A 57671-nucleotide genomic window follows, 5' to 3' on the forward strand; every position below is an offset into this window, starting at 1 on the left:
GACGCTGCATGCACAAGTTGTCTACGTCTTTGCTACTATGCAAGCTTATCGTAGACTGCGGCTGGTGCAACAGAAAGTAGCGTTTATGGTACCTGGCAAGCAGCTTTATATGCCGTTCATGGCACTAAGTTTTACAGAGGTTGCAAAAAAGGTGGCCAATAAAAAGTTGGAGAAACTGCGGCCCGCCACACAGCTACTATTTCTATATCACCTACAGATAGGTTCGTTAGAGCATATTACTTTCGCCGAAATTGCTCATCATGTTCAATACTCTAATATGAGTGTGAGCAGGGCAGCGGAAGAATTGCAGGAGTTTGGATTGGCGCATGTTACAGGCAGTCGTGGAAAGCAACTGGTATTTATTGACAAGGGTAAAAAGTTGTGGGAGACTGCATTACCGTTTCTGCAATCACCAGTAAAAATTGAATTTTATGTGGAATATCCACCCGGCGAAGTGGAAGGAAGGAATACCGGATATCATGCGCTGGCAAAATACTCCACGCTTAAGCCTGGACTTCAACCAGAAATAGCTATTAGTTTAGAGGAATACAGGAGGATAGCACTGCCCTATGGTAACATGATTGACTTTTTTGATGGGTTATTTCGGATAGAAGCGTGGAATTATTCACCGTATATTCTGTCGAAAGAGATGACAGTGGATCCTCTTTCTCTTTATTTAAGCAAGCAATCATCAACAGATGAACGGGTACAAATAGCATTAGAACAATTAATAAGTAATATACAATGGTAGTAGGATTAGACTTAAGTGTTAAAAATGTAAGCCTGGACGAAATCTTACAATTAATCCAAGACATCTACCAATTACCTGAATAACTACTCATAATATTTAATATACAAAATAGGCTGTATCAAAAAATACAGCCTATTTTTATTCAGGTACGAACGCCCTCCATTCACAACTTTATAGCTACGATACACGAAACAAGTTCATGTAACAACAACTACAAAACATCAAACACCAAAGCATCAGACAAATACCAGTCGCCACCAAGATTATCGACAGTGATGTTGTGCGTGCCGGCTTTAAGGGCTACCACATACGAAAGGTTGGCAATTGCCACCTGGTCGGTCACCAGCATAGCATCTGCATAAATACTTACCCGCGCGCCGTTCTGTGAAACAGAAGCGACTGTCAGCTTAAAATATCCATCCTGGGAAAGATTTACATTGATGCTGGCAGGATTATAGTACTCCGGATGAGCAGGCGCACCATAAACATACATAGCCAGGTTAGAAGCGTCTGGCGTTAATGTACCGTTTTCGGCGAGTGTAAAAGCGGTTACCGAAGCTTTGCTTCCCCACGGATACCCGGGTACAACCGTTCTGGCGCTGGCAGTCTGGACAGGTGCAGGGAGGCCTGCCGCAAGCGATGGCACAAAGGAATAATGATCCACCTGTGTCCAGTCGCCACCGAGATTGTCTACGGTAATCCTATGCGCACCTGGCGTAATAACGACAACATAAGACGCATTAATAACAGCATCCTGGTCAAGCATTTTAACGCCATCTACATATATGGTTAACCTTGGGAAACCAGCAGATATAGTAGCAGCAGTACGTACTTCGAAATATCCTGTCTGTGCGTAGTTGACAACAAATGTAGATGGATTGCGGTATTGCGTATTGGCCTGGCTACCATAGACAAACATCCCCAGGCTGGAAGCACCGGGCGCTATGCCGCTATTGCTCACGGTAAAGACGGAAGCAGTCGTTGCTGCCCAACCTAGTGTAGGTGTCACTGATACAGCAGTACTAAGCGTATCCGGGGCGCTAAGACCAACAGTAAATGCGATATCCCAGGATATTGCCGGCAGGTCGAAGCTTAACACGCCATTAGTCGCCGTGGCGATCCGGCTGTCAACAGGTTGCGCAGGTGCAGTAGTGTCTGCAGGTGCACAACTGTAAAAATTCACGGTGTAAGTCCCGTTGTTCATACCAGGTATATTCACGATAGCACCGGCAGGCACTGGGGGCGGAGGCGTGGTAGTGTTGTTATCGATAAAATACCGATGGTTGTACAACCTGTATTGTATGTAGCCTGCCGCCTGAGTACTATCAGCGCTCTTCAGAGCATATAAATTGTAAGGGCCCACTGCATTGATAAACCTGAATTGAGACACCAGTATCCAGTCAGTCCCGAGGTTATCAACTTTAATAGAATGCTGCCCCACGCTGACAGGCACCGTATAGGTAAAGCCTTTCTGCGCTACCTGGTCAAGCAGCAGCACACCATCTACATAAATATTGACGTTACCACCCCATTGACTGACATCTGCAACAACTACTGAAAAGGTTCCTGCCTGCAGGTAATTGACGTGGAAGGTGGGCGGTCTGCGCAAAGTGCTATTATTTGTAGCGCCCCAAACAAACTGAGGAAGCTCGCTTAGCCCGGGAGTCAGTTCGCCTTCATTGTCCACTGTAAAGTCCACTACAGGTGGAGGAGGATTGCTGGGATCCACAGGCCACATCCCTTCAGGAATGATGGTCAGGTCGGCCGGATTCGTATTAGAATAAGTCGGGAACGCCTTCTGATAATTGCCACTCACAAAGGGCACTAAGTCTTTAAAAGCCGCCAGCCGCGAAAAGTGCGGGTACAGGTCCAGCTCATCCACCCAATGTTCCCACCAGGGAATGGCGCTGCCCATGGAGCCGCTCAGCAGCGTTGCCCACATTACATTGTGCATGCTGACGCCATCGGGATCAACATCTTTCTCCTCGGTAGCAGTGACAATCATGCCAAACTCACCGTCCAGTACAGGCTTGGAATATGTACTGAGGCGTTGCTGATTCAGATTAGCGAGCAGACGTGGCATGCGTGGATCATTCTTGTACTTATGCACCTGTGTAAAATCGATGCTGGTACTATCCCAGGAGCCGTCTCCATATTTCTCATCACCAAAGGAAGTGGTCACCAGGTGATTAGGATCGATTGATTTCAGATAGGCGGCCATTTCATTATGCCACTGATCAATAATAGCAGAGTTATCAAACTGTATAGTGTCACTGGGTTTACTCTTATAGTACGGCGTGTTGTCCACTTCGTTGAACAATTCCCAGCTTTGCAGGCTACCCGCATATCCCCATCGTGCTACCAGATAGCGCAAGCGGTTCTTGAAGACCTCTTTCGCGGTAGTGTCGCTGAAAAAGTCCAGTGGTGCATTACATGTGCCTCCCTGTGCTACATTGTAAGGGTTGTTTTGCCACTCGTCACCTGCCACAAACTGGTTATGATAGTTGATGCAAAGCATGATAGCATAACCGTTGGTTTGTCCACGGTTGAGCAGGTAATCAATTTGTTTCGCTGCTGTTTGCTTATATCGCTTCAGCTTATCAAATCCGTTGACGCCTCCTTCAACGTTGCTCCATTCCAGCGCCACACCCCAGGTAGCCATCCAAATGCGGAGAAAGTTGACGCCTGTCTGCTCCAGCTTGTTGAGCTGACGATTATAATCAACGATAACGTCTCCGTTTGGGAAAGCAATATTTTCTCCTACCGGGATGTATTGTGCGCAGCTGTCCCATCGAAGATAATTGGTGCTGGTTTTCCTGATATATCCCTTGCCGGTAGCAGAAACGCCGGAGCAGGTGAAGGAATACGTAGTACTCGTCGTAGCTGCCCCGCCCTGCAGGCTACCAGAAAGCACATACGTCCACTGGCCTTCCTCATCGGGCGTAAATCGAAAGCGAAATGCTGAGTCACCGGCTATCATGTCGCCGGTATTCGTGTTAAGGTTGTAGTCCTGCATCCAGAAAGCATCCACCGTTCGCTGTACATTTGTCGGGGAAGTAAGAATGGCCTGAACGGCGATGTCCGTGTAATCATACTGGTTTGTGTAACTAGCAGTGAGGTCGATGATGACTTCATACAAATCCCATTTGGCTACGGTAGCCTGGGTTGGGTTAACGCCATTGAATGTAATTGGCATGATAGAAAAATTAAAGTGTGATCAATATAAAATATGGTATCTGATTATGCGGAATGTCTCGTCATGACGGGTTACAATTGATGAGAGCATCCTGGTTACTGTTTTGTAAAAATGCGAACGTTCAACAATGGTTTAACTAAGGGGTTGGCATATTCAATAATATCTCATTTTTATACGCTCTATTTTCAGGGTTGCGAGAAATCGAGGTGACATAAAAATACTAATTTTTTTAGTACAAACAAATCTAAAAAATTCAACTGCAGCTGCCTGATCCATTAATAGCTTTGCTCACAGCAGCATTAGCAGATAATAAACAGCAAGAATAAACTTTCTGTGATTAATAAAAAGAAGGCGCTTTTAATGCCGAAAAAAATAAAAAAGGAGGCGCCTCAATATCAATTGAGACACCTCCTTTACACCTAAAAAACGGAATGTCTTACCGTTTTATTTTATAAAACAGGTATGTGGTTTAAATAATACAACCAGCATAGTTGATGTTATAATACTCCTGGCTGGTGCTGCCATCAGACCATTTATAGTAGTAATAACATCTGTAATAATGCTGTACGTTGTCAAACTCGCTTCTGGTCCAAACCTTTACACCCTCCTGGCATACGCCGTTGATTAATTTGTATGCTTCACCTGTACATGGTGCTGACACCTGCGCCGGAGCTGCTACTTTTGGTTCTGCGGATGCTTTGCTGTGAAAGGTATAAGTCAATGCTGTGAGGAGCAGGGCGGCTGAGCCCATGCCAAATAATAACTTCTTCATGTTGGTTATTTAATTAATGGTTTACAAACTGGTTAACTTTTATCGCCATCTAAGAATTGTGGGTAAGGGATCCGTTTACGTCACCTTAGCTACGGGCAACAACTCTAAGTTATGAAAGAGTTTTAGAATAATCTATTTTTTAGTTTAACGAAAAATACAATTTAATATAACGAATAAGGATATACTAAAAAGTGTACGCCCCTCTTCGTTATATCATATATTGTGTTAGTAATCATTGCAAGGGGCTTCACCCACGATCGGCATGATCGTCTCCAGGATCAATGAGAATTTCTTTTCCAATGCGATAACGGGTATTGAGGAAGCCGCGGAAAAGAGCCGTTTTAAGCACCTGGAAGAGATTATCCACTAACAATATCAGCTCCTACAGTTTGATCGCGCTCCTGAGGCTATAAATAGCTGTAAAGTTGAAAATGAGATAACGGGACGCCGCCAGGCAGGTGGTGTTGCATTTGTCCGCTTAGGGCTATATGGTCAAAAGGGTGGCAGATGACTATTTTGAAGGGAAGGAAACCGGGATGAAGGTGATTCAGTGTGAAGTGCTGGTGAGGAGGCGACGAAGAAGTAGATAATCAGCTCCGGATTCAATCTCTACACGATTGCAATCAGGAAATTTTATAAAAGGCTTCAGATCTCTCCGAAGCCTTTTTTGTTAGTTGAAATAAATATCAATATAGTCTGTCACATTATTCCCTTCACAATTCTCCATTTCCTGTAGTCTCCAGTATTTTCTGGCGCCTTTGGCAAGGAAATGATAAGTACCGGTCCTTACACACTCATTCCCCTGGTTAATACTCTCGTACAGGCTCCTGATAGTACCTGTAAATATCAGTTCACTGCCCGAAGCAACTTTCAATGTACCGTCAATCGTTACAAAGTTATTGCTCTGTGCATCCCGTTGTTCTCCCTTGATAGTATAAGTGCTCTTGTTCTTTTTGCGGATGTCTACCTTGCCAGGCTTATCCCAACTGATCCATTGGAGGGTGAAGTTATGGGTGCCTTCACGGAGAACAGGGGCCTTCTTCTTCTGGGCATAGGTGCTGTAAGTACAGGTCAGGATAAAAACCCAAAGCAGCCAGGATATTTTCTTCATGTTCAAATGAGTGATTTACGGGGTTAAATGTAGACAAATTAATGAAAGGAATAATATTAAGCAGTATAATAACCAGGGCCCCGATTCGCTTAAGGTATACTATAGCCATACTGGAGATTCGGTGGAGGCTATATCCTATAGGCCCTCTACTATAGCATCACAGGCACTTTATATAGCCACGGCTATAGAATAGTGCCCGTAATGTAGGACTAGAGAGCCTATAGGATATAACCTCCACTATAGTCGAAGCGAATGTCAACCGAAGATTAGGTACACCTGTAAAGCCCTCTCAGGATAAAACTGTAACGTTTTTATTTACTCCTCCTCTTTATGCTTTATGTTCGTTACATGTTCGCTAGAGATTCGCTTGAGATAGCCTTATCCTCCCTTAATCTTCCCTTTAAAAGGGAGGATTAAGGGAGGATAAGGCTATCTCAAGCGAATCTCTAGCGGATATTGTCTTAATCCTGATCGGGTTGAACTATGGGAAACGCATTTTTCCCCGGGTTGTCACCCGCGCTATAAACAATGAGACTTTAACAGCGTCTTATTATGTTTTGTCAATTGTACTCAATTAAATGAAAATCAATTACTTAAAAGATAAAAAATGCGTATTTCCCGCATGACTTTTCTACTTAGCTTTGTGATGTTAATCAGAAAAAAGTGCAGTAAACCGGGTGAAAAAAAACGCCTCAATTCCCCCGGGAGTGATGAATGACAACAAGTTCTTTGACAAAAAAAAGACCGCCTCAATTGAGACGGCCTTCAAAAAATTTCCTAACGTGCTTATTTCTTATCCAACTGATACTTTGGTATCACCAGGAAGCGTACAATCGTGTGAGCTGTTAAAGACAGTACCACCACGATGGCAGGGATCAGCAATTGCTTGCCCGGTGTATCAAATACATCGAGTACGGATAATTCATTTTTGCCGGCATACAATACAGCCAGTAAGAACAATAACCCGCCGCAGATCCATAAGGTAAGATGAGAATAAAAGTATCTCAGCTTCTGATAGCCGTTCTTACCAAATGAGGTGAACAATAGAAAAACGTGGGCAATGAAAAATAACAGTGCCAGGGCAAGCAGGGAGTTAAAAGCAGTCATAAGCGTCTTTTGAAGGTTGTGAGGTTTGAATAGTTAATACGACAAATAGGTAGATGTATCTATATAAAGATATCATATTTAGCTATTCATTCCAAACACTTATTAATGCTGCTGTGGCACTTCCGGTGTTGCTGGCGGAGCTGGTGGTGGCGGCGGTGGCGTTGATGATGCCGGCGGCTTAGACACAGGTTCCTTCTGGCCGTTGTGACAGGTATAACAGGTTACCGTCATCATTGGCTGGCCCTGCTCATCTTTACCGGATTTGAAATATTTCTTATTGATACGCATCGTCATTTTCAGCATATCACGGGCTGTTTCTTTTTCCTCCTTATCGTCACTGGCAAAGTCTAGTTTCTTTGGATTGTCAGCCTGTCTCGCATGACAAAAGTCGCATTTTACGCCCAGTGCCTTGTTGAAACTACGCATCTCTTTCTCAAGCTCTTCATGGCTGATGTTTTTAGGCAATACTTTCAGATTCTTTGCTCTTTCTTCCTGCTGTGGCAATGACAGAGAACATAATGTTGCCGCCAGCATGAGGGACAGTGGTACGAGGTAAGACCTTTTTAATTTCATAACAATTGTAATATTAAGCTCCTTAAATCAGACTAGGAACTTACAAAAAAGTATTTATACTCCCGCAAATTATTATATGACGCCGAGGATTTTATGTTTAAGAGCCGAAAAACGGTATCCGAGCGTGATGGAGAAGTCACTGTTCTGCAGGTGAAGATGGGCCGCCGGCAGGTGATTACGTGTATAGTCATGGCTGGCGCTGAGATAGCTGAAGAAGTGCTCGCCATTATAGCCACAGTTCACACGCCCCAGGGCACTGTATACAAGCGTGATCTGTTTGGGGTTGAAACGACTGTCGTACAATGGATATTGGCCACCAGCCCCCAGCAGTAAGGTCGGACTGACACTCCAGTGCCCGTCATCCATCACCAGGTTGCAGGAATAACCTACATAACCGATCACGGAAACCCAGGTAGGCTGCGGCCTTACGAGTTCATACACCATGGAGTCCTTAGACTGGCCGCCTACCAGGTTGGCACGGGTAAAGCTGAATTGCTGGTATTCAGGACTGACCATAAACAGCCAGCTGCCGGCAGAGCGCTGCTGCAATTTGCTGTAATAATTAGCAGCACTATAGGAAAAATGCTCACGGTTAGTAAAGAGATAGAGGTTTAAAGCATATTTCCGGTAACGAATATCTTCAAATGTAACAGGTGGATCAGCCCGGCGACGGCGCACTTCAAACAACATCCCGTTCACATGCTGGTAACTGGCCTCCACACCAAACCGGCTCCCGAACTGCGATAACTCCAGGTTACGGCTACGCAGGCCCGTTTTCCGGTCTGCCAGGCTCGTATATGGCAAGGTGAATTCGTAAGTGAGTGAGAGAAATTTGTAGTTGATATTTATACCCGTATAACCGCTGTTATTGGCCAGCAGATGCAGATAGTCACGGGGTATTTTCTTAGTCTGGAAAATGAAGCTGGTACCGGCATAACCACCGTACAGCTGTATGTTGTTATCTTTTTCAAAAGGTCTAACCCATGCAGAATCACTGGCATGCTGAGCGTACAAACAGCCTGCTCCTGTAAATTGTAAAAGAAGGAACAGGCTGATGTTCAGTTGTAGGTTTAAAAGAAAATATTTCATCCTCATCTCAAAGTCAACTCTATCACGGGTATTTCTACCAAAGGCTTTTTAACTGGCAGCGTAAGCACAAGTTCGTTACTTCCCTGATTTTCGCTTCCAAGATACTTTATTTCTGAATTATCATGCAGGAATTGAACATATTTAACTTTTTGGTTAAATCCAGGCAGGACCCTTTTTTCAAAGGGCCATACCAGTACAGGCAGGGCGTATAATCCCCATTGAATGAACATTTCAAGGCGATCATTTGTCCACCAGGCCAGCCTTTTCTCCTGGTCGTCCGGCTTTTCGTATCCAATCCGTTTCTGTAAAAATGCAACAGTGGCACAGTATAAGGTTGCTATCAGCAGCAATAGGTAACGTTTTATCATAACGGAATTCAGCAATTTTAGGAAAGTAGTCCTATAACAGAAGCCCGGACGCTAAAACCAAGATCCGGAATACCTAAAATAACAAAATTCCGGAATACGCAATAAATAAAGCTGCCCCTAAAAAGAAAAAGCCGGCACCTGTATAAACAGGCCCGGCTTCTTTGTGTTAAAATGCCCCCCCTATCCTTAAAATGTCGGATCGTCCGGTATGTTGGTATTATCATTCCTTTCCACGAAAGGGAATGGCAACCAGCTACGCTTACGCTCTGCTACTGGTCTGCCGAACCTGCGCTGGTCTTCCAGTTCAAGTCCGCTCATGAACAGTTCTATATGACGATGCTTGTAGATCAGTTCCAGCAGCTGGTCTTTTGTAACAGCTACTTCAGCAGGCAAGCCTGCTCCTACACCAAACGGATCTGCAGCGGGTTGTTTGGTCACCACTTTGTTCAGTTCCACTAAACCATTTACAAGGTCGTCTTTACGCGCATAGCACTCAGCTTTGATCAGTGTGATCTCGCCAGGCAGGTATACTGGAATGCTCTGGGTGGTAGTCGTAAAAAATCCTTTCACACGAAAACGTGGATTAGCACCAATACCTACGTAAAAAGGCACACGCTTATCTGCAAGATCAGGCTGTAGACCAACAGGAAGTCCCATCGCAGAATCCACTACCTGATAGATGTTATTGGTTGCCGTTACCAATGTGAAGATCGGATTAGTGATCAGTGAATTGTAGTTGAAGGTAGAATAAGCTGTTACCTGGTTAGCTGCTGCCAGTGCCACATCATAATCACCTGCAAACAAGGCATAACGCGCCTTCAACGCATACAGGGTATTGACAATGTCCACGCCTGCTGGTATGTTCGCTTTGAAGCCCGCACTGATAGCATTGGCATTGACAACAGTCAATGCATTATCAATCACACGTACTGCTTTTCTGTATCCTTCCTGACTGGTAATGAAAGGCACATTCACACCGATGGTATCCGGCACATGTGTCCAGAACATCGCCAGATTGCCAAGTGCCAGCGCCTTATACATCGAGGCATACGCGATCACACCACTTGCATAACCCGGCTCGGTGATCACACTACTCGCAGCATTCAATACACGGTTGGCATCAAAGATGATCTTGTTAGACACCGCCCACATGCCTGTAACAACGGCATTGGTATTCTGCACAGCAGCTGCGCCTGCATACAACTGGCCTTCATCCGCATTACCTGCGTTCACAACATAGGTGCCACGCGTCAGCAAACTGGCAGTAGCAATAGATGTATATAAGGTGCTTGTTCTGTTAGCAGTATACCAGTTCTGTAATCCGACCGCTACATCTGTCAATGCATTCGGCGTACTGACAGCGGCATCAGCAGCTGGGCCCGAAGGGTCTGTATATTCTTTTTTACAGGATGCAGCTACCAACAGCAGCATACCCGCCAGAAAAGAACGGCTGTATTTATTGAGATACATTTTCATAAAACTACTTTTTGATGATTTAGAATCTGGCGCGAAGCGCTACATTATAGGTCCTGGGAGCAGGCACACTACCGAAATCAATACCACGCAACACCGTGCTTTGTCCTGCTGCGTTCACCTCAGGATCATACCCCTTGTAGTTGTCCCATGAATACAGGTTACGGCCGCCTACACTAAGTGTCAGGTCATTTATTCCTTTGATCTTACCGAAGTTGTAACTGAAGGACACTTCTCTCAGTTTCACAAAAGAACCATCATCTATTCTCCATTCCTGGATATTGTAGTTCCCTGCTATAAAGCCACGGGGCAACTTGCCCAGGTCTTCCTGTTCTGCTATCTTACCGTTATCCACCCCCTGTCTTGTTCTGAAGTCAGCATTAAATACATCTACTCCCTGCACAATATCCAGCTGTGTATGCAAACTCAGTCGCTTGTAGCTGAAATCGTTGGTGAGGGTACCTGTCCAATCCGGATTAGGATCACCTATTTTCTTCTGCAAGGCAGTTACACCAGAAGTGGGTGGTAAACCGGTATTCGGATCTCTTGCAGGTGTGTAAGAGAATGGTGAATGTTGCACGCCTGCTTCTGTAACAGGAACACCATTAGGTTTAGTCAACTTGTTACCATTGGCATCACGGGCAAAGAAAGTACCGTAGAAGAAGCCGATAGGCTCACCGTTAGCAATCGCAACAGGGGCGCCACTCACAGTAGAATACAGGAGGATGGACTGTCCGATGTCAAGTGCTTTGTTCCTGTTACGGTTGAAGATAGCCGTCATGTCCCAGTTAAAGCTTTTGCTTTTCACAGGTGCTACATTCAATACTACTTCAAAACCCTTATTAGAAAGAGAACCAATGTTGTCCAGACGGGTGCTGTAACCCTGTGTTGGCGCGATAGCGCGGGCTATCAGCAGGTCTTCCACTTTCTTGCTGTAGTAGTTAACAGAGAGATTGATGCGGTTATCCCAGAAGGCCAGGTCTGTACCAAACTCCAGCTCCTGTTGTCTTTCAGGCTTGATATTAGGGTTGGTATAAGTGGTTGGTGAAGTGAAAGAAGCTGCACCGATAAAGGCAACTGCCCTGTAAGTATTGAAACGGCCATAGGCAGGAATACCGGTCAGGTTACCCGACTGACCATAAGCAGCCCTGAGTTTAAACAGGTTCCACCAGTTGGATACGTTCAATGATTTCCAGTAATCCGTACCTGATAATACGTAGCTACCACTCAGCTTTGTATAGAGCTGGTTACGCTCATCTTCACCAAATACAGAAGAGCCATCCATTCTCAATGCACCTGTGATAAAGAGTTGATCACGGTATTTAAAGTTCTGCTGGATATACTGACCTGAGATAGATAAACGGGTACGTTCATCCGCACCAGTAATAGGTGTAGCAGCCCCGCTGACTGTCTGCACAAACGGAGGTAAGCCTCTGCCCTGCTGCAGGGAATAATGCCCACGCTGGTATTGCAGGGAATATCCTACCTGTGTTACAGACGCCAGATCTGGTGTGATCTGCGCATCATAGGTCACATTCACATCATGGTTGATCAGGAAGGAATTGTTGATGCCTGCACTGGCATAACCATTCTGTGTAGGATCGAGGGTAGCACCGCCACCAAAGAAGCCAAGGCTCACATTGTAGGCAAAAGGAGGAATGAAAGTGGTACCGTCCTGGCTGTAATTATCAATACCCATGTGGTAATCCACCGTCAGGTTCTTGAACGGAGTCAGTTTAATACCAGCACCCGCAATCAGGCGGTTAGTCTGTTGTTGCTGCTGGAAATCCTCAATAACAGAAACAGGATTGACACGTCCGCGTTCACCTACTGCCAGCAGATTACCCAATGCGTTACGCTGATGAATATCGTAATAGTTCCCGATGATGGTCACTGAGTTGGTCGGAGAAAAGAAAGAGTTACCATCAGGTTTTTCATTGGTCTTACTGTAGATGTAGTTCATGGTAGCGTTAAAGCTGATCCATTTGTTGAGCTCCTGGTCCAGGTTAAGGCGGAAACTGTAACGGTTGAAATCAGTGTTTCTCACGATACCCTGATTATACAGATAACTCGCAGATGCATAGTATCTGGTCTTGTTCTGACCGCCTGTTACAGACACGTTATTGTCTGTACCTACGCCGGTACGGAAGATGTAATCCTGGTAGTCGTAACGTTTCACCGGTGTAGTACGAACGATGGTATCTGTGAGGATGGTTTGTGTAGAGATATCAGGTGTACCTCCAAACTTAACAGGCGCCTGGTTTACGTCCAGTTTCTTACGCAGCTCGTTCATATTAAAACTGGTAGAAAAGTTCACCACAGGCGCACCGCCTTTACCTTTCTTTGTGAAGATCTGTACCACACCAGCGTTAGCACGCGAACCGTAGATAGCAGCCGCAGCGGCGCCATTCAGTACTTCGATGCTTTCAATGTCGGCAGGGTTGATATCCACCATACGGTTCTGTCCAACATTACCAGCGAAGTTGCCACCAGCATAAGAAGCATCTGCATTCGTTACGCGGGTAGTAGAGTTATCAATGATCACGCCATCAATGATATACAGAGGTTCAGTAGAACCGCTGATCGTACTGATACCACGCAGTTTTACAGACATACCGCCAGCAGGGTCGCCGGAGTTCTGTGTAATCTGAGCACCGGCAGTTTTACCCTGCAATGCCGTCAACACGTTGCCGGTAGCACCTTTGGAGAGCTCATCCGCTTTTACTGTACTGATATATGTACCTAACTGTTTACGCGTAGTACCTAGCGATGCACCTGTTACCACTACTTCATCCAGTTTAGACACGGAGGTGCTTAACTGCTGATTGAGTGTATAAGATGCCGCAGTACCGACTGTTATTGCGCCCTCCTTTGGAGTAAAACCGATACCTGTAAATACCAGTGTGTAAGCACCGGGCTTCAGATCAGCATTGATGGTATAGATACCATCTATTGATGTAGTAGCACCCAGTTTAGTCCCTTTGATAGCCACAGTGATGCCGGGCAAAGTAGCGCCCGTTTCATCTGTTACCTTACCGGACAGCTTTACCTGCGCAAAAGCAGCAAAGGCAGTAAAGCATTGCATGACCAGCAAAAGCAGCAGATACCTGCATCTGGCAAGCCGGAATAATTGATAGATTCTCATAAACTAATGTTTAATAGTAAGCGAAAAGTAATGGCATGGATATTCCAGGTCATCCAGGAGCACCTGAATAACTGATTGACCACACATGGCTGATAAACGCGTTTACATGTACAATGAATTCCCGGGTATTACCGGGATGGTTAATAAGTTCTCATAACTAATTTTTAATAGTTAAAGCCAATAATATTAGCATGGACATTCCTCGTCATCCGGGAATATCCGCAGTAAATAGCTGATTGATTACAGGCTGGTTGATAAGCTGCGTTTAGATACCACAATGAATTCCCGTAATGTGGCGGGAACAAGTAATAGCTGTTTTATTTATAAAATCTGAATACCCTTTTTCTTGTATGGCTGCAATTTTTTAGCATCAGGTGGCAGCTCAGTAATTAATATATCTATCTCGTCGACATCACAGATCTTCAACTGTTCGGATGTGTTCATCTTTTCTGAAATGGTCAATACCACTACTTTCTTAGCGGTGCTGATCATGGCTCTTTTTACCTGTACTACATCCCAGTCATTATCGGTTAACCCATCTTCCACATCAATAGCATTGTTTCCAAGGAAACACAGGTCAGCTTTGATCATTTTTATCTTTGAAATGGCCTCTCCTCCTACGGTGATCTTTGATCCTTTGGATAGTTTGTCTCCGATTACGATCACTTCTATATTCGGATGATTGGCATATTCAAAAGCAGCAGGGAGGCTTACGGTAATGAAAGTGGCCTGCAGGTCCCGTGGCAGCACGCGGGCCAGCTCTGCGATCGTAGTCCCCCCTGTAGTTAATACAAACATGCCGTCGTGTATTAGTTCGACAGCTTTTAAAGCTATGTTTTTTTTATCGTTTACAGCGTATACATCCTGTGATGTGATACCCTGATGAAATGAATTGGAAAGCGCACCGCCATGCACTTTTATGATCTTTCCCTCCTGTGCCAACTCTGCAAGATCACGGCGGATAGTATCTTCCGATACCTGTATCTGTTCACTCAGATGAGAAGACAACACCTTATTATGCAGGTTTACCTGGTGAAGTATGTATGCGTGGCGTTCTTCCTTTAACATCTGGGTGATGAATACTTTGGTTGAAATATAGGATCAATTTCTGCAAAAAAACGCAGAAAACAAAATATAACCCGCACTTTTTTGCTGCTTTTAGCAGGATTAAAAGAAAGAATGCGGGTTTATGCCGGAAATGATAGCTTTCCCATGGTGATAGCAGGCATGCCGGGCTTACCGAAATCAATGCCTTCTCCACAAAGCGCTTCATTAGCGAGTATGGCAAATAGTACAGCTTCTTTTGCATCTCCCGCTATGCCTAATTCATCGGTAGTATGCAATTGCAGACGTGGTAGTCTTTCCCTGATCAAGCCTGTCAGCAAAGGATTATGCGCCCCTCCTCCACTTACGTATACTGCGTAGTACTTACCTTCCTGCAAGACGCTTTTCAGTGCGTCAGTGATCGTGTCAGCACTGAAACGGGTCAGTGTAGCCATGATATCATAAGGGGAAAGATGAGTTGTATTACTGCGCTCCTGTGCTGCTTTTACGTATGCTTTACTGAATAGTTCAGGACCTGTTGTACGCGGAAATGATGCTTTGAAAAAGGGATCGCTCTTTAGTGCTGTTAATAAGCTTTCATTCACTGTACCCTGTTTTGCGAACAGGGCATCTTTATCATATTCTGCCTGGAAGCACTCTCGCGCGAAGGCATCGAGTAATGTATTACCCGGCCCTGTATCTGTTACAAACACACCAGCAGCATCAAGATCGCCGGGCAGGAAAGTGAAGTTGGCAATACCTCCCATATTCAGCATGATCCTATCTTCTCCTCTCTTTGAGAAGAGGCAGTAGTCGCCGTACAATGCCAGTGGCGCTCCCTCACCTCCGGCAGCAATATGTTTCTGTCTGAAATCACTTAAGGTGATGATGCCGGTTTTTACGGCTATGTGATCACCGTCTACGATCTGTAAAGTAGCATTGGGAAAATCAGGCAGGCGGTGTAATATCTTCGGACTGTGATAGACTGTTTGTCCGTGGGAGGCAATAATATCCACCTCTTCGGCAGCTACATTCCATTTTTGCAGACAGTCCAGTATCCATTGTGCATGCAGGTTTGCCAGCCACGGGTTCAACAGACAAAGCTGCTGAAAAGAGATCGTATCTTTTGCAAATACTTTCCTGATCTCATCCTTCACGTTCAAAGGATAAGGAACCGTATCAAAATGTTCCAGTGTAACGCGGGTATCCATTCCGCTGCCGCTGATAGCACATAGTGCCACATCCAACCCATCCAATGATGTACCCGACATCAGCCCGATAATACGTCTTACCGGCTTTTGTGCAATGGTGATTAAACGTTCAAGATTCCTGTTCATGATTTTCTGCTTTCTATAGCTGCCCTTACACTTCCTTTTTCTGCGATCAGCTGACGGGCAGTGTCTTCATCTACCTTCAGTTCACTCATTACCATCCTCGTAGCACGGTCTACCAGTTTATGATTACTCAGCTGCATGTCTACCATCTTATTTCCCTTCACTCTTCCCAGTTGTATCATGATGGAAGTGGAGATCATATTCAGGATCAGCTTCTGGGCGGTACCTGACTTCATGCGGGTACTGCCGGTGAGGAACTCCGCTCCCACTTCTGCTTCTACCGGATATTCCACGGCAGCAGCCAGGGGACTGCCTGTATTGCAGGTTACACAGCCCGTCACAATACCTCTTTCACGCATGGTCTTCACACCACCGATCACATAAGGTGTAGTGCCCGATGCAGCGATACCTATTACTACATCCTGCGTATTGACATTAAAACTATCGAGGTCTTTGGCAGCCTGTTGCCTGTCATCTTCTGCGAACTCCACAGCTTTGCGAATGGCTTTGTCGCCTCCGGCGATAATACCCACGACCAGTTCATGCGGCACACCAAACGTAGGTGGGCATTCCGATGCATCCAGGATACCCAGTCTTCCGCTGGTACCGGCACCGATGTAGAACAGTCGGCCTCCTTCTTTCATTTTTTCTACTGCTGCTGTTACCAGCTTTTCTATCTGGGGAATAGCTTTGGCCACTGCCTGGGGCACCGTCGCATCTTCACTGTTGATCCCTTCCAACAGGGCACGGACACTCATCTTCTCCAGGTCGTTGAAACGGGAAGACATTTCAGTTGTAAGCATAGTCTACACATTAAGTTTTACAGATCAGGATAGCATTCCTTTTTTCTGAAAGTTGCCGGAACTCAGCCATAAACCGATGAACATAAACAGTCCGTTGATGACAAGTAATTCCAGACCTATTTTATAGTCTTTGAAAAGATATGACTGACACATCTCCAGCACATAACACAGCACAGGCGCTGCTAAGGCAACACCCGGCACCATATCATCGTTCACGGTGCGTTTGGTTAAAATGCCGAAAGCAAATAAACCCAGTAAAGGTCCATAAGTGTACGAGGCTACCTTGAGTATCACGGAGATCATACTCTGGCTATCGATATGTTTAAACACCAGGACGATCAGCAGGAATATTACCGTGAAACCAAGGTGTACAAATCGCCTGGTCTTCTTCTTCTCTTTCTCTGAAAGATCCTCTCTTCGCTGCATATTCAGGATATCGATACAGAAAGAAGAGGTCAGCGCCGTGATAGCACCATCCGCACTGGGAAACAATGCGGAGATCAGGGCGATGATAAAGATCACTGAAATAGCTGCCGGCATACGTTGTGCATCGAGGGCCAGCGTCGGGAACAGTTTATCCGAAGCAGCTGTTACACCGATGGTATCAGCATACAGATATAATAATCCTCCGAGGAAAAGAAACAATAATATCACCACACCAAAGATCAGGCTTAATGTCATGATGTTCTTCTGGGCATCTACCAGGCGTTTAACAGAAATATTCTTCTGCATCATCTCCTGGTCCATCCCCGTCATGGTAATTGTAATAAAGGCCCCGCCCAGGATCTGTTTGAAGAAGAACAGCGGACTATTGGGATCGGTGAAGAAGATCTTCGACATGCCTTTACTACCCATTGCCTGCAAGCTGCTGCCAACGTTCATGTCGAGGCGGTTCAGGATATACACGATACAAATGACAAGGCCGGCCAGCATACAGGTGGTCTGCAGGGTGTCAGTATACACGATCGTTTTCACACCACCTTCAAAAGTATACAGGAGGATCATCAGCAGAATGATCAATGTAGTGAGCCAGAAAGGCACCTGAAATTGATCTTTAAAAGCTTCTTCCAACAGGTTCTGCAGGATGTTTACCACCAGGTACAACCTGGCAGTAGCGCCGAGTGTTCTGGATAATATAAAGAAGGAGGCGCCTGTTTTGTAAGACTTATTGCCAAAGCGGGTGCTGAAATAATTATAGATAGAGGTCAGCTGTAAGCGGTAATACAATGGCAACAGCACGAACGCGATGACCACATATCCCATCATATTACCCAGGGCTACCTGGAAGTAACCAAAAGCAGTCTTACCGACATCACCAGGTACACTCACAAAGGTGACACCACTTAATGAGGTACCGATCATCCCAAAGGCCACCAGCATCCAGTTACTGTTACGGTTGCCTATAAAGAAAGAGTCGTTGTTTGAATTACGGCCGGTATACCAGGCTACGATCAACAGGATAACGAAATACGCAATGACAATAGAAAACAAAAGGCCTGGTGTCATAAAGTAGAATTTCTTTGATTAAAGCCGCACAAAAACGCATATTCACATTTCAATATAAACACAAAAACGCAAAAAACGCATAATTGTATGCAGAAAAACGAATAAATTTATATTTTCACAGTACTTCCACCAAAATCACGTGATATGAAAAAGCTGCTCCTGCTGGTATTATCCGCATTTATCAGCCTTCCCCTTCTTGCAGACTGGATACGCATTAACCAGCTTGGTTATGCGCCGCACAGCAGCAAAGTAGCAGTATGGTGCAGTAAGGAACAAGATACATTAAAATATTTTGAACTGGTCAATGCCCAGACAGGCAAGATCGTATTCGAACACACTGCAGGCAGGGCCGCCGGGGAGTATGGACCATTCCGGCAAACCAGCAGACTGGATTTCTCTGCGTTCACTACGGCAGGACAATATTATTTACAGGCGGGCGGGGCGAAGTCGCCGGTATTCGCTATCAGTGATTCGGTATATAAAGGAACAGCCGATTTCTGTCTGCGGTATATGCGTCAGCAAAGAAATGGCTTCAATCCTTTTCTGAAAGACTCCTGTCATACGCATGACGGCTTTCCCGTGTATGGGCCGGACAGCGTGTTTGTGCCGGTTTCCGGTGGCTGGCATGATGCTTCGGATTATCTGCAATATGTCACTACTTCCGCTAATGCTACCTGGCATTTGCTGGCGGCGTATCGTGACTTCCCAAACGTATTTACAGACTCACTACAGGCCAACGGACTGTCAGGCAATAATGGTATGGCCGACGTACTGGACGAGGCAAAATGGGGGTTGGATTGGCTCATTAAAATGAATCCTCAGGATGACAGGATGTATAACCAGGTAGGCGATGACCGCGACCACCAGGGGATGCGTATTCCCCGGCAGGATACTAACTTCTATGGCCACGGACTGGAGCGCCCCGTCTACTTCTGTACAGGAGAGCCACAAGGTTTGTTGAAGTATAAGAACCGCAGCACAGGGGTTGCCTCTACCGCAGGAAAATTCAGCAGCTGTTTTGCTTTAGGTACACAGTTGTTTGCAGGGCTGCAGCCCTCTTATGCAGACATCCTGCGACATAAAGCTACAGTCGCTTACAAACTGGGTATGCAAAAACCGGGCGTTTGTCAGACAGCCCCCGGACGTTCCCCTTATTTCTATGAAGAAGATAACTGGACAGATGACATGGAACTGGCGGCAGTCTCTCTCGGAGGTTCCTATCTTTCCAATGCATGGACCTTCGCACAACGGGAACCTGTCACGCCCTGGCTGGGACAGGACACCGCCCGTCACTATCAATGGTACCCATTCATTAATCCGGGTCATGCAGAACTGGCCAGGTTATCAACAGGCGCACAAAGAGATACATTGATCCGTTATTATAAGGAAGGTATTGAACGTGTATGGCGTAAGGCATCGCAGAATGCCTTCTACAGAGGTATTCCTTTTATCTGGTGCAGTAATAATCTGACAGTAGCCTTTGCCATTCAATGTTACTGGTACCGGCAGCTGAGCGGCGACAGTACTTACATACAACTGGAACAGGCCTGCTTTGACTGGATATTCGGCTGTAATCCCTGGGGCACAGCCATGGTATATGGCTTACCACAACGGGGCGATACACCCACTGACCCTCACTCTTCCTTCACTCACCTGAAACAATACCCGATAGACGGCGGACTGGTAGACGGGCCAGTCTACACCAATATCTTCAAGAACCTGATCGGTATTCAATTGCAGGATGCTGACGAATATGCGGACTTCCAAAGTGATCTGGCAGTATATCACGATGACTATGGCGACTACAGCACCAATGAGCCGACCATGGATGGTACCGCTGTGTTGATCTATCTGCTGGCTGCAAAAGAAAACGCTGCCAGGCAACAAGGCTATACTGTTACACAACATGGCATCACAAGAATGGATAGCACCAGGAAGGAGATCGCACTGGTGTTTACGGGTGATGAATTTGGGGAAGGTTTAACTCATATCACTCATGTACTGCAACAAGAACAGGTGAAAGGTTCTTTTTTCTTTACGGGGAACTTTTATAGCAATACTCATTTCAAAGCCCATATTAAACAGCTATATGCTAATGGACATTATTTAGGTCCGCATTCAGACAAACACCTGTTATACTGTGACTGGCAGAAGCGGGATAGCCTGCTCGTTTCACAACAGCAGTTCTCTACAGACATGAAAGCCAATCTTTCGAAGATGCAACAGTTAGGCATCGATACGGCAAAAGTGCATACTTATATTCCGCCTTATGAATGGTGGAATGACACGATCGCAGCATGGTCACAACCATTGGGATTGCAGATCGTTTGCTTTACGCCAGGGACAGGCAGTAATGCAGATTACACCTACCCGGAAATGGGTGCTTCCTATAAAAGCAGTGAAGCGATCATCAAATCTGTAAAAGCGTTTGGAAAGAACAGGACGGGAAAGCTGAATGGGGTGATACTATTAATGCATGCAGGTACAGATGCCAGAAGAAAAGACAAGTTGTACCTGCATTTAGCTGCACTGATAAAATATCTGAAACAACAGGGGTATCATTTTAGAAAGGTAGATGAGCTGGTTATCTAACCTGCCCATCTCCTCTTACAAACCATTTTTCGGTGACCAGTTTCTCCAATGCGAAAGGTCCTCTCGCATGTAATTTCTGCGTAGAGATACCTATCTCAGCGCCTAGTCCGAATACACCACCGTCGGTGAACCGGGTGGAAGCATTCACATATACAGCGGCGGCATCCACTTCATTGAGAAAACGTTCACTGATTGCAGTATCTTTTGATATAATCGCTTCAGAATGTTTGGAAGAATATTCCTGGATGTGTTGCAGCGCTTCATCCACACCGTTCACCACTTTTACAGAGCATTTGAAGTCCAGGAACTCGCGTCCGAAATCGGCAGGTGTGGCATGTATCAGGTAAGGATATTCCAGCGCTTCCAGCATGTTGTACGATACATCATCTGCAAAGATCTCCACATCATAGTCCTGCAGAGAATCGGCCAGCAGCCGAAGTAAGCCGGGCGCAGCCTGTTCATCTACCAGTACTGTATCCAAGGCATTACATACCGATGGACGGGATACTTTTGCATTGGTGATCACTTTACTGGCCATTTCGATGTCCGCCGTCTTTTCTACATAGGTATGACAAACACCAGCACCAGTCTCTATCACCGGCACTTTGGAATTAGCGCGTACATAGTCGATCAGCTGCTGTGATCCACGGGGAATGATGATATCAATGTATTTTACAGCTGTCAGCATTTCGCCGATCAACGCTCTGTCCACTGGTAACAACTGCACTGCATTCACATCTACTTTAAATGCTTCCAGTACTTCCTTGATCAGCTTCACCAGGATGATGTTTGTATGAAAGGCATCTGTACCGCCGCGCAATACCGCTACGTTGCCAGACTTGATACACAGGGCGGCGACATCCAGTGTCACATTCGGACGTGATTCATAGATCACACCTACCACCCCCAGCGGAGCGGTACGTTTCTGCACCTGTAAACCGTTGTCCAGTGTTCTTTCCACCAGCAGCTGGTTGGCCGGGTCGGGTAACTGTGCAATATCTTTCAGACTGTCTGCCAGTTGCTGTATACGGCTGGCATTCAGTAATAACCTGTCTTTTTTCGGGTCCTGGTCAGACATCTTATCCAGGTCCTTTTTGTTTTCCGCTACAATATCCGCGGTATGTGCTACTATCCGGTCGGCCAGTTGCAGCAGCAGTTGCTGCTTCTGTTCGTCAGGCAGCGTCTTCACAGAACGTGTGGCGGCCTGCGCCTGTACCAGTAAAGGTTGTATAGATTCCATCTTCCGCTTGTTTTACTTGTTTGTTTATAACAACACGATGTCGTCTGCGTGTGCTATCTCCAGGTTCTGCACTTTACTGTCTTCCGACAGCAGGTCAGAAGAAACCTTGGCACGTGCCACCGCGATCACATTGTGCTCTTCGTCCACGATCTCGAATACCTCACCGCCTTCAAATCTTTCCAGCACAGTCAGGACACCCACCGCCAGCAAGCTACGTCTTTTCTGCAGAGCTGTCAGCGCACCGTCGTCTACCAGTACCCTACCCGTTACCAGGCTGCCGCTGGCCAGCCATTTCTTACGAGCCGGCATACTGCATGGCTGCGGCAGGCACAAGGTACCTGTTTTTCCGGCGATGGCATTTAGAATACCATCGGGAGTATGGATACCGAATATCACCACCTTGATGCCCATGCGGGTAGCCAAACGGGCAAAAGTCAGTTTGGACACCATTCCACCCAGTCCCAGGCTGGACTTTTTAGTATCTGCCAGTGACAGTATCGATTCATCGATAGCATTTATCTGTGGCACTACCTTGCCTTCCCTATCCAGTACCCCGCCTACGGAAGTGCTGAACAAGAGCATGGAAGCGCCGAAACCTACGGCTATCAGGGTGGCCAGTTCATCGTTGTCGGAGAATTTCAGCTCCAGGTCGCTCACCACATCATTCTCATTGGCTACGGGTATCACACCGTTGTCCCAGAGCTCTTCATATGTTTTTTTCAGTTGCAGGAACTGTGCCCTGTTACTGAAATGCCTACGTTCACAAAGGCTTTGCGCAATGGCAATGTCGTACGGAGCAAAATACCTGGCGTACTTGCTGAGCAGCAAGGGGTTACCGATGGCGGCGGCGGCCTTGCGCTCGCTCATAGTGCCACCGTATTGTTTCAGGTACTTCTTGCCTGCTGCTACTGCTCCTGACGATACCAATACTATATTATATTCTTCCCTAAGATCTGCTACCTGCCTGGCTATGGAAGCTACTATTGTCTCATCCAGCTCCCCATTTTCGTGGGTGATGGATGCTGTCCCAAATTTTATTACTAATATCGGTTTTGTCACTGCTCGCTGAATTTGCCGACAAAATATTGAAAATGCCTCATTTTTTCATTATTTACATTTCATTTAAAGTCTTTTACCCGGCTGTGACACCCCGTTTGGACGGGGACTATTATTTTGCAAGGTTATCTAATCGCTAAAATACTTATTGACAATGGGCTCACGCTTGGCTACCCGTCTTTCTTTATTCACCGCATTTTCCATATGCACCCAGCTTTCCCTGCAGGCGCAGGACAAAAACCTGGTACAGTACGTAAAACCCATTATCGGTACAGAAAAAATGGGACATACCTATCCCGGTGCTACCGTACCATTCGGGATGGTGCAACTCAGCCCGGAAACGGATACGCTCCCTTATGAGATGAATGGGCGTTACAATCCGGACGTCTATAAATACTGTGCAGGGTATCAGTATGTTGATAAAACCATCACAGGGTTCAGTCATACGCATTTCAGCGGCACCGGCCACTCTGACCTGGGCGATTTCCTGATCATGCCCACCACCGGTAAACTGTACCTGAATCCCGGCACTGCTACCAATCCTGAAAGCGGATACCGCTCCACCTTTTCACACGATAACGAAGTAGCCGAAGCGGATTACTACAAAGTAAAACTCGACAAATACAACATCACTGCTGAACTGACCACTACCAACCGGGTGGGCTTTCATCAATATACTTTCGCAGAAGCGACAGATCAGGCGCATATCATACTCGATCTGATGGCTGGCATTTATAATTATGGCAATAAAAATGTGTGGACATTCGTAAGAGTGGAGAATGATACACTGGTAACCGGTTATCGTCAGACTAACGGATGGGCGCGTACGAGGGTAGAATATTTCGCGATGTCCTTTTCCAAACCTATCTCACATTATGGTCATCAGAACTATGCCAATGATGTGTACAAAGGTTTCTGGCGTAAGTTCGATGTAGCGCACGACTTTCCTGAAATGGCAGGCCGTAATATCAGGGCCTGGTTCGACTTCAAAGTACAGGCAGGTGAAAAAGTGAAGATCAAGTTCGCACTATCTTCTGTAAGCACAGAAGGCGCACTGGCCAATCTGCGTGCTGAAGCACCTGGATGGGATTTCGACAAGGTAAAGCAGGACGGGCAGGCACAATGGAACAAAGAACTGCATAAGATCACCGCGCAGCTGAACAGCAACGATGAGATGATCAACTTCTATACGGCTATGTACCATGCTTTCCTGAGTCCAACCACTTACATGGACGTTGATGGCAGTTACCGTGGCCTTGATCAGAACAATCATAAAGCTGATGGCTTCACCAACTATACCACTTTCTCCCTGTGGGATACATACAGGGCATTACATCCGCTGTTCAACGTGATACAGCCTAAACGTAATGCAGACATGATCCAGTCAATGCTGGCGCACTACGATCAGAGTGCACAGCACATGCTGCCGGTATGGTCACACTACGCCAATGAGAACTGGTGTATGACCGGTTATCACAGCGTGTCGCTCATTGCAGATGCGATCATTAAAGGCAATGCACCTTTTGATGCAGAAAGAGCCCTGGCCGCCTGTGTAACAACCGCCAGGCACCGTACGTACGATGGTATTGGTTATTACATAGACAAAGGGTATGTGCCTGAAGATAAAAGCGGCGCTTCCGTATCGAAGACACTGGAGTACGCCTACGATGACTGGTGTATAGCGCAGATTGCAAAGAAGTTGGGCAAGCAGGATATTTATGACGAATTCATCAAACGTTCACAGAACTACCGTAATGTATATGATGCGAACATCGGATATATGCGTCCCCGTTTGAATGACGGCACCTTCCGCGCAGCATTCGATCCGCTGAAGACAGATAACCAGGGCTTTATTGAAGGGAATGCATGGAACTACAGTCTGTATGTACCACAATATCCTGCAGAGCTGGTAGCGCTTAACGGCGGTAAGAAAAGGTTCTCCGGTCACCTGGACAGCCTGTTCACCATGCATCTGCCAGATGAATTCTTTGCTGAAACTGAAGACATTACCCGCGACGGTATCATCGGCAACTATGTACACGGTAATGAACCTTCTCATCATGTAGCTTATCTCTACAACTGGACTGGAGAGGCATGGAAAACACAGGAAAGAGTGCGTATGATCCTGAAGAAGATGTACCATCCTGGTGCAGATGGATTAGGCGGTAATGATGACTGTGGTCAGATGAGCGCCTGGTATATATTCACCTCTCTTGGTTTTTATCCGGTATGTCCTGGTTCTGACCAGTATATACTCGGAAGTCCGGCAGTAAAAGAAGCCACTATTCAGCTGGAGAATGGCAAGACTTTCACTGTAGAGGCACCTGGCCAGAGTGATAAGAATGTGTATGTGCAGAAAGTAACGTTGAACGGACAGCCTGTGCTGACGAACAGCATCAGCCATGCAGATATCATGAATGGAGGCCGTCTGGTGTTCCAGATGGGCGCCAAACCGAAGAAATAACCCGCTCCACGGATAAGAAAGAGGGATGGATGAGAGGATTAGCCTCTTATCCATCCCTCTTAGTTTTTACGTAAATTTATATATACTAACCCGTATATATGAAAGCAATCCCACATCAGCACAGCTTCAGGTTTCACAACCTGGGCATTGGTGATATACAGCTGGGCAAAAAGCCGGAACAGATACCCGGCATGTTACCTTTTCCCTCCTATACCGGTAAAAACAATTTTCTGGTTTATCCTGATGCTGCTCATTATCATGCATTTAACGGAACGGCCAGGGGCACTATTGAGAAAGATGATCCGGGTATAGACCTGCAGCATCTTTTCACGGGCATCAATGATAACGGGTTTATCAACCGCATATTCCTTTATCCGCAGGAAGCCAATGAGCAACTGGCATGGCGATTGAGTCAGTTATATGGTGAGCCGTTTATAGGAAAGGGTCAGTCGGGCGTGCAGAACACCTGGATTACAGAGAGTGAAACGGAGGTAACGTTATTCAGCCCGTCGGATCATAAAACGGTTAATACTGTTATTTCGTTCCGTTTCTTTTATGATTTTCCGGCATTGAAGGAATATATCATTGAAGGTAGAACGTAGTTAGCATTTACAGCATGTATACAAAAGAAAAGGCCTGCTAAAAAGCAGGCCAGTTATGGTACTTTGGGGGGGACAATACAATTAGGGTTTTCAAAGGGTACAATATTTTAAATCAGCATTCAGGCTTAATTGCCTTCTCAATATTAGAGAAAATAAAGTTCCGGAAGTTGTCATTAAGAGCGTATATGGGTCATGTGTATCCTCACTTAGAGTTACCTGTTACAACACGAAAATAAACGCCAATAGAGCAAAATGCCTGTGATTCATGCCAATAGCGCATTTCAAAGAGATAAATAACTGATAAACAGCCATTCCTATACAGGTAAGTGGGGAGAAAAAACCGGCAATGAATCAAGAGGAAACGTATAAATACGTAAATACAATCTGCGTAAATCACGGTAAATAGGTGACCGGTATTTCCCGGTATCCGACGGATCGATTTTCAAGCCATATATAATACGTGCACGATTTTGAGGTGAACTGGCCGAAAAAAGCAGTTCTTATATGTTATTTTTTTCTTACACCGATATTATCCGGTAAATTTATACCGTTATTTACGCAGAAAGACCCTTCGTGTTTAAACAAAAAAAGAGCATAAATACACGGTTTTTATATTATAGAAAATTATATATAACCTGAGCCGGAAGTAATTATAAATTTCCCATGTTTGTAATGTCATGATTATCATAAACTTACAATGATTCCCCCATGCTTTAAAACCTAGTTTTAGATTGTTAATGAGATTGATAAAACCTAAAATACAATATCTTATGTCAGCCGCTAAAACCATAAAAGCAGGTCGGTTCGTAAACAACAAGCACGTCACTATGCTGCGTGAAAACTATAAACAAAAAAGGTGGGAAGCTAATTCAGCTCGTCTTGGCAAGCCTGACTCTCTCAGCGTGTGGTACAGCCTGGACGGGTTGAAGGAATATATCGAGACTGCTGAAGCGGCGGGTGCAGACGGCATTAGGGTTTATTTTGGGGTATACCCGTCTGTTTTCCCTGAAAACATCTTACTTCAGGACAGACAGACGGTGGTTTTTGTTGCTACCCAGCAGAAAACCAGTCAAACCGGTAAAACCGAAAGTAAAGACCTGTATGTTTCTACACCAGACGGACCTGAGATAATAGCATTTAACTTTTCACTGCCTTGTCCGCCTGCATGTACAGGCCCGGAACGAACCGCTCAGAGAACTGTTGAGCTCCGGCCTGCTGGAAATTAACGTTTCCCCATCCAGATAAATCATGTTCCTAAGCTGCCGGATATAACATCCGGCAGTTTTTTTATCGGGGCCTGAAATTATTTTATCGCCACTTTTATTAATTTACCAGCCGCATAAAAGTCATTAGTAACAGTTTAAAACACTTGCCACCAATATTCTATGTCTTGCGTACATATAAATATGCTCTTGTTTTCTCATATATCTCTGTACCGGTTGCCAGTGCATGTTTTAGTCATGATTATCTGTTTTGTTACAGCACTACTTGCTAAACTCCAGAAAAATCCTCCCCGGTATCTGAACTCGTTCATTATATATATCCTTGTAACTATTATTGTGGAAGTGATTGCCTGGTGGTATAGTATTCACAGTAAGCGTAACCTGATCTTCTATAACTTTTATGCAATCATCAACTTTACTTACCTGATCTTTCTGCTCCGGTCTTTTATAACCAATGTGAAAATAGTCAACGTTATGGGAGTACTTATGTTCGTATACCCTGTGTTGTCACTTATTAATCTGTTTCTCATCCAGGGGCTTAACACTGCTTTCAATACCTATACTTTTCTATCGGGCTGTATCATAGTAGTAACAGCCAGCATATGCTACTTTTACGAGCGTATCAAATATCCCGGACCGCATAGCCTGTTAAAAGAACCTGCCTTTTGGGTATCCACCGGTCTGCTCTTCTTTTACACCTGCAGTCCGCCACTGACCGGAGTACTGAATGCTATATCACTAATGCCATTTTATAACTATAAGACGCTTTATTTCATCAACCTTATGATAAATATTATCCTATATTTATTGTTTAGCATTTCGTTCATATGCAATCTGATTTTCAGGAGGTATTCCTAGTCATTTTTACATCCCTCTTTCTGCTCGTTTTACTGGTGGGCTTCATCGTTATTATGTTGATACTGAATCAGAAGAGCAGGCATGCACAGGCGCAGGAACTCCGATTAATGAAAGAAAGGTATGAACAGGAACTATTAAGATCACAACTTGAAATTCAGGAGAATGTGTTCGGACACCTATCCCAGGAAATCCATGATAATATCGGGCAGTCCCTCACATTCGTAGCATTGTCACTATTAACGGTACCGGTAGAGAACAACAGCGAGGCGCAGGAATATATCGAAGAGAGCAGAAAGGCTTTGCAGAAAGCCATCACAGAACTAAGAGATCTTTCCCGCAGTTTACATACAGACCGTGTCACCGAAGTAGGCCTTGCCAATTCTATTGATTTCGAACTGGAGAGACTGAAGAGGACCAATTTGTACGAAACTTCTTTTAATTTTGCCGACATACGGAACCTGCTGGACCATCAGACAGAAATCATACTTTTTCGCATCGTACAGGAAATGCTCAACAATATCGTGAAACATGCCAAAGCCAGTAGAGTAGAAATCAGACTTTCCCACAAAACAGATATCCTTGTACTGGAGATCAAGGATAACGGCGTAGGATTTGATCCGGAAGCCCTGTTTGCTAAACAGGAAAGGTTGAAAGGACTAGGACTGATGAACATTCGAAAAAGAGCATCCCTGATAGGAGGCACATTCCATATCAACAGTGCGAAAAATAGCGGTACCGCCATTCGTATCACTATACCCGTAAATAAACAATCATTTCATGAGCATAACCAGGAAAGCGAAATATAGTGTTGCCATTGCCGATGATCATGTACTGGTAAGGAAAGCACTTGGCAGGCTGATTAATACCTTTACTGATTACTTTATACTTTTCGAAGCCAGTAACGGGGAAGAAGTGATCAAGATCATCAATAACCGTGAGTTACAATTACCAGATATACTGATACTGGACGTCAACATGCCCGGCATGAACGGTTACGAAACTGCTACCTGGATCAATAACCATTTCCCTCAGATTAAGGTACTTGCGCTCTCTATGCTGAACGACGAGTCCGTGATCATTAAGATGTTAAAATCCGGTGCAAAAGGTTATATCATGAAGAACGTCGAGCCTGACGATCTGAAGGAAGCCTTTGATTCTATTATTAAGAAAGATTTCTATCTGCCTGATTACATCTCCGGAAAGGTAATATCTGGTTTACAACGGGATGTATTATCACTTAGCGAAAAGATAGAACTGACACCTAAGGAAAAAACATTCCTGCAATTCCTCTGTACAGAATTATCCTACAAGGAAATTGCACAGAAGATGTTTGTAAGTCCCCGAACCATTGATGACTATAAAAGCAGTCTTTGCGACAAGCTGAAGGTTAAAACCCGAGTGGGTCTTGTCATTTTCGGTATCAGGTATGGACTGATAGACATCAATACCGACTAAAGCGCATGGTCTTTCTTCACTGTTTTGCCCGCCCATGCTTTTTGCGCGGTCCACTCTCCGGAGGAAGCCGTCCAGAAAGCATTTTTTTCTGGCAGACCTAATGCCAGGAATCCTGTTGTACACAGGTATAAACTGCCGGTGGATGTATATACATCTGCTATTTCGGGTTGATGGCCGCAGAAGCCTAATTGCAGCCAGCCGTCTTTGTCAAATGTGCCAGGCGTTTCAAAGATGTTCTTCATTACAGCTGTCAGGGCCGCCCGTACCTGACCCGGCGTCAGTTCTGCCGGCAGCTGCTCATGGAGTGCCAGCTGTACCAGTGGCTGAAAAACAGCATTCCGGTAGGTCATAGAACGCCCCACTACGGGGAAAGTACCTTCGGGGGAGATGAGTCTTTCCTGGATCACGCCGTAGCGCTGCATCCTGGTAATGGCTAGCTCATATTCCTTTGGATTGATCTTACCCGCTTCAGACAGTACTTTCAGAATGTCTGTCAGCATCGGCTGTATGACAAAACCATTGTAGTAGTCAAAATGGAAATCGGCCCCATCACCATACATCCCATCGCCCTTATACCACTCCTGGTGCTTTTTCACGGCATAATCCACCCGCATACCGTCCCACTCTTCTCCAAACAGCAGCAATGCAGCTTCAATAATAGCGGCAAACAACAGCCAGTTATTATATCCTGGCCTGATACTGCGCAGGCTCTTAAAGCCAGCTACTACCTGCTGCTTAACGGTTGCAGGAAGGGGCTGCCATAACTGTTTAGGCGCCCTGATAAAGGCATGTGCAAGGAATGCGCCATCCACCAGGGGCTGCCCGTCAAACTGCCCGGTAAAGTTCATATAGTCCGCGCCGCCGGGTTGTACTGCCTGGGCAGTCGCCTTTAACGCATAATCGATGAAACGAGCCCTTATTTTGCCTTCAGGGGTGTCGTCAGCACCTAACTCCAACCAGGAAGAGATCCCGGCCATAGTACGCCCAAAAGCCTCTAAATAGGTCACCTTTTCGACCGGCTTGTTGTAACCGGGTGCTTTCTCCGTCGGCATCTTTTGCCGGAGCTGTCCCAGGCTCAGATTTTTCATCACTGGTTCTGCTATGCGCGTTAACAACTGCACCCAGTAGTCCCGGTCTGTGGGAAAAACAGCACTTCCTGCAGGTTGTTGTGTTGCCTGCAGGAAGTTGCCTGATTTAACCGCTCCGGCCATACCGGCCAATGGAACGGCTTTTATAAAGTGACGTCTGTGCATTACTTAGCCCATTGTTTATATCGTAACAAAGCCTCCACAAAATAGTAGTCTGCATAAGTGAGCGGCACATCTACTTCAGAGTTGTGCGGAAGAGAACCTACGCTATGCATCAGGATGAAGTCATTATTCTCTCCTTCTTTTGCCAGATAGGTCGGACTCGCCAGGCTTTCCAGCATCTTCTCCCCTGCTTTCCAGTACCTTGAAGATACTTCACCTTTCGTATAACGGCTCAGTTCCAGCAGTGCAGATGCCGCCACAGCGCCTGCGGAAGCATCTCTTTTTGCGTTCGGGATACCTGGCGCGTCATAGTCCCAATAAGGGATCAGATCTTCCGGCATACGTGGATGCCCCAGGATGAAATCAGCAATATGTTTTGCCTGTTCCAGGTAGGCCTTGTCCTTGGTTTCACGATACATCATGGTGTAACCATATAAGCCCCAGGCCTGTCCGCGGGACCATGCCGAAGTATCATTCGCGCCCTGGTGGGTATTCCTTGCCAGAACGGCGCCGGTGGTAGTGTCATATCCTATTACATGATAAGAACTGTAGTCCGGCCTGAAATGATGCTTCATAGTGGTATTGGCATGCGTACGGGCGATATGATCAAAAGAAGGATCTTTACTTACCCGGGTAGCCCAGGTCAGTAATTCCAGGTTCATCATATTGTCGATAATCACGGGGAATTCCCACTTGCCATGATCCCATGATTTGATACAACCTACCTTCGGATTAAAGCGTGTGGACAGTGAGCGTGCGCTGGTCAACAGTACGTCCTTATACTTAGGATCTTTCGTGATACGGTACGCATTTCCGGCACTGCAGTACAGCATAAAACCCAGGTCATGTGTGCCTTTGTTATCCTTCTCTTTCTCCACCTGCGCCGTACGTTTCAGCGCTTCCTGTTTCAGGGTATTATCTTTTGAATATTCATACAGGTACCAGAGTGTACCGGGATAAAACCCTGCCGTCCACCAGCCTGTTTTAGCAGTAACAAGACTACCGTCTGCATTGTTAGTGGTACGTGGCAACATACTGTCTGGCACATGCTGCATCATCAGTTTATACTGACGTACAGCCAGGTCCAGGGTCTTATTTGCCAGTTCGGTCATTTGTTGTTTGCGGCTGCTTTGTTGTGCATATACAGTAGTGATGCTACCCGACAACAATAATCCACAGAAAAGGAGTTGTAGTTTTTTCATCTCGTGTAATTTTACTGACCGCATTACTGATTATGCGGCTACTTACCAATTATATTTACGCAATCGTTTGCACTTAATCAGATAGTGATAGCAGGTATGCTGCGGACAGCATTCCTGCTTTTATTTAGCTTTCTTTTTTACGGTTGTTTTAGGCTTTGAAACAGATGCTGCTGAAGAGGCACGTTCTATCAGCTGGATAGGCACCAATTCTTCTGAATAACGTTGTGGCGTTGTTGCGGGTTGTTGTAACAGATCCAGCAATGCATTGGCCACCTTCTCTCCCATGATAGCAGGGAACTGGTCAACAGAAGTGATGGAAGGTGTAATGATCTCTGCACGCGGATCATTAGAGTATCCCACTATCTTGAGATCTTCCGGCACCCGTACATTGATCTTCCGGCAATATTCCAGGATGGTAATGGCAGTTGTATCATTGGCAGCAAAGATGCCATCAGGATAAGGCGTTTTGGAAAAGATCTTCTCGCAGGCGGCCAAAGCATTCTCTTTGGTCAGCTCCTGGTAGAAAACCCTTGATTTCTTAAACGCGATCTTATGCTTACGTAAGGCATCCTTGTACCCTGCTACGCGTTCCACATACAGGTTACAGGTCAGCGGACCTGATATGTGTACAATGTCCTTACAGCCCTTTTCGATCAGGTGCTCTGTTACTTTATAACCACCCAGATAATCATCGCCCTTGATCACTTTTACCTTATAATCTTTCGGTACACGGTCAAAGAATACAAGCGGAATATGATTGTCCTTGAAGATATCAAAGTGTGAGAAATCGGTCGTATAAAGTGTACTGGAAACGGCCAGTGCGTCGATCCTGGTAGAATACAGGGTCTCTGCCAGTGCTATTTCCTGCTCCAGGGAATCGTTGGATTGACAGATGAGCACATGATATCCGTGTTCATGCAGTTTATTCTGGATAACGGTACTGATAGTAGCGGGAAAGAACATAGAGATACGTGGCACTACCAGTCCTACAGTGCGGCTTTTATTGTTCCGCAGACCGGCGGCCATGGCATTGGGGCGGTAACCGAGCTTATTGGCCATTTTCTTTACCTTCTCCTTGGTACGGGTGCTGATATTCGGATGATTGTTCAGCGCGCGGGAAACGGTAGATACGGAAAGCTTCAGTTCTTCCGCAATGTCAACGATTGTCTTTTCTGTTCTTTTGCTCATATATCAATATTCAGGTGCTTTTATCGCCCCATCCATCCTCCGTCAACAGTCAGAATGGTACCATGCACATAGTCGGATGCCGCAGATGCCAGGAACACAACAGGTCCTTTGAAGTCGGCCGGTTCGCCCCAGCGACCCGCAGGGATACGCTCTAATATAGAAGCACTACGTTTCTCATCTGCACGCAATGCAGCTGTATTATCAGTCGCAATATATCCCGGAGCAATCGCATTTACATTGACCCCCTTACCGGCCCATTCATTGGCAAACGCTTTTACCAGTGAACCTACCGCGCCCTTACTGGCGGCGTAACCAGGTACATTGATGCCACCCTGGAAGGTGAGTAGCGATGCTGTAAAGATAATCTTTCCGCTGCCACGCGCTATCATTCCTTTACCGATTTCGCGGGTCAGGATAAATTGCGCATTCAGGTTGATATTGATCACTTCATCCCAGTATTCATCCGGATGTTCTGCCGCCGGCTTACGCATGATAGTACCAGCGTTGTTCACCAGGATATCTATCACAGGATGTTGTCCTGTTACTTCCCCGATAAATCCGTATAGTGCATCACGGTTGCCCAGATCGCACTGATACCCGTAGAACTTCCGTCCAGTGGCCTTTACAGCCTTCTCCACTTCACTACCTTCCTTCTCCAGCGATGCAGATACACCTATCACATCAGCACCTGCTTCTGCCAGCGCTACTGCCATCCCTAAGCCTATTCCTCTTTTACATCCTGTTACCAGCGCGGTTTTACCCCTCAGGTCAAATGATTGTAAGATCATATAAGTATCGATACTTTTTTACTGATTGATGTTTATTTCCAGTGGAGCTGCCAGCTTTTCGGCGAAGGTCTGCAGATAAGCAAACCATTGTGCAGCACTGGTATAGCGGCCTGCCTTATTCCAGGCAGCACCGAAATAGTATACAAAAGGCGCTTTACCGCTGGCTTTGGCCCTGGCAAGCAAATGCTGATCAGTTACCTGCATAAGCCCCTGATGTACGGACAATACCAGTCCGAGGCCGGTAATGCCATCTGCACCATGCTCTGGCTCCCAGTAACCTACGATGCCTGTTTTCTCATCCAGCAGGACGGTGCCGGGTGTTGGGCGTTTCACAATGCCTGCCGCTATTGGCAGACTATCCCCTTGCTGCAGAGTGTACTGTACACTCATTTTATTGAGCTGGGAACCGGCATCCAGTGACACCGTTTTCACAACAGACACTGTCGTGCTACCTACCTTCCAGGCTTCATAACCCAACTGGAAGGTACAGCGCAACGGGCCACTGTCCAGTACTTTCCAGGTCCTGTAATTACGCGGATAATAGATAGAGTCGTTCACATAGGGAGCATTATCACCACCACCCAGTGTCATACCTACGTGATAATAGTCAAGTCCCTGGCCGTTATCATGGTGATAATCATTGGTTTTATACCATCTGTTCAACACAAGATCACTGGTGCGTTTGGTCCACACGTCTATACCATGGGCATTTTCAGCCGGGAAGTTTTCCAATGCAGCCCCATACATCCGGAAGGCAATACGGTCATTCTCCCAGGCAAAATCATCCTTACGTTCCGGCACATAGCGTGCGTAAGTACGGGTGGCTACTATAGCTGGTTTGCCCGGTACAGCGGTGATCACTACTTTGCCGTGAGCAGGTATACTTACCTGTACCAGCAGTAACTGAGGTTGTGGGGCGCCTTCATATGCCAGTTGGTAGGGGACTTCCTTACCTGTCTGTTTGTTGATCAGCTTAAAGGAGCCGGTAACAGCTTTTAGTCTGGCATAAGGTATTTCCACAATTTCTTCATTGCGGGCAATAGCAGCAGGATTCTTAATCGTGATGCTTACCGGCGCAGCAACTGGCTCTTCCCTGGAACCTGCCAGCAGACTGGAACTCCATATGCCTGTGACCATTAACAATAAAAATATCCGCTTCATGGTTTTTATTTGAGATCAGGTATTGCACAAACATCCATATCGCCATAATCCAGGTTCTCACCAGCCATACCCCAGATAAAGGTGTAGTTGCTGGTGCCTGCACCGGAGTGAATAGACCATGGTGGAGAAATGACTGCCTGCTCATTCTGCATCCAGATGTGCCTTGTTTCCTGTGGTTGTCCCCAGAAATGGCATACCGACTGCCCCTGTGGCACTTCAAAATAAAAGTACACTTCCATACGTCTGTCGTGAGTATGCGCAGGCATGGTGTTCCACACACTACCGGGCTTCAGTTCAGTCATCCCCATCTGCAGCTGGCAGGTGGGCAGTACGGTGCTGACCAGCAGCTTATTGATAGTACGGTGATTGGCTGTTTCCATCGTGCCCAGCGTCACTATCTCCGCATCTTTACGGGTAACATGGCGGGTAGGATATTCATGATGGGCCGGTGTTGAATTCAGGTAAAACTTAGCGGGAGCAGCCGCATCTTTACTGCTAAACAGCAATTCCTTTTTGCCTTTCCCGATGTATAATGCCTCTTTAAACCCGATTTCAAACGTTTCACCATCTACTTTTACCACACCATCGCCACCTACGTTAATGATGCCAAGCTCTCTCCTTTCCAGGAAATAAGCCGCTTTGAACTGATCTGGCGGCGTCAGTGTCAGTGTTTTACTTACCGGGAAGATCCCGCCGGTTACAAAGCGGTCATAATGACTATACACCAGTTTGATCTCATCCTGTTCAAAAAGCTGTTCTATCAAAAGTTCCTTCCTGGTCTGTGCGGTGTTCCAGCTCAGCACTTCTGCCGGGCTGGAGGCATACCTGGTTTCTGCAGTCATAAGTCTCGACATATTATATTAAGAAATGATAATTCATGTTGGGGATGCTGTATCAGTGGCATCTTTTTTCATAACCTGAATGAAAGGTAAGGCTTAATGCCGAAAATTGCAAACGTTTGCATAAAATATAGGGAATCACAGGAGCGCTAATCCTACAAGGCTAAAATGTTTTAGCTAAACACTTGTGCCGTCTGGACTGTTCTAAAGGCAAAATCTTATCATGGATTAAGATTTTAGTATTAACAGTGATTGTTGTTATTTTATACTTTAGCTTATTATGAATACGTTTCTACAAATACATCCTGACGATAATGTACTGGTAGCCTTGCAGGACCTGCGACAAGGCACAGAAGTCAGGTTCAATGGTTCCACAATTACCTTGCTGAAAGATGTTCCCGCTAAACATAAATTCATGATCTCCGACATACAAACCGGCGATCCTATTACTATGTACGGTGTACTTGTTGGTAAAGCAAATGCTGCCATCAACAAGGGAGAGATCATTACTACTGAGAATATTAAACATGACGCCAACGCTTTTCATGAAAAAGAAGGCTCCATTACATGGCAGAAACCTGATGTCAGCAAATGGAAAAACCGCACCTTTATGGGCTATCCCCGTAAAGACGGTCAGGTAGGTACCCGCAACTACTGGCTGGTAATACCACTGGTGTTCTGCGAAAACCGCAATGTAAGTGTCATCAAAACCGCCTTTGAAAAAGGCCTGGGATTCGCTCCGACAGAAGTATACAATGAGCAGGTACAGGATCTCGTATCCCTGTACAAAAGTGGTGACCTGGATGCGATAAAAACTTACAAGGCGGAAGCTGTAACGCTTACCAACAAACGTAATACTGTCTTCTCCAATATTGATGGCATTAAGTTCCTGACACATGAAGGTGGTTGTGGTGGTACACGCCAGGATTCAGACGCACTCTGCGCCCTGCTGGCCGGTTATATCCACCATCCTAATGTGGCAGGTGCAACAGTGTTAAGCCTGGGATGTCAGCATGCACAGGTATCCATCCTGAAAGCTTCATTGAATAAACTGAATCCACAGTTTGACAAGCCGGTGCTGGTGTTTGAACAACAAAAAAGTGCTTCTGAATTTGAGATGCTCTCAGATGCGATCAGAGATACGTTCCTGGCCCTGGTAGAAGCTGATAAGATTTCCCGCCAGCCAGCTCCTCTCTCCAAACTGACGATTGGTCTGGAATGCGGCGGCTCTGACGGATTCTCGGGTATATCGGCCAACCCTGCCGTTGGTCATACATCTGACCTGCTGGTAGCTTTGGGCGGTAGCTCTATCCTTTCTGAGTTCCCCGAACTATGTGGCGTTGAGCAGGAACTGATCAACCGTTGTGTGGAAAAGAACACAGCTGATAAATTCATCCACATCATGCGGGCGTATGAAAGCCAGGCAGAGTCTGCAGGCTCAGGTTTCTATATGAACCCTTCACCTGGTAATATCAAGGACGGCCTCATTACTGATGCTATTAAGTCTGCCGGCGCTGCGAAGAAAGGCGGTATTTCGCCCGTAGTAGATGTGCTGGACTATACAGAATATGTCACCAAACCAGGACTGAACCTCCTCTGTACACCTGGTAATGACGTTGAATCCACTTCTGCGGAAGTAGGTTCCGGCGCTAATATCGTATTGTTCACTACTGGTCTGGGTACGCCAACCGGCAACCCGATTGCTCCTGTATTAAAACTGGCTACCAACACCAAACTGGCGAACCGTATGCCGGATATCGTCGATATCAACACCGGTACTATTATCAGTGGTGAAAAGACGATTGAGGAAATGGGAGAAGAGATCCTGGAATTTGTGATCAAAACTGCCAGTGGAGAACTGAAGACGAAAGCTGAACAGTTAAATCAGGATGACTTCATTCCATGGAAACGTGGGGTGAGCCTGTAATCTCATCATATTAAGCTATAAAAGGCGAGAGTCATTTTACAATGTAAAATGACCCTCGCCTTTTTATCTATAGATATTTAGAGCTTTACCGGCTCCATCCTGGGTGCAAATAGATGCATAATAAGCCAGGCCAGTAAATACATGGATCCACTGATCAGGAACAGGATATTGTACCCTGCACCGATATTGCCCTGCGCTTTGTAATAGTCAAGCAAATACCCCACGAATATCGGGAACAGGCTACCTCCTATCGATCCTGCCATGCCACCGATACCCACTACTGAGCTCACCGCATGTTTAGGGAACATATCTGAAGCAGTTGTGAAGATATTGGCAGACCAGGCCTGGTGTGCTGCAGCGGCCAGACTGATCAACCCTACCACGACCCATATATTGTTGGTGGTTTTGGCAAACATGATCGGTACTACACAGATAGCAAAAAGCAACATGGATGTTTTACGTGCTTTAAACACCGGCCATCCTGATTTGATCAGCCAGGACGACAGGTATCCACCACCAATACTTCCTACTGTGGTTGCCGTATAAATCACGAATAACTGCAGGTTAGGCTTTTTGAAATCAAGATTGAAGGTAGTAGCAAAATAAGAAGGTAGCCAGAAAAGGAAGAACCACCAGATAGGGTCGGTAAGCAGTTTACCAAATACAAATGCCCATGTTTGTTTTACGCCTAACAGCTGTTTCCAGCTGATGCTTTTATGAGGAGCAGATGCAGAAGCTACAGCTGCCGCAGTTACCGGCTTAACACCAGCAGGGATCTCCTCAGTAGCCGGCTTTTCATCATCGCTGTGGATATGATCATATTCCGCTTGTGTCAGTTTTTTGTGTCGTGCAGGAATTTCATAGATGACTGCCCAGAAGATCAGCCAGACAAATCCTATCAATCCTGTCCATATAAACGCGTGTTGCCAGCCATAAGTACCTGCCAGCCAGGGAACTACAATGGGGGCAATTACAGCCCCGATATTGGCGCCTGAATTGAAAATACCGGTAGCCAGTGCACGCTCTTTCTTCGGAAACCATTCTGCCACGGTTTTAATGGCTACAGGAAAGTTCCCGGATTCACCCAGTCCCAGGAATACACGCGCCATCCCGAATCCGAATGTGGTCTTCGCCAATGCATGCGCCATTGCAGCAATACTCCATACAATAATGGACAGAATATATCCCATCTTGGTACCGATCCTGTCTACCAGGCGACCGAATACCAGCAAGCCCACTGCGTATGCTGCCGCAAATGCAGACATCATTCCACCAAAATCCTTCTCCGTCCAGTTGAACTGATCCGGAGCCATCAGGATGGGTTTCAGCAGACCAATCACCTGACGGTCTATATAGTTAATAGTAGTAGCAAAGAAGAGTAATGCACAAATGCGCCAGCGATATTTACCAATTGTAGTGGAATCCATGCCTTTCATTTTGGAATTTATAAAGCGTTATCAATTTACAACACTCCGGTGAATAATGCAAACGTTTGCATCTATTCCTGCTTTTTATGGGTAAACTTATCCTGACTAGCTGGCGGGATATGACGCAGCTATAATTTTGAGTTACGGACCTGTCTTTATCATCGCCACAATGCTGGCTATTTACTTATGCTTTTTACCAGTTCTACAAGACCGGACATCTGCGTACGCAATGCTGCCCAATCCTTCTTATCTATCAAATCCTTATTCAATAAATTGGAGCCCATTCCGACACATACTACCCCTGCATCCAGCCAGGACTTTACGCTTTCTTTAGTAGGTTCTACTCCTCCCGTTGGCATGAACTTCATTTTAGGGAATAGCGGCTTAATCGCTTTTACGAAACCCGGTCCCAATACATTGCCGGGAAACAACTTCGTCAATGGTGCTTCGTGCTTTTCAGCTACTGCAATTTCAGACGGGGTCATACAACCGGGTATCCATGTGATGTTCTCCTTCCGGCAACTCTCTGCAACACCGGCATCTATGATAGGACTTACGATGAAATCAGCACCCATATCTGCAAACACCTTTACATCTTCTCCATTTTTAATGGTACCAATACCCAGGTACATATCTGGCATGGCCGCTTTCTTCTTTTCCTGCATTGCGGTAAAATTGCGCCTTGCTCCTTCTCCACGGTTGGTAAACTCAAACACACGAAGTCCCGCATCATAACAAGCCTGTAATACTTCTATACATACTGCGGCATCATCATGATAGAATACGGGAATTACTTTACTGCGCTCAAATGCGGCAATGATCTCTGCTGCTGGTGCTGCCATGTCTATATCAGTTTTAAGATGTCTGCTTTGTCTGTTAAATTAAAATCTCCTTTGACGAATAACTTGGACCAGGCTGCTGCTGCTGCAAAAGAAATGGTCTGCTGTGCATCCATTCCACTTACCTGTGCATGTATCAACCCTGCCATAAAACTATCTCCGCTACCCACACGGTCTACCACGTCATTCGTCTCATACTGTTTTGATACCTTCAATTCTCCTCCTTCATACCAGGTAGCGTAATAGAGATTATGTGTAAATGCATTGGAAAAACGGAAGGTAAACGCAACCTGTTTACAACGGGGATATTTCTCCGTGATCTCTTTGGCTACGGATGCAGCTTCTGCAAGGTAGGTGTCTTTCGTGGCGGATTCCAGTGCTACTGTATTTAAAGTAGTATCCAGCATCTGGTGTGCGGCCCAGATATTACCCATCACCACGTCGCAATATTGTACCAGTTCAGGCATTACAGCGAATGGCTGCTTGCCGTACTGCCACAGCTTACTACGATAGTTCAGATCTGTAGATATCTTCAGTCCTTTGCGGGATGCCGCTTCCAGCACTTCTTTACAGATAGCAGCTGTATCTTCATTCAGGGCAGGTGTCAGGGCGCTCCAGTGAAACCATTCTGCATCTCCCAGCAGGCTGTCCCAATCTACCGAGCCACGTTCCATCTGACTGAAGGATGAATATTTCCTGTCGTACACAACACCTGCATTTTTCAGGTCTGTGCCCTGTTCCAGGAAATAGATCCCGATACGGTCTCCGCCTTTCAGCATACGGTCTGTCGCTATTCCCAGTCCTTCCAGCTGCTCCAGTACCTGTGTAGCGATGCCATTGTCAGGCACTTTGCTGATATAAGACACCGGTGTGCCCCAGCGTGCCAGTGCTGCAGCTACATTCGCTTCTGCACCACCCACAAAGAGGGCTGCACTGTTTTTGTTCCACTCCGGTGATAAGCGTAATAATATCTCTCCAAATGAAATTACTTTAACTGGCTTCATGCGCTTGTAGGGTCTAAAATCCGAAATACGATCTGGCATTATTGTAACTGATGTCCTGCACCATCTTGCCCAGCCATTTGATATCTCCGGGCAGCTCTCCGTTCTCTACATCGTTACCTATGAGGTTACACAAAATACGGCGAAAATATTCATGTCGTGAGTAAGAGAGGAAACTTCTTGAATCCGTCAGCATTCCCACAAAGCGGCTCAATAAGCCCATATTGCTCAGGGCATTCATCTGTTTCTCCATCCCGTCTTTCTGATCGAGGAACCACCAGCCGGAACCGAACTGCATCTTTCCCGGTACGGTACCATCCTGGAAATTACCTACCATGGTGGCAAATACCTCATTATATGCCGGGTTCAGGTTGTAGACAACCGTCTTCGCCAGTTTATCTTTTTTATCCAGCCTGTCCAGAAATACAGACATCGCCTGTGCTACCTGCCAGTCCCCGATAGAATCCACACCAGCATCTGCACCGATCTTACTCACCAAACGACTATTATTATTGCGGATAGCGCCTACATGGAACTGTTGTACCCAGCCACGCTCATGATTCCACTCACAGATGGTATGCAGGGTACCCGCCTTAAAAGCATCTGCTTCTTCCGCTGTCAGTGCTTGTCCTTTACGCAGTTTTGCATAGGATGCAGTTAAACTTTCCGCTGTAAAATTGCCTGCATAAAAAGTGCTGATACCGTGATCGGACAAACGTCCACCGTTCGCATGAAAATAGTCATGCCGGCGGCGTAAGGCATCTATAAATTGCGTATAAGTATCTGTATTAACGCCTGCTGCTGCACCCAGTTTATCAGCATAAGCATTGAACGCAGCCACATCTTCCACACCTATTGCCCTGTCAGGTCTGAAGGTGGGTAATACACGTACTTTAAAAGCTGATTTGCTGATGGCCTGATGATGTTCCAATGAATCACAAGGGTCATCAGTGGTACACAAAGTATCTACTTTAAAATGCTGTAATAATGCCTGGGTGGTCCACTTAGGCAGCTGCTCATTGCAATGCCCGTATACAAATTCCGCACTATCCTTGTCGAGTAGTTGCTTTACGCCAAAAGGGTTCAGCAATTCCATATGCGTCCAGTGGTACAGCGGGTTCCGCATAGTATACGGCACCGTTTCCGCCCACCGTTTGAACTTTGTATAGTCATCCGTATCGCCCGTGATATCCGCCTCTGTTACTCCATTTGCACGCATTGCACGCCACTTATAGTGGTCTCCTTTCAGCCACATGGCAGTCAGGTTCTCATATTGACGATTCGCCGCTATTTCATCCGGAGGCAGGTGATTATGATAATCGATGATAGGCATCTCTTTTGCATAATCGTGGAATAACTGTTTGGCCGTTTCTGTGCGCAACAGGAAATCAGCATCTAAAAATTGTTTCATAAACGATCGGTTCCTTATAATACTTTACTGTAGCTGTCTGCATATGTCTTTACGCCCTCCTGTAACATCCCTTGCAGATGTGCGGACACGGTTTCCACAAAACCAGGGATCTGCGAAAGGTCGGCCTCCCATAAACGCTTGTCAGCACTGATAGCCTGTACCATTCCCGTAATTGCCTCGCCTCCCCTGCCGGTCACGCCCACCCAGTACGCGGCAAAGATGGCGATATTATCGTCTGTGATGCTATAATATTCCGTTCCCCGCAACCCAAAATACTGGCCGTTTTCCTGCTTTTCAGGTCGCAGGAACAACAGCATTGCGGCAAAGCCAAGACACATAGAAGCCGGTAAGGCTTTCTGCTGTTCATAATAACGGGTAATGGTACGCACATTCCTTGCATTCATCTTCATGCTTTCCTGAAAAGTGATACTCAGCAGCTTATGCGCGATATTCGGATTGGCAAAACGGTCCAGTACATCTTCCGCAAATTCAGGCGCCTGCGGACAGATCGCCCTGATCGTCGGCAGGATCTCCTCGATGACCACCGTCCGGAAGAAGGAGCGCATATAGGCATTCTCCATGCATTCAAAAACAGTATTCAATCCGCTGAGATAACCCAGAGGCACTGATATCGTATGACTTCCATTCAATATTCTGAGTTTCTGTTCCCTGAAAGGTGTAATATCCGGCGCTATCAGCATCCGGGTATCCGTCTGATGGAATCCCAGGATCTCCCTCACACGGTCATCTCCTTCAATCGCCCAGAGCAGGTAAGGCTCTGCGTCAATCCATAAGCCGTCGGTGTATCCCACCTTTGTCTCCAGGGCCGTCAGGTCTTTCGGTTTTCCCGGTACGATCCTGTCCACCAGGGAGCTGCAGAAATGGTTATCAGTCTCTATCCATTGCAGGAAAGCGGTTGGCAGGCCATTGTATTTTGCCAGCTTCAGCACTATTTCCTTCAGTAACAGCCCGTTATTCACCACCAGTTCCGTTGGTACGACCACAAAGCCGGTATGCGATGCGCCTTTAAAATACTGGAAACGCTCCCACAACACGGCCAGCAGTTTTCCGGGGAAAGATGCCGGTACTACCCCATCAATCTTCTCCTCCACATACTGGATCCCCACCTCTGTGGTATTGGATATAATCGTTTGCAGGGCTGGTTGGTGTACTGCATCCAATATTTGTCTCCAATCTGCATTCGATTGCAGAACACGGCTAATAGAAGCGTTGATTAGCACATCATTCACCAGTTCCCCCTGGGAAACGCCCTTTATATTAGTTGTATATAAGTTGTCCTGCTGGCTGAACTCTGTTGTATCGCCACCGGTGGACTTCACCACTACAATTCTTCCCTGGTAAACGCCCTTTTTATTGGCTTTATCTACCAGGTAATCCACCAATCCCCTCAGTAGTACACCTGTGCCGAACTGTAATATTTTCTCGGGATAGTTAAAATAGCTCTCTGACACCCCCAGTTCCGGATGCTTCAATACATGAGCTTTATTTAAAATAGGTAACATATTAGTTTTTTTATTAAACGCAGAACTCTGACCATTAAATATAAAACGAATACTTGACAGTCCATAGCTCTTACCCAATATCGCAGTAGAATTACTCTTTCCCATTCATGTCATAAAATGACCCCGGAGGAGGTGTCTCGACTAATTTCTGTAATTTTGCGCACTTAATATTTGTAACAATGAGCAGACATGGTAAGGTTCTGGTAGCGATGAGCGGCGGTATTGATAGTACCGTTACTGCCCTGATGCTCCATGAACAAGGGTATGAAGTGGTGGGAATCACCATGAAGACCTGGGATTATGCATCTGCCGGCTCCAGCAAAAAGGAAACCGGGTGCTGCAACCTGGATTCCTTCAATGATGCCCGCGCAGCAGCCGTTCACCACGGTTTTCCTCACTTCGTACTGGATATCAGGGACGAATTCGGGGATTTTGTTATTAATAACTTTGTTGACGAATATATAGCAGGCCGCACGCCCAATCCTTGCGTTCTGTGCAATACCCATATAAAATGGCGCGCGCTGATGAAACGCGCTGATGCCATGGACTGTGCCTTTATTGCAACAGGACACTACGCTCAGATCAGGGAAGAAGACAGCCGCTTCGTACTCAGCAAAGGTATTGATGACCTGAAAGACCAGAGCTATGTATTGTGGGGCCTCCAGCAGGATGTGCTGGCCCGTACTATACTTCCTTTGGGCAAATACCGTAAGACAGAGATCCGCCAGATGGCGTTTGATTTCGGCTACCCGGAACTGGCAAAAAAAGCAGAAAGCTATGAGATCTGCTTCGTACCGGACAATGACTATCGCGGTTTCCTGAAACGTAAAGTAGATGGCCTGGAAGAAGAGGTCAATGGCGGCAATTTCGTGCTGAGAGACGGCACGATCGTCGGTCACCATAAGGGTTACCCCTTCTACACTATCGGACAGCGTAAAGGGCTCGATATTGCCCTGGGACGCCCGGTATTCGTCACCGAGATCATCCCCGAAACCAATACCGTCGTACTGGGTAATGAAGATGAACTGAACCGGAATGAAATGACCGTTGCTGGTCTGAACCTGATAAAGTACGACCACATCCCTGAGGGTATGGAAGCCATCACCAAGATCCGTTATAAAGATAAGGGCGCTCTTAGCAACCTGTATAATGTAGACGGAAAGGTGAAGGTGAACTTCTACGAACACGTGAAAGGTATCGCTCCAGGACAATCAGCTGTTTTCTATGAAGGAGACGATGTGATTGCGGGAGGTATTATACAGAGAAGCATATTACCACAGTAAAATGTTGTCATCCAGATATTGAAAAGGTGCTTCTTTACCGAAGCACCTTTTTTATTGCTATTACAGATTATTTAAGAGCAGATCGAAAGCTCTGAAGCGCTACCTGTAAGTAATCTTCCTTGTCGTCACCGAGGTCCATTTTTTATCCACTGGCTGTTGTTTCTTAACCGTCCAGTTTCCTTTGTTATCATACGTATATTCTATTGTATAACTCAGCACCTTATCCATCTCAGCCGAAAGGCTTTTCCCTGAATCATCCACACGATGATATTCCCATCTTACAAGGTTCCCATGACTATCATATTTTGCGATCACTTTAACATCTGTCATCCCCATAAAATGGAGATACAAGGTAACCAGCCGGTTATTCTCATCATATTCGTATACATATGAACCTCCTTTATCGTCCTCACTTAAGAGCGCACGTGTTACAGTTACAATATCTCCTTTTTCATTGATACTGATGCGTTCTATATCCTTACCATCTCCACTCCTGATCAATAGGGAATCACCTTTTTTATTATGCTCATACAAATGACGGCTTTCAGTACTAAAAATACGGCTCATTCTTTCAATACGCCTGCCGGCGGCATCATATTTAAAACTATCAGCACAGTATCTGTTACGGTCGTCCGAACCGATAAGCGCCAATATTCTACCAACAGTATCATACCGGATAGTAAGCGTATCTCTCGACATTCTTGCAGTAACAGTAGCTATCTGGTGCAGGCGGTGATCTTTAAACAAATACTCTTTCCGCACCGTATCCTTTTTTACATAGCCATCCGTTGCCTTTTTTTCATTATAGGTAGCTTCTGAAATACGTGCTACGTCTCCCTCAAATGCCTCTGGATGGAACGCTGTAGTGAAATCGGCGTTCAATACTTTCTCTGTGATCAATACTATTCTGTCCACTTCTTTTTCTGACGACGAAGATTTACATGCTGCCAACAATAGTAACAAATACAATACTCTCTTCATAAGGTTATAAGGCTATTACTTTTTTAACATCTTTACGGCAAACATACTATCCGCCCGCTGCTCATATCCAGCTATCACTCCTCCTTCCTGTATCTTCAATCCACTACCCTCTTCCAGGAATTTCACCACCTCTTCATTCTCTTTCCGGAATACGGAACAGGTAATATAGATCAGTGTTCCTCCCGGTTTTAACAGTTGCACTACATTCGCAGCGATCTTCTTTTGCAGTTGCTGATATTCTGTGATCTGCTTTTCACTGAAGAAAGACAGGCTCTCCGGCGTACGTCCCCAGGTACCAGAACCGGAACAGGGTGCATCCAGGATAATATGGTCGAAGCGCCGGTCTTTGATCACGGATGATGTGACAGGTGCTGTCAGGTCCATCACCACACTCTCGTAATGCCGTATGCCAGCCTCTTTAAACCGCTGATGCAGGTTTTGGATGATGGAGATCCGTATATCACTTGCCAGCAGTTTTACGCCCGGTTGTTTGTCGAGCAACAGGATCGATTTCCCTCCACTGGCGGCACAACTGTCCCACCATTGCTCTCCTGCCTGCGCATTGAATAAGCTACCCACTTTCTGTGACGAGGCGTCCTGTATTTCATACCAGCTCTTATCAGTGATGATCGTGTCTATTTTCGTACTGTTAGGCAGTGCAATCGTATCTTCTCCCAGCACTTCAAATGACGTGGCAGCCTTTTCCAGCAGGCGTAGTATGGAGAACTGTTTGTTGTTGCGCGTCCTGATAAACAGGTGCGGCTGTACGAAGAAGGAACGGTTGAAAGCGAGACTATCTATTCCCTCAGATAATTCATTCGTGAACGGGAATACATCTGTCATTGCTCCATGTCCCAGCAATGATAGTTTCTCGTCAACAGGTAAAGTGATTTTATCATTCAGTTCCGGATGATAGAACCGTAATATTTCGTTCCCTTCCTGTTCACATAAAAAGGCCCCCAGCAATATTCTTTCAGATGTACTCTTCGCTCCTTTCCAAAGGTGTCCCAGCCGGTAGTATTGGTATACCAGCTGAGAGATCTGTCGTCTGTCACGGCTGCCCATGTAAGGATGCTGTTTAAAGAATCCTTTGAGGAAGTGATGTAATGGCAGGGAGCCATCGTAAGCGACAATGATCTTCTCTGCAGCAGCTAAATAATTTTCCCAGCGGATCATATAGCGGTTGATGCGGCGGCTCAAAAATGCAAAACGCTTAACGCGATTGACAACATGGCAATCAGGCGTTAAGCGTTTCCGCAATTATATGCGTTCCGCGTTTAGCGTAATTTACAATTTCAGCAATGCTTTCAGCGGGTCTTTACCGAACAGTAACTGCTCAGGACTCTCCAGCATTTCTTTTACACGCACCAGGAAGCTTACAGACTCACGACCGTCAATGATACGGTGGTCGTAGCTCAGCGCCAGATACATCATCGGACGGATCACTACCTGTCCGTTGACAGCCATCGGGCGCTCCTGGATCTTGTGCATACCTAAGATGGCAGACTGCGGAATGTTAATGATCGGAGTACTCATCAATGAACCGAACACGCCTCCGTTGGTGATTGTGAAGGTACCACCGGTCATTTCATCCATGGTGAGTTTATTATCACGGGCTTTGGTAGCCAGTTCCACCACTTTTTTCTCGATCTGAGCCATATCCAGGCTTTCTGCGTTACGGATCACCGGCACTACCAGCCCTTTCGGTGCTGATACGGCGATAGATACGTCGCAGTAGTCGTGGTATACCAGTTCTTCTCCATCAATATATGCATTCACAGAAGGGAATTCCTTCAATGCGAAACAACATGCTTTTGTGAAGAAGCTCATAAAGCCCAGGTTCACTTCATGCTGTTTCTTGAATACTTCTTTGTATTTAGCGCGCAGCTCCATGATGGCGCTCATATCCACCTCGTTGAAGGTAGTCAGCATCGCTGTGGTATTCTTAGCTTCCACCAGGCGACGGGATACGGTCTTACGCAGGTTGCTCATCTTCTCGCGACGTTCTCCGCGGGTGAACATTTCCTGACCGATAGCCACACCCGGATTCTGGAGTGCTGCAAATACATCATCTTTCATGATCTTGCCATGCGCACCGGTACCCTTGATAGAGGATGGGTCCACGTGCTTGTCTGCAATTACTGCAGCAGCTACAGGACTAGCCTTCAGATCATTCGGGATAGCAGTCACCGGCGCCTGCTGTGCCTGTGGAGCAGCCTGTGGTTTTGCAGCAGGAGCAGCCGCAGCGGCTGGCTGTGCTTTACCGGCAGGGCGGCCTACACTGGTATCTATTTTAGCGATAGGATCACCTACCTTTAATACGTCTCCTTCTTTACCCAGTGTCTGTAATGCACCGGCTTCTTCGGCGTTCAGTTCGAAAGTAGCTTTCTCAGATTCCAGCTCGCAGATCACTTCATCACGCTCTACATACTCACCGTCTTTCTTCAGCCATTTGATCAATGTTACTTCACTGATAGATTCACCCACAGTAGGCACTTTCATCTCAATGGTTCCTTTATTTACCGCAGGTGCGGCAGGAGCCGCTTCGGCAACAGGAGCAGGTGCAGATGCAGCAGCAACAGGTGCAGCTGCGGCCGGAGCGCTGGCGCCCGCAGGAGCAGCAGCATCCGTATCAATTGTACAAGCTACATCGCCTACTTTTAAAGTAGCGCCTTCAGGGGCTGCAATTTTTAATACCCCCGCCTTTTCTGCATTCAGTTCAAAGGTGGCTTTTTCAGATTCCATTTCACAGATCACCTCATCCTGCTGCACATAATCTCCGTCTTTCTTCAACCACTTTGCAATTGTTACCTCGCTAATAGATTCTCCTACCGTAGGAACTTTGATTTCGATAGCCATATTTCTAATTTCTGTGTGCAATCAATGTTTAAAAGTGAAATCATTCTTCACTTTATTCTATTCATCTAAATGTTAAATGCAGTCTCAATGATTTCGAGCTGCTCACGCGCATGTACCTTCGCAAATCCTGTCGCAGTGGCTGCACTTGGATTACGGCTGATCACACCATAGTTGATCTGTTTCAGGTTCATCTGCAGATAAGAAGCAGCGCCCATATTCAGCGGCTCTTCCTGTACCCAGAACCAGGTAGCTGCTTTATACTTCTGGTTCAGCGCTTCCAGTTGTGTTACCGGCAGCGGATACAGCTGTTCCAGCCTTACAACAGCCACATCTTTCCTGTTCTCTTTCTGCTGCTTTTCACTCAGATCAAAGTACATCTTACCGGTACACAGCAGTACTTTTTTCACTTTAGATGGATCATCCACAAATTCATCATCCAGTACTTCCTTAAATCCTCCTTCTGTGAAGGCTGATATTGGCGAGTAAGAACCTACGTGCCTCAGGTTGGCTTTCGGTGCAAAGTTTACCAGCGGCTTGCGGAACGGCCAGGTTAACTGACGGCGCAATGCGTGGAAGAAGTTGGCAGATGTCGTAATATTTGTAACGATGATATTGTATTCAGCACATGCCTGCAGGAATCTTTCCGGGCGGGCATTGGAGTGGTCTGGTCCACCGCCTTCATAACCATGTGGCAATAACATTACCAGGCCATTCTGCGTTGTCCATTTCTGTTCTGCACTGCTCACATACTGGTCAATCACAGTCTGTGCACCATTGGCGAAGTCGCCATACTGTGCTTCCCACAGTACCAGGCTGTTCGGATTGGCCATAGCATAACCATATTCAAAACCCAGTACGGCAAATTCACTCAGCAGGGAGTTATAGATGCGGAACTGCCCTTGTTTTTCCTGCAATGATCCCAGCCTGCTATAGGTGGTGTTGGTATTCTCATCAAACAGGATAGCGTGACGGTGAGAGAAGGTACCTCTCTTCACGTCTTCCCCGCTCATACGCACATCCTTGCCTTCAGTCAGCAGGCTTGCATATGCCAGCAACTCACCGGTTGCCCAGTCCAGCTTTCCTTCTGTTTCGAACAGTTTTATTTTATCCTGCAGCAGCTTTTCCACTTTACGTAATGGCACGAAATCTTTAGGCCATTCCATCAGTTTAGCTACCAGGCGTTTTACTTCTTCTTCCTTGATCGCGGTTACAGGAGATTGCTCAAAATCTTCCGCTGTTGACTTCCGCAATGCTGCCCACCACAATTCTGGTTTCTGGTAGGTATAAGGCAGTGGATTCTGTCTCACCTCATCCAGGCGTTCCTGGAGGTCAGCCCAGAAGCTCTTCTCCATTTCCTTCGCCAGTTCCTGTACTTCCACTTCTCCTGCCTGTAACAGTTTCTGGGTGTACACTTCCCTTGGGTTCGGATGTTTGTCGATCAGTGCATACAGGCTTGGCTGGGTGAACTTAGGCTCATCACCTTCGTTGTGCCCGTGCTTACGGTAGCACAGTAAGTCGATAAAGATGTCTGAATTGAATTCCTGTCTGTAACGGGCTGCTATCTCAGCTACTTTCACCACTGCTTCTGCATCGTCGCCATTCACATGGAATACAGGCGCCTGTACGGTAGAAGCGATACTGGTACAATAGTCGGAGGAGCGGGCATCGTCAAAGTCAGTGGTGAACCCAATCTGGTTGTTAATCACCAGGTGCATGGTACCACCGGTGTAATACCCTTTCAGGTTGCTCATCTGGATGAGCTCATATATTACGCCCTGTCCTGCTACGGCGGCATCGCCGTGGATCAGGATCGGGAGGATCTTGTCGTAGTCGCTGTTGTAAATCACATCGGCTTTACTGCGGGCATAACCTGTTACCAGCGGGTCTACCACTTCCAGGTGGGAAGGGTTGGGAAGGAGCTGCAGGTTTACCTTGTGGCCGGCGGGTGTTTCCACGATGGAACGGAAGCCCAGGTGATATTTCACGTCGCCACTCCCCATGGTGAGGTCTGGTACTGCATGACCTTCAAATTCGTTGAAGATCTGCTCATACGTTTTACCCAGGATATTTGCCAATACGTTCAGACGGCCACGGTGCGCCATACCGATCACCGCTTCCTGCACGCCTTCGGCAGCAGCGGTGTTGATGATAGCATCCAGGGCAGGAATAGTGTTTTCGCCACCTTCCAGGCCGAAACGTTTCTGACCAATATATTTAGTGTGGAGGAATTTTTCGAACATTACGCCCTGGTTCAGTTTCAGCAGGACACGCTTCTTTCCTTCCAGGGATAGTGGTTGCTGCAGGGTGTTTTCCATTTCACGCTGTAGCCACTCTACTTTCTTCGCGTCATTGACATAAGTAAATTCCAGCCCTACTGCCGCAGCATATACCTGCTTCAGTCGGTTCACGATATTTTCCAGGCTTGTTTTACCAAGGCCCAGTACCTGACCGGCATAGAATTCTGTTTTCAGATCTGCGTCTCCCAGGCCATAAAAAGAAATATCCAGGTTGGCTTGTCTGTCCTTTCTTTCGCGTATCGGGTTTGTTTTTGAGATCAGATGTCCTTTTTTGCGATAGGCCTGTATCAGTCTGTAAACATTGAGTTCCTTTGTTAACTGGTCACTGCTTACCGGAAGACCGGCGCCCGCCGCTCCCGGCGCTCCTGCTTTTCCATTAACGTTGCTTACCGCAAAGTCAAATCCTTCAAAAAACTTGCTCCATTCCGGGTCTACTGCGCCAGGGTCTTTACGGTAATCCTGGTATAAAGATTCAATGTAGGCAGGATGTGAGTTGGTAACAAATGAGAAGTCCTTCATTTACAACGAGTTTTGCTAAAGCTTCGATTCAAATTGCTATTCTGTTGAATGCCCCGTATATAATATATGGGATTGCAAATATCGTAGCTTTTTTGTGAAAGAAAAACGGAAAAATCGGGAACGTCTAAAGCTTAATCAGGAACACTTAATCTGCTTTTCTTATATTAACCGGTTTTCACTTGATTTTATTCAGTTTTACTAATTTTGCGTCTATAGTACGGGTATCTGTTCAAATATTCCCAGGAATTTCGTTTTTATTTGTTTTCTATTGAAGTAATACATACCTTTGCCGTCCGAAACTTGAAATAAGAAAAATGGCAAACCATAAAGCAACGAAAAAAGACGTACGTCAGAGCAGAAAACGGAATGAGCGTAACCGTTACTACGGTAAAACTACCCGTAATGCTATCCGTGATCTGAAGAAATTGACTGAAAAGGCGGCTGCTGACGATAAGTTGTCTGATGTGATCTCTATGATCGACAAGTTGGCTAAACGTAATGTTATTCATAAAAATAAAGCAGCCAACCTGAAGAGCAAACTTTCTAAGAAAGTTAACGCCCTCGCGTAATAGCGCTTTAGTCTAAAATAATTTAGCTCTTCCTGTATGCAGGAAGGGCTTTTTGTTTTGCCGGTTTGTCCCTCACCCGGAGTCGCATTTTACCCGGGGTTGCCCCCTGCGCTACAAACAACACGGCTCCTATGGAGCCGATTGAAGCGATTGATGCCGTTATGCCGTCCCGGAATTATTAACCCGTGACAGGAACACACAGCTCTGACGAAACCCCATCTACGAAGCCTCACACCGCCCGTGTAATTCTCCCCCCTACAACACAACAGAAATATAAAAACCCAATATATTCCACTATTTTGTTGCCCCGGTATTAGATAATATGCATTTCAATCCGTTCAATACCGACTCAATACAACAAAGTCAACCAAGACCATACAAAGTTCGCTTTTTTATACAATGAAGAAAATTATCAGAACCGCCGCCCTGCTGGCGCTATGCTGCTCCTGGCTACCCACTGCAGCACAGGACCTGACCACCCGCTTTGAGAAAACACAGGGACAGGAAACAGCTACTTACGAGGAATGCATTGCTTACTACCAGCAACTGGACAAACGCTTCCCACAGATCTCCATGAGAGAAATGGGCCCTACAGACGCCGGCTTCCCGCTGCACCTGGTCATATACTCCCCTTCCGGAGATTTCAACTTTGCCAGCCTGCGCAAAAAGAATAAACGCATCATCCTCATCAATAATGGCATTCACTCCGGTGAACCGGATGGTATCGACGCATCTATGATGCTCCTAAGAGACCTGGCACTGGGTAAAAAGAAACTGCCTGATAATATCATACTGGCTGTCATCCCTGTTTATAACATCGGCGGCGCACTGAACCGCAGCACCAATTACCGGGTGGATCAGAATGGTCCTGCGGCCTTCGGATCCCGTGGGAATGCCCGGAACTACGACCTGAACCGCGACTTTATTAAAGCCGATTCCCGTAATGCCCGTTCCTTCCAGCAGATCTATCAGCTGACCGATCCGGACGTTTTTGTAGACAACCACGTAAGTAACGGCGCTGATTATCAGCATGTCATGACCTTATTATCTACCGAACATAACAAAATGGGCGGTGCCATGGGTAACTTCCTCCATGACGAATTCGAACCCGGCATCTACCAGCTGATGAAAGAAAAAGGTTATGACCTGGTGCCTTATGTCAATCACTTTGGCGAGACACCCGAAAACGGCTGGATCACCTATGCTGACGGTCCCCGCTATTCCAGCGGTTACACCACCCTCTTCCATACCTTCGGATTTGTGCCCGAAACACATATGCTAAAGCCTTATCCTCAGCGGGTACAGGCTACCTATGCACTCATGGAATCATTCATCAGCTTCGTCAGCACACATAGCGAACAGATTAAAACCCTGCGCGCAGAAACCAAAGAAAAGGAAAAGACACAGACCTACTTCCCGCTGGAATGGAAAGAGGATACCACCCACTTCAGCTATATCAACTTTAAAGGTTATGCTGCTGGCCACAAGCCCAGCGAGATCTCCGGTGAACCACGCCTCTATTATGACCGGACTAAACCCTTCGAAAAACAGGTAAAGTTCTACGACCATGTATTAGCACGGAACGAGATTCAACGGCCAGAAGCCTATGTCATCCCACAAGGCTGGTGGAACGTCCTGGATCTGCTGAAGAACAATAATGTGCAAATGAGGCGTTTTACACAGGATACCACCATCTATGTGGAGACTTACCACATAGACGACTATAAAACTTCACCACGCCCTTATGAAGGCCATTATATCCACAGTGATGTAAAAGTATCTGTTACCAAAGACACTATGCACTTCAGAAAAGGAGATTATTACATTCCGATGAACCAGGTGGCTAACCGCTACCTGATCGAAACACTGGAACCTACCGGAGGCGATTCCTTCTTTGCATGGAACTTCTTTGATCCTATCCTCGCAAGAAAAGAAGGATATTCCCATTATGTGTTTGAGGATATTGCCGCTGAATATCTGAAGTCCAATCCGGCCTTACAGGAGCAGTTGAAACAGAAAAGAGCAACTGACAGCACTTTCGCGAAGAGCGGTGATGCACAGTTACGTTTCGTCTATGAACATTCTCCTTATGCAGAACCAGGATATCTCAGGTATCCGGTGTTCAGGATCGCAAGAGTGAAGGCTTTATATAAATGATTACTTAAAGGCTGTCCGATACTCCGGGCGGCCTTTTTGTTTACACTGCCTGTACCAGCATAAACGTATGCTGCTCTCCAAAGAAGTGATTATAGATCAGGACATTCCGCAGTCTTGCAGGCGGCTGCTGCAACATCGGGAACCATTGTGAAGGGATCTGCTGTTGTTTCAGCATCTGCCCTGCCAGCCAGAGGGCAAAGGCACCGGCAGTTTCGTAATCGCCACTCAGATGCTTGAAAGGCAATTGCGGGCAATGGGTCAGATCGTTCAGTACCTCGTAATAATGCGCATGATTGCTGTCTGCATTCGCGCCCGTCAGTACCAGGTCTATATCTGTTACCTGCAGACCATTTTTCTGCAGGAATTGAGGCAATGCGGTTTTTAATTTCCCGGGGGATGGCTTATATAACATTTCCAATCCTCCGATCTGTGCATAACTCTGCGCTGTAGCTGTCGGAGCCAGCAAAAAGAAGATGGCCCCTTCTCCGGAAATCGTCCCGGGTGAGACATGTTCATACAGCGCATCATTGGATATGACTTCTTTCTTCCAATGACCAATACGCCCTTTTATAAAGAAGTGTTCAGGCGTGATCTCATCAAATGCACCCGCCAATACATCCGGTGTTCCTTCATGTAATAGCAGCATGCTGTCCAGCAAGGCGTGTTCAAATGAAAAACCACGATGTACGAACGTATTGTTGTACTGTGTACATTTCTGCTGTAATGCGATCAGGCCATTTACGGCATTATAGGTAGATTGAATAAACGGCGTAGGATTCAGGGCCTTCTCTTCGTAATCACGGATCTCTTTAATAAAACGTTCTGTATCCTGCAGACTGCCCTTGCCGGTACCGGTCACAATAGCACCAGGAACAGCAATACCGCTGTCCTGCAGGCACTTCAGCGATGCAGCCAGTCCCATTTTAAGCACGCGCGTCATACGACGCAGACTATTGGGGGCGATAAAGGAACGATAATCAGGTTCTACACAGGAAAGCATATTTCCATGGGTCACCACCAATGGCTGCGACAGGTCTCCCTCAAATGTATGCTGGGGGGTAATGGCGGCCATTCCCTGTATGTAACACTTACCCTTCATATTTGCTGATCAGCAGGGAGGCATTGTTGCCGCCAAAACCAAATGAATTTGACAGCACATGACGCACGGGATATTGCTCCAGCAACTGGGTTTCCGGCGTAATGTTCAATTCCTGCATTTTGTCTTTGAAGTGAAGATTAGGAAATATTATCTGATGAGAGATCGCTAATACGGCATAGATAGCTTCTATCCCTCCTGCTGCTGCCAACGCATGACCAGTAAATGGTTTTGTGCTGCTGAACTTCGGCACGTTCTCACCAAACAAACGTTGTAAGGCCATCCCCTCTGCCACATCATTGCTGAGTGTAGCGGTGCCATGCACATTCACATACTGGATATCTGCAGGTGTACAACCGCCCATTTCCATCGCTGTTTTCATAGCGGCATAGGCACCGTCTCCATCAGGGGAAGGCGCTGTAGGATGGAATGCTTCATTGGTATTGGCATAACCATCCAGTACAGCCAGTACAGTGGCATTCCGTTCTTTTACGAGCGATTCGCTTTCCAGTACCAGGTAAGCCGCACCCTCTCCCAGATTCAGTCCGTTACGGTCATTATCAAAAGGACGACAGGGGCGTTTATCTATATTCTTTAGCGAGTTAAAACCATTCAGGGTGAAGCGGGTCAGAGCTTCTGTACCTCCGCAGATCACCCGGCGTACTAAGCCGGCTTTGATCAGTCTTGCACCATACATCAACGCATTGGCAGAAGAGGAACAGGCCGTGCTGATAGTAGTCATTGGCCCGTTAATACCCACTACTTCAGCAATCTGTTGTGTGCAATCGGCACAATCCAGGGTATCGATATATTTAACGAAATCACCTGTTTTTTCCGGGTCAGCAATGTCGAAATAAACATTCTCTGTATCACACATGCCCCCTACGGTAGAGGCATTTATAAAGCCGGTAGATTCATCCTCCAGGCTATCGAGACCTGCATGCTGCAATGCTTCCTGCATGGCAATCAAGCCCAGTAAAGCCGTGCGGGTATATCCCTCTTTACCGGCTACACCAGCCATTTCACTGAGCGCAGGCGTAGTATGCTTTACTTCGGCTACTGGTAAAACGGCTTTGTAAATAGTATCGAGCTGCCTGGTGAAATCCAGACCACTCTTCTGCGCACGCAGGCTCCGGAGATTGTCTGCGACGTTATCACCAATGGCGGTGATCATGCCTAAGCCTGTTATAAACACTCTTTCCGCCATGCCTGGATACTACTTACGCAGGTTGTTGTTTGGATTGAATAAATTCTGCCATAGACTGAACAGACTGTAATATCTTTCTTCCTTCACGTGGATCTTCTACTTTGATCTGGTATTGCCTTTCCAGTAATACCATCAGCTCAAGGGAGTCAATGCTGTCGAGCCCCAGACCGTCACCAAACAAGGGTGCGTTATCATCAATGTCTTCAGGACGTGTGTCCTGCAGATTCAGTGCCTCGATAATCTGAACTTTCAATTTCTGTTTTAATTCTTCCATAGTATTGTTGCAGGTTTATGTTCCCCTTTATCCCGGGAACCTGGCCACCATCCGCAATTTTCCTGCCAGGTGAGCCGTAAAAATACAGTTTTACGTTCAATAGTCAATGCA

The 57671-nt window shown here is 46.3% G+C and carries 44 protein-coding genes (1 of these 44 running past the window's edge); 11 read left to right on the forward strand and 33 right to left on the reverse strand.

The window, feature by feature from the left end:
- Positions 1 to 751: the 3' portion of a hypothetical protein gene (locus CLV42_RS25360; RefSeq protein ID WP_146154478.1), read on the forward strand. Its footprint begins 233 nt before the window's first position; the window shows 751 of its 984 coding nt (coding positions 234–984); its start codon lies beyond the left edge, outside the window; the stop codon is at positions 749 to 751.
- Positions 752 to 962: 211 nt separating this feature from the next.
- Here the strand turns inward: CLV42_RS25360 and CLV42_RS25365 are convergent, their stop codons facing one another.
- The 13 genes from CLV42_RS25365 to CLV42_RS25425 form a co-directional block, all read right to left on the reverse strand.
- Entirely contained in the window at positions 963 to 3947 is a 2985-nt protein-coding gene (locus tag CLV42_RS25365; protein ID WP_106604731.1) for a DUF5060 domain-containing protein, read from the reverse strand.
- A 469-nt stretch (positions 3948 to 4416) separates the two neighbouring features.
- On the reverse strand, positions 4417 to 4719 hold the full coding sequence (locus CLV42_RS25370) for a hypothetical protein (protein ID WP_106604732.1): 303 nt from the start codon (positions 4717 to 4719) through the stop codon (positions 4417 to 4419).
- Positions 4720 to 5389: 670 nt separating this feature from the next.
- The gene (locus tag CLV42_RS25375) at positions 5390 to 5830 is read right to left on the reverse strand and encodes a hypothetical protein (protein ID WP_106604733.1); all 441 of its coding nucleotides are present in this window, start codon (positions 5828 to 5830) and stop codon (positions 5390 to 5392) included.
- A gap of 786 nt (positions 5831 to 6616) precedes the next feature.
- Entirely contained in the window at positions 6617 to 6937 is a 321-nt protein-coding gene (locus CLV42_RS25380) for a hypothetical protein (protein ID WP_106604734.1), read from the reverse strand.
- Positions 6938 to 7039: 102 nt separating this feature from the next.
- Positions 7040 to 7510: a c-type cytochrome gene (locus CLV42_RS25385; protein ID WP_106604735.1), complete on the reverse strand. Its 471-nt coding sequence runs from the start codon at positions 7508 to 7510 to the stop codon at positions 7040 to 7042.
- A gap of 72 nt (positions 7511 to 7582) precedes the next feature.
- The gene (locus CLV42_RS25390) at positions 7583 to 8599 is read right to left on the reverse strand and encodes a DUF4421 domain-containing protein (protein ID WP_170117642.1); all 1017 of its coding nucleotides are present in this window, start codon (positions 8597 to 8599) and stop codon (positions 7583 to 7585) included.
- 2 nt (positions 8600 to 8601) lie between these two features.
- Positions 8602 to 8967, reverse strand: a complete 366-nt coding sequence (locus tag CLV42_RS34205; protein WP_211303534.1) for a hypothetical protein — start codon at positions 8965 to 8967, stop codon at positions 8602 to 8604.
- Positions 8968 to 9153: 186 nt separating this feature from the next.
- Positions 9154 to 10443 (reverse strand): RagB/SusD family nutrient uptake outer membrane protein, encoded by a 1290-nt coding sequence (locus tag CLV42_RS25400; protein WP_106604737.1) that lies wholly within the window; start codon positions 10441 to 10443, stop codon positions 9154 to 9156.
- Positions 10444 to 10462: 19 nt separating this feature from the next.
- The gene (locus tag CLV42_RS25405; protein ID WP_106604738.1) at positions 10463 to 13585 is read right to left on the reverse strand and encodes a SusC/RagA family TonB-linked outer membrane protein; all 3123 of its coding nucleotides are present in this window, start codon (positions 13583 to 13585) and stop codon (positions 10463 to 10465) included.
- 321 nt (positions 13586 to 13906) lie between these two features.
- Positions 13907 to 14653, reverse strand: coding sequence for a DeoR/GlpR family DNA-binding transcription regulator (locus CLV42_RS25410; protein WP_106604739.1), 747 nt, complete (start codon positions 14651 to 14653; stop codon positions 13907 to 13909).
- 119 nt (positions 14654 to 14772) lie between these two features.
- Positions 14773 to 15966: an anhydro-N-acetylmuramic acid kinase gene (locus CLV42_RS25415; RefSeq protein WP_106604740.1), complete on the reverse strand. Its 1194-nt coding sequence runs from the start codon at positions 15964 to 15966 to the stop codon at positions 14773 to 14775.
- Positions 15963 to 16766 carry an N-acetylmuramic acid 6-phosphate etherase gene (murQ, locus tag CLV42_RS25420; protein WP_106604741.1) on the reverse strand — a complete coding sequence of 268 codons (804 nt, stop codon included), beginning with the start codon at positions 16764 to 16766 and terminating at the stop codon, positions 15963 to 15965. Before murQ ends, CLV42_RS25415 begins: the two co-directional genes overlap by 4 nt.
- Positions 16767 to 16790: 24 nt before the next feature.
- Positions 16791 to 18272 carry a sodium:solute symporter gene (locus tag CLV42_RS25425; RefSeq protein WP_106604742.1) on the reverse strand — a complete coding sequence of 494 codons (1482 nt, stop codon included), beginning with the start codon at positions 18270 to 18272 and terminating at the stop codon, positions 16791 to 16793.
- Between the two features lie 144 nt (positions 18273 to 18416).
- On the opposite strand from CLV42_RS25425, the gene CLV42_RS25430 reads away from it, so the two are divergent.
- A complete protein-coding gene (locus CLV42_RS25430) occupies positions 18417 to 20864 on the forward strand; it encodes a glycoside hydrolase family 9 protein (protein WP_106604743.1) in 2448 nt (815 codons plus the stop codon).
- On the opposite strand, the gene CLV42_RS25435 is transcribed toward CLV42_RS25430, so the two are convergent.
- Together CLV42_RS25435 and proB are read right to left on the reverse strand one after the other, a co-directional pair.
- Positions 20857 to 22104 carry a glutamate-5-semialdehyde dehydrogenase gene (locus CLV42_RS25435; protein ID WP_106604744.1) on the reverse strand — a complete coding sequence of 416 codons (1248 nt, stop codon included), beginning with the start codon at positions 22102 to 22104 and terminating at the stop codon, positions 20857 to 20859. The genes CLV42_RS25430 and CLV42_RS25435 overlap by 8 nt on opposite strands.
- Positions 22105 to 22128: 24 nt before the next feature.
- On the reverse strand, positions 22129 to 23163 hold the full coding sequence (proB, locus tag CLV42_RS25440; RefSeq protein WP_106604745.1) for a glutamate 5-kinase: 1035 nt from the start codon (positions 23161 to 23163) through the stop codon (positions 22129 to 22131).
- A 151-nt stretch (positions 23164 to 23314) separates the two neighbouring features.
- On the opposite strand from proB, the gene CLV42_RS25445 reads away from it, so the two are divergent.
- From CLV42_RS25445 to CLV42_RS25470, 5 genes are all read left to right on the forward strand, one after another.
- Positions 23315 to 25624 carry a GH92 family glycosyl hydrolase gene (locus tag CLV42_RS25445; protein ID WP_106604746.1) on the forward strand — a complete coding sequence of 770 codons (2310 nt, stop codon included), beginning with the start codon at positions 23315 to 23317 and terminating at the stop codon, positions 25622 to 25624.
- 98 nt (positions 25625 to 25722) lie between these two features.
- On the forward strand, positions 25723 to 26226 hold the full coding sequence (locus CLV42_RS25450) for a hypothetical protein (protein WP_106604747.1): 504 nt from the start codon (positions 25723 to 25725) through the stop codon (positions 26224 to 26226).
- Between the two features lie 770 nt (positions 26227 to 26996).
- Complete coding sequence (locus tag CLV42_RS25455; protein ID WP_146154479.1) at positions 26997 to 27452, forward strand: hypothetical protein; 456 nt, start codon at positions 26997 to 26999, stop codon at positions 27450 to 27452.
- A gap of 824 nt (positions 27453 to 28276) precedes the next feature.
- Positions 28277 to 29113 carry a sensor histidine kinase gene (locus CLV42_RS25465; protein WP_106604750.1) on the forward strand — a complete coding sequence of 279 codons (837 nt, stop codon included), beginning with the start codon at positions 28277 to 28279 and terminating at the stop codon, positions 29111 to 29113.
- Positions 29085 to 29762, forward strand: coding sequence for a response regulator transcription factor (locus CLV42_RS25470; RefSeq protein WP_089834730.1), 678 nt, complete (start codon positions 29085 to 29087; stop codon positions 29760 to 29762). The genes CLV42_RS25465 and CLV42_RS25470 overlap by 29 nt, the downstream gene beginning before the upstream one ends.
- Here the strand turns inward: CLV42_RS25470 and CLV42_RS25475 are convergent.
- The 6 genes from CLV42_RS25475 to kduI form a co-directional block, all read right to left on the reverse strand.
- On the reverse strand, positions 29759 to 31015 hold the full coding sequence (locus CLV42_RS25475; RefSeq protein ID WP_106604751.1) for a DUF2264 domain-containing protein: 1257 nt from the start codon (positions 31013 to 31015) through the stop codon (positions 29759 to 29761). The two genes, CLV42_RS25470 and CLV42_RS25475, sit on opposite strands and share 4 nt — an antisense overlap.
- On the reverse strand, positions 31015 to 32214 hold the full coding sequence (locus CLV42_RS25480) for an AGE family epimerase/isomerase (RefSeq protein ID WP_106604752.1): 1200 nt from the start codon (positions 32212 to 32214) through the stop codon (positions 31015 to 31017). Before CLV42_RS25480 ends, CLV42_RS25475 begins: the two co-directional genes overlap by 1 nt.
- Positions 32215 to 32334: 120 nt before the next feature.
- Entirely contained in the window at positions 32335 to 33402 is a 1068-nt protein-coding gene (locus CLV42_RS25485; protein WP_106604753.1) for a LacI family DNA-binding transcriptional regulator, read from the reverse strand.
- Between the two features lie 20 nt (positions 33403 to 33422).
- Positions 33423 to 34187 (reverse strand): SDR family oxidoreductase, encoded by a 765-nt coding sequence (locus CLV42_RS25490; RefSeq protein WP_262510009.1) that lies wholly within the window; start codon positions 34185 to 34187, stop codon positions 33423 to 33425.
- A gap of 21 nt (positions 34188 to 34208) precedes the next feature.
- Positions 34209 to 35351 carry a DUF4861 family protein gene (locus tag CLV42_RS25495; RefSeq protein WP_106604755.1) on the reverse strand — a complete coding sequence of 381 codons (1143 nt, stop codon included), beginning with the start codon at positions 35349 to 35351 and terminating at the stop codon, positions 34209 to 34211.
- Between the two features lie 5 nt (positions 35352 to 35356).
- Complete coding sequence (kduI, locus tag CLV42_RS25500) at positions 35357 to 36193, reverse strand: 5-dehydro-4-deoxy-D-glucuronate isomerase (protein WP_106604756.1); 837 nt, start codon at positions 36191 to 36193, stop codon at positions 35357 to 35359.
- A 277-nt stretch (positions 36194 to 36470) separates the two neighbouring features.
- Between kduI and CLV42_RS25505 the strand changes: the two genes are divergently transcribed.
- Positions 36471 to 38117, forward strand: coding sequence for a UxaA family hydrolase (locus CLV42_RS25505; RefSeq protein WP_106604757.1), 1647 nt, complete (start codon positions 36471 to 36473; stop codon positions 38115 to 38117).
- A 77-nt stretch (positions 38118 to 38194) separates the two neighbouring features.
- Here CLV42_RS25505 and CLV42_RS25510 read toward each other — a convergent pair whose 3' ends face one another.
- From CLV42_RS25510 to CLV42_RS25530, 5 genes are all read right to left on the reverse strand, one after another.
- Positions 38195 to 39544, reverse strand: a complete 1350-nt coding sequence (locus CLV42_RS25510; RefSeq protein WP_170117643.1) for an MFS transporter — start codon at positions 39542 to 39544, stop codon at positions 38195 to 38197.
- A gap of 176 nt (positions 39545 to 39720) precedes the next feature.
- Entirely contained in the window at positions 39721 to 40386 is a 666-nt protein-coding gene (locus CLV42_RS25515; protein WP_106604759.1) for a bifunctional 4-hydroxy-2-oxoglutarate aldolase/2-dehydro-3-deoxy-phosphogluconate aldolase, read from the reverse strand.
- Positions 40387 to 40388: 2 nt separating this feature from the next.
- Positions 40389 to 41387, reverse strand: coding sequence for a sugar kinase (locus CLV42_RS25520; RefSeq protein ID WP_106604760.1), 999 nt, complete (start codon positions 41385 to 41387; stop codon positions 40389 to 40391).
- A gap of 13 nt (positions 41388 to 41400) precedes the next feature.
- Positions 41401 to 42795, reverse strand: coding sequence for a glucuronate isomerase (gene uxaC, locus CLV42_RS25525; protein ID WP_106604761.1), 1395 nt, complete (start codon positions 42793 to 42795; stop codon positions 41401 to 41403).
- 14 nt (positions 42796 to 42809) lie between these two features.
- Positions 42810 to 44318, reverse strand: a complete 1509-nt coding sequence (locus CLV42_RS25530; protein WP_106604789.1) for a tagaturonate reductase — start codon at positions 44316 to 44318, stop codon at positions 42810 to 42812.
- Positions 44319 to 44497: 179 nt separating this feature from the next.
- Between CLV42_RS25530 and mnmA the strand changes: the two genes are divergently transcribed.
- Positions 44498 to 45601: a tRNA 2-thiouridine(34) synthase MnmA gene (mnmA, locus tag CLV42_RS25535; RefSeq protein ID WP_106604762.1), complete on the forward strand. Its 1104-nt coding sequence runs from the start codon at positions 44498 to 44500 to the stop codon at positions 45599 to 45601.
- Positions 45602 to 45700: 99 nt separating this feature from the next.
- Here mnmA and CLV42_RS25540 read toward each other — a convergent pair whose 3' ends face one another.
- From CLV42_RS25540 to CLV42_RS25555, 4 genes are all read right to left on the reverse strand, one after another.
- On the reverse strand, positions 45701 to 46582 hold the full coding sequence (locus CLV42_RS25540; protein WP_106604763.1) for a hypothetical protein: 882 nt from the start codon (positions 46580 to 46582) through the stop codon (positions 45701 to 45703).
- A 15-nt stretch (positions 46583 to 46597) separates the two neighbouring features.
- The gene (locus tag CLV42_RS25545) at positions 46598 to 47758 is read right to left on the reverse strand and encodes an RsmB/NOP family class I SAM-dependent RNA methyltransferase (protein ID WP_106604764.1); all 1161 of its coding nucleotides are present in this window, start codon (positions 47756 to 47758) and stop codon (positions 46598 to 46600) included.
- Between the two features lie 111 nt (positions 47759 to 47869).
- Positions 47870 to 49441: a 2-oxoglutarate dehydrogenase complex dihydrolipoyllysine-residue succinyltransferase gene (gene odhB / locus CLV42_RS25550; protein ID WP_106604765.1), complete on the reverse strand. Its 1572-nt coding sequence runs from the start codon at positions 49439 to 49441 to the stop codon at positions 47870 to 47872.
- A 65-nt stretch (positions 49442 to 49506) separates the two neighbouring features.
- On the reverse strand, positions 49507 to 52257 hold the full coding sequence (locus CLV42_RS25555; RefSeq protein WP_106604766.1) for a 2-oxoglutarate dehydrogenase E1 component: 2751 nt from the start codon (positions 52255 to 52257) through the stop codon (positions 49507 to 49509).
- Between the two features lie 314 nt (positions 52258 to 52571).
- On the opposite strand from CLV42_RS25555, the gene rpsT reads away from it, so the two are divergent.
- Together rpsT and CLV42_RS25565 are read left to right on the forward strand one after the other, a co-directional pair.
- The gene (gene rpsT / locus CLV42_RS25560) at positions 52572 to 52826 is read left to right on the forward strand and encodes a 30S ribosomal protein S20 (RefSeq protein WP_089834712.1); all 255 of its coding nucleotides are present in this window, start codon (positions 52572 to 52574) and stop codon (positions 52824 to 52826) included.
- A gap of 399 nt (positions 52827 to 53225) precedes the next feature.
- A complete protein-coding gene (locus tag CLV42_RS25565; RefSeq protein ID WP_106604767.1) occupies positions 53226 to 54983 on the forward strand; it encodes a M14 family metallopeptidase in 1758 nt (585 codons plus the stop codon).
- Positions 54984 to 55023: 40 nt separating this feature from the next.
- On the opposite strand, the gene CLV42_RS25570 is transcribed toward CLV42_RS25565, so the two are convergent.
- From CLV42_RS25570 to CLV42_RS25580, 3 genes are read right to left on the reverse strand one after another with little or no spacing between them, the layout of a single operon-like run.
- Positions 55024 to 56055, reverse strand: coding sequence for a beta-ketoacyl synthase chain length factor (locus CLV42_RS25570; protein WP_211303535.1), 1032 nt, complete (start codon positions 56053 to 56055; stop codon positions 55024 to 55026).
- 16 nt (positions 56056 to 56071) lie between these two features.
- Positions 56072 to 57286 carry a beta-ketoacyl-[acyl-carrier-protein] synthase family protein gene (locus CLV42_RS25575; RefSeq protein WP_106604769.1) on the reverse strand — a complete coding sequence of 405 codons (1215 nt, stop codon included), beginning with the start codon at positions 57284 to 57286 and terminating at the stop codon, positions 56072 to 56074.
- Positions 57287 to 57299: 13 nt separating this feature from the next.
- A complete protein-coding gene (locus CLV42_RS25580; RefSeq protein WP_106604770.1) occupies positions 57300 to 57560 on the reverse strand; it encodes a phosphopantetheine-binding protein in 261 nt (86 codons plus the stop codon).
- Between the last annotated feature and the right edge of the window lie 111 nt (positions 57561 to 57671).

Source organism: Chitinophaga ginsengisoli (genome assembly GCF_003014595.1).
GTDB classification, from domain to species: domain Bacteria; phylum Bacteroidota; class Bacteroidia; order Chitinophagales; family Chitinophagaceae; genus Chitinophaga; species Chitinophaga ginsengisoli.

Excerpts from the sequence above, each read along its gene's own strand:
- CLV42_RS25365 (WP_106604731.1), bottom strand. The coding sequence starts at position 3,947 with ATGCCAATTACATTCAATGGCGTTAACCCAACCCAGGCTACCGTAGCC.
- CLV42_RS25425 (WP_106604742.1), bottom strand. The coding sequence starts at position 18,272 with ATGACACCAGGCCTTTTGTTTTCTATTGTCATTGCGTATTTCGTTATC.
- CLV42_RS25390 (WP_170117642.1), bottom strand. The coding sequence starts at position 8,599 with ATGAAATATTTTCTTTTAAACCTACAACTGAACATCAGCCTGTTCCTT.
- CLV42_RS25520 (WP_106604760.1), bottom strand. The coding sequence starts at position 41,387 with ATGAAGCCAGTTAAAGTAATTTCATTTGGAGAGATATTATTACGCTTA.
- CLV42_RS25540 (WP_106604763.1), bottom strand. The coding sequence starts at position 46,582 with ATGAAGAGAGTATTGTATTTGTTACTATTGTTGGCAGCATGTAAATCT.
- CLV42_RS25450 (WP_106604747.1), top strand. The coding sequence starts at position 25,723 with ATGAAAGCAATCCCACATCAGCACAGCTTCAGGTTTCACAACCTGGGC.
- CLV42_RS25465 (WP_106604750.1), top strand. The coding sequence starts at position 28,277 with ATGCAATCTGATTTTCAGGAGGTATTCCTAGTCATTTTTACATCCCTC.
- rpsT (WP_089834712.1), top strand. The coding sequence starts at position 52,572 with ATGGCAAACCATAAAGCAACGAAAAAAGACGTACGTCAGAGCAGAAAA.
- CLV42_RS25580 (WP_106604770.1), bottom strand. The coding sequence starts at position 57,560 with ATGGAAGAATTAAAACAGAAATTGAAAGTTCAGATTATCGAGGCACTG.
- CLV42_RS25475 (WP_106604751.1), bottom strand. The coding sequence starts at position 31,015 with ATGCACAGACGTCACTTTATAAAAGCCGTTCCATTGGCCGGTATGGCC.
- odhB (WP_106604765.1), bottom strand. The coding sequence starts at position 49,441 with ATGGCTATCGAAATCAAAGTTCCTACGGTAGGAGAATCTATTAGCGAG.
- CLV42_RS25380 (WP_106604734.1), bottom strand. The coding sequence starts at position 6,937 with ATGACTGCTTTTAACTCCCTGCTTGCCCTGGCACTGTTATTTTTCATT.
- CLV42_RS25530 (WP_106604789.1), bottom strand. The coding sequence starts at position 44,318 with ATGTTACCTATTTTAAATAAAGCTCATGTATTGAAGCATCCGGAACTG.
- CLV42_RS25495 (WP_106604755.1), bottom strand. The coding sequence starts at position 35,351 with ATGAAGCGGATATTTTTATTGTTAATGGTCACAGGCATATGGAGTTCC.
- CLV42_RS25510 (WP_170117643.1), bottom strand. The coding sequence starts at position 39,544 with ATGGATTCCACTACAATTGGTAAATATCGCTGGCGCATTTGTGCATTA.
- CLV42_RS25430 (WP_106604743.1), top strand. The coding sequence starts at position 18,417 with ATGAAAAAGCTGCTCCTGCTGGTATTATCCGCATTTATCAGCCTTCCC.
- CLV42_RS25505 (WP_106604757.1), top strand. The coding sequence starts at position 36,471 with ATGAATACGTTTCTACAAATACATCCTGACGATAATGTACTGGTAGCC.
- CLV42_RS25575 (WP_106604769.1), bottom strand. The coding sequence starts at position 57,286 with ATGGCGGAAAGAGTGTTTATAACAGGCTTAGGCATGATCACCGCCATT.
- CLV42_RS25485 (WP_106604753.1), bottom strand. The coding sequence starts at position 33,402 with ATGAGCAAAAGAACAGAAAAGACAATCGTTGACATTGCGGAAGAACTG.
- CLV42_RS25455 (WP_146154479.1), top strand. The coding sequence starts at position 26,997 with ATGTCAGCCGCTAAAACCATAAAAGCAGGTCGGTTCGTAAACAACAAG.
- mnmA (WP_106604762.1), top strand. The coding sequence starts at position 44,498 with ATGAGCAGACATGGTAAGGTTCTGGTAGCGATGAGCGGCGGTATTGAT.
- CLV42_RS25405 (WP_106604738.1), bottom strand. The coding sequence starts at position 13,585 with ATGAGAATCTATCAATTATTCCGGCTTGCCAGATGCAGGTATCTGCTG.
- CLV42_RS25375 (WP_106604733.1), bottom strand. The coding sequence starts at position 5,830 with ATGAAGAAAATATCCTGGCTGCTTTGGGTTTTTATCCTGACCTGTACT.
- CLV42_RS25435 (WP_106604744.1), bottom strand. The coding sequence starts at position 22,104 with ATGGAATCTATACAACCTTTACTGGTACAGGCGCAGGCCGCCACACGT.
- CLV42_RS25480 (WP_106604752.1), bottom strand. The coding sequence starts at position 32,214 with ATGAAAAAACTACAACTCCTTTTCTGTGGATTATTGTTGTCGGGTAGC.
- murQ (WP_106604741.1), bottom strand. The coding sequence starts at position 16,766 with ATGCTTACAACTGAAATGTCTTCCCGTTTCAACGACCTGGAGAAGATG.
- CLV42_RS25565 (WP_106604767.1), top strand. The coding sequence starts at position 53,226 with ATGAAGAAAATTATCAGAACCGCCGCCCTGCTGGCGCTATGCTGCTCC.
- CLV42_RS25400 (WP_106604737.1), bottom strand. The coding sequence starts at position 10,443 with ATGAAAATGTATCTCAATAAATACAGCCGTTCTTTTCTGGCGGGTATG.
- CLV42_RS25545 (WP_106604764.1), bottom strand. The coding sequence starts at position 47,758 with ATGATCCGCTGGGAAAATTATTTAGCTGCTGCAGAGAAGATCATTGTC.
- CLV42_RS25470 (WP_089834730.1), top strand. The coding sequence starts at position 29,085 with ATGAGCATAACCAGGAAAGCGAAATATAGTGTTGCCATTGCCGATGAT.
- CLV42_RS25385 (WP_106604735.1), bottom strand. The coding sequence starts at position 7,510 with ATGAAATTAAAAAGGTCTTACCTCGTACCACTGTCCCTCATGCTGGCG.
- uxaC (WP_106604761.1), bottom strand. The coding sequence starts at position 42,795 with ATGAAACAATTTTTAGATGCTGATTTCCTGTTGCGCACAGAAACGGCC.
- CLV42_RS25515 (WP_106604759.1), bottom strand. The coding sequence starts at position 40,386 with ATGGCAGCACCAGCAGCAGAGATCATTGCCGCATTTGAGCGCAGTAAA.
- CLV42_RS25410 (WP_106604739.1), bottom strand. The coding sequence starts at position 14,653 with ATGTTAAAGGAAGAACGCCACGCATACATACTTCACCAGGTAAACCTG.
- CLV42_RS34205 (WP_211303534.1), bottom strand. The coding sequence starts at position 8,967 with ATGATAAAACGTTACCTATTGCTGCTGATAGCAACCTTATACTGTGCC.
- CLV42_RS25445 (WP_106604746.1), top strand. The coding sequence starts at position 23,315 with ATGGGCTCACGCTTGGCTACCCGTCTTTCTTTATTCACCGCATTTTCC.
- kduI (WP_106604756.1), bottom strand. The coding sequence starts at position 36,193 with ATGACTGCAGAAACCAGGTATGCCTCCAGCCCGGCAGAAGTGCTGAGC.
- CLV42_RS25570 (WP_211303535.1), bottom strand. The coding sequence starts at position 56,055 with ATGGCCGCCATTACCCCCCAGCATACATTTGAGGGAGACCTGTCGCAG.
- CLV42_RS25555 (WP_106604766.1), bottom strand. The coding sequence starts at position 52,257 with ATGAAGGACTTCTCATTTGTTACCAACTCACATCCTGCCTACATTGAA.
- CLV42_RS25370 (WP_106604732.1), bottom strand. The coding sequence starts at position 4,719 with ATGAAGAAGTTATTATTTGGCATGGGCTCAGCCGCCCTGCTCCTCACA.
- CLV42_RS25415 (WP_106604740.1), bottom strand. The coding sequence starts at position 15,966 with ATGAACAGGAATCTTGAACGTTTAATCACCATTGCACAAAAGCCGGTA.